Origin of the sequence: Chlamydiifrater phoenicopteri, assembly GCF_902807005.1 — a bacterium.
GTDB classification, from domain to species: domain Bacteria; phylum Chlamydiota; class Chlamydiia; order Chlamydiales; family Chlamydiaceae; genus Chlamydiifrater; species Chlamydiifrater phoenicopteri.
The window spans coordinates 921,801-979,471 of record NZ_LR777658.1; the positions used below are offsets into that span (position 1 = coordinate 921,801).

Annotated in this window: 42 protein-coding genes, 5 tRNA genes and 8 pseudogenes (2 of these 55 cut by a window edge); 25 read left to right on the forward strand and 30 right to left on the reverse strand. The window is 40.7% G+C overall.

From position 1 onward, the window contains the following. The 5 genes from KJA58_RS03975 to KJA58_RS03995 form a co-directional block, all read right to left on the reverse strand. On the reverse strand, window positions 1-206 hold the 5' end (the start) of the coding sequence (locus KJA58_RS03975; RefSeq protein WP_213358150.1) for a SufD family Fe-S cluster assembly protein. 1,069 nt of this gene lie to the left of the window's left edge; the window shows 206 of its 1,275 coding nt (coding positions 1-206); it begins with the start codon at window positions 204-206; its stop codon lies off the left edge, out of view. Continuing rightward, complete coding sequence (gene sufC, locus KJA58_RS03980; protein ID WP_425513807.1) at window positions 203-1,003, reverse strand: Fe-S cluster assembly ATPase SufC; 801 nt, start codon at window positions 1,001-1,003, stop codon at window positions 203-205. Before sufC ends, KJA58_RS03975 begins: the two co-directional genes overlap by 4 nt. Then, the gene (sufB, locus tag KJA58_RS03985) at window positions 993-2,441 is read right to left on the reverse strand and encodes a Fe-S cluster assembly protein SufB (RefSeq protein ID WP_213358152.1); all 1,449 of its coding nucleotides are present in this window, start codon (window positions 2,439-2,441) and stop codon (window positions 993-995) included. The genes sufC and sufB overlap by 11 nt, the downstream gene beginning before the upstream one ends. A gap of 270 nt (window positions 2,442-2,711) precedes the next feature. Beyond that, the gene (locus KJA58_RS03990; protein ID WP_213358153.1) at window positions 2,712-3,725 is read right to left on the reverse strand and encodes a tetratricopeptide repeat protein; all 1,014 of its coding nucleotides are present in this window, start codon (window positions 3,723-3,725) and stop codon (window positions 2,712-2,714) included. Between the two features lie 86 nt (window positions 3,726-3,811). Beyond that, entirely contained in the window at window positions 3,812-7,087 is a 3,276-nt protein-coding gene (locus tag KJA58_RS03995) for a penicillin-binding transpeptidase domain-containing protein (RefSeq protein WP_213358154.1), read from the reverse strand. A 459-nt stretch (window positions 7,088-7,546) separates the two neighbouring features. Here KJA58_RS03995 and KJA58_RS04000 point away from each other — a divergent pair, with 459 nt between their 5' ends. From KJA58_RS04000 to frr, 6 genes are all read left to right on the forward strand, one after another. Next, window positions 7,547-8,728, forward strand: coding sequence for a porin (locus KJA58_RS04000; RefSeq protein ID WP_213358155.1), 1,182 nt, complete (start codon window positions 7,547-7,549; stop codon window positions 8,726-8,728). Window positions 8,729-8,863: 135 nt separating this feature from the next. Next, window positions 8,864-8,934, forward strand: a tRNA-Gly gene (locus tag KJA58_RS04005). A gap of 85 nt (window positions 8,935-9,019) precedes the next feature. Then, a complete protein-coding gene (gene rpsB, locus KJA58_RS04010; protein ID WP_213358156.1) occupies window positions 9,020-9,838 on the forward strand; it encodes a 30S ribosomal protein S2 in 819 nt (272 codons plus the stop codon). Beyond that, on the forward strand, window positions 9,828-10,685 hold the full coding sequence (gene tsf, locus KJA58_RS04015; protein ID WP_246485723.1) for a translation elongation factor Ts: 858 nt from the start codon (window positions 9,828-9,830) through the stop codon (window positions 10,683-10,685). The genes rpsB and tsf overlap by 11 nt, the downstream gene beginning before the upstream one ends. A 3-nt stretch (window positions 10,686-10,688) precedes the next feature. Continuing rightward, window positions 10,689-11,411, forward strand: a complete 723-nt coding sequence (gene pyrH / locus KJA58_RS04020; protein WP_213358157.1) for a UMP kinase — start codon at window positions 10,689-10,691, stop codon at window positions 11,409-11,411. A 10-nt stretch (window positions 11,412-11,421) separates the two neighbouring features. Beyond that, the gene (gene frr, locus KJA58_RS04025) at window positions 11,422-11,979 is read left to right on the forward strand and encodes a ribosome recycling factor (protein WP_246485724.1); all 558 of its coding nucleotides are present in this window, start codon (window positions 11,422-11,424) and stop codon (window positions 11,977-11,979) included. A gap of 13 nt (window positions 11,980-11,992) precedes the next feature. On the opposite strand, the gene KJA58_RS04030 is transcribed toward frr, so the two are convergent. Then, complete coding sequence (locus KJA58_RS04030) at window positions 11,993-13,192, reverse strand: hypothetical protein (protein WP_213358158.1); 1,200 nt, start codon at window positions 13,190-13,192, stop codon at window positions 11,993-11,995. 223 nt (window positions 13,193-13,415) lie between these two features. On the opposite strand from KJA58_RS04030, the gene KJA58_RS04035 reads away from it, so the two are divergent. From KJA58_RS04035 to KJA58_RS04050, 4 genes are all read left to right on the forward strand, one after another. Further along, window positions 13,416-13,490: transfer RNA gene (locus KJA58_RS04035), tRNA-Glu, on the forward strand. Between the two features lie 32 nt (window positions 13,491-13,522). Then, window positions 13,523-13,595, forward strand: a tRNA-Lys gene (locus tag KJA58_RS04040). A gap of 95 nt (window positions 13,596-13,690) precedes the next feature. Further along, complete coding sequence (locus tag KJA58_RS04045) at window positions 13,691-14,197, forward strand: UvrB/UvrC motif-containing protein (protein WP_213358159.1); 507 nt, start codon at window positions 13,691-13,693, stop codon at window positions 14,195-14,197. After that, window positions 14,190-15,260: a protein arginine kinase gene (locus tag KJA58_RS04050; protein ID WP_213358160.1), complete on the forward strand. Its 1,071-nt coding sequence runs from the start codon at window positions 14,190-14,192 to the stop codon at window positions 15,258-15,260. The genes KJA58_RS04045 and KJA58_RS04050 overlap by 8 nt, the downstream gene beginning before the upstream one ends. 2 nt (window positions 15,261-15,262) lie before the next feature. Here KJA58_RS04050 and KJA58_RS04055 read toward each other — a convergent pair. Then, window positions 15,263-15,335 (reverse strand) — tRNA-Thr (locus KJA58_RS04055). 141 nt (window positions 15,336-15,476) lie between these two features. On the opposite strand from KJA58_RS04055, the pseudogene KJA58_RS04060 reads away from it, so the two are divergent. The 6 genes and pseudogenes from KJA58_RS04060 to KJA58_RS04085 form a co-directional block, all read left to right on the forward strand. Then, window positions 15,477-16,394: pseudogene (locus KJA58_RS04060) on the forward strand (porin); the annotation flags it as partial. A 48-nt stretch (window positions 16,395-16,442) separates the two neighbouring features. After that, window positions 16,443-17,402: pseudogene (locus KJA58_RS04065) on the forward strand (porin); the annotation flags it as partial. Between the two features lie 18 nt (window positions 17,403-17,420). Then, window positions 17,421-18,344: pseudogene (locus tag KJA58_RS04070) on the forward strand (porin); the annotation flags it as partial. Window positions 18,345-18,394: 50 nt separating this feature from the next. Then, window positions 18,395-19,153, forward strand: a pseudogene (locus KJA58_RS04075) (porin); the annotation flags it as partial. 12 nt (window positions 19,154-19,165) lie between these two features. Next, complete coding sequence (locus tag KJA58_RS04080; RefSeq protein WP_213358161.1) at window positions 19,166-19,306, forward strand: hypothetical protein; 141 nt, start codon at window positions 19,166-19,168, stop codon at window positions 19,304-19,306. A 50-nt stretch (window positions 19,307-19,356) separates the two neighbouring features. Further along, window positions 19,357-20,298, forward strand: a pseudogene (locus tag KJA58_RS04085) (porin); the annotation flags it as partial. Window positions 20,299-20,316: 18 nt separating this feature from the next. On the opposite strand, the pseudogene KJA58_RS04090 reads toward KJA58_RS04085, so the two are convergent. The 16 genes and pseudogenes from KJA58_RS04090 to KJA58_RS04165 form a co-directional block, all read right to left on the reverse strand. Then, window positions 20,317-21,219: pseudogene (locus KJA58_RS04090) on the reverse strand (porin); the annotation flags it as partial. 87 nt (window positions 21,220-21,306) lie between these two features. Next, a pseudogene (locus tag KJA58_RS04095) lies at window positions 21,307-22,167 on the reverse strand (porin); the annotation flags it as partial. Window positions 22,168-22,240: 73 nt separating this feature from the next. After that, window positions 22,241-23,251 carry a porin gene (locus KJA58_RS04100; RefSeq protein ID WP_213358389.1) on the reverse strand — a complete coding sequence of 337 codons (1,011 nt, stop codon included), beginning with the start codon at window positions 23,249-23,251 and terminating at the stop codon, window positions 22,241-22,243. Between the two features lie 49 nt (window positions 23,252-23,300). Then, window positions 23,301-25,313 (reverse strand): annotated as a pseudogene (locus KJA58_RS04105) (secretin N-terminal domain-containing protein); the annotation flags it as partial. An 821-nt stretch (window positions 25,314-26,134) separates the two neighbouring features. Then, window positions 26,135-27,649, reverse strand: coding sequence for a serine/threonine protein kinase (locus KJA58_RS04110; RefSeq protein ID WP_213358163.1), 1,515 nt, complete (start codon window positions 27,647-27,649; stop codon window positions 26,135-26,137). Between the two features lie 15 nt (window positions 27,650-27,664). Continuing rightward, a complete protein-coding gene (gene sctQ, locus KJA58_RS04115; RefSeq protein ID WP_213358164.1) occupies window positions 27,665-28,816 on the reverse strand; it encodes a type III secretion system cytoplasmic ring protein SctQ in 1,152 nt (383 codons plus the stop codon). Window positions 28,817-28,860: 44 nt separating this feature from the next. Then, window positions 28,861-29,697, reverse strand: coding sequence for a DUF5421 family protein (locus KJA58_RS04120; protein ID WP_213358165.1), 837 nt, complete (start codon window positions 29,695-29,697; stop codon window positions 28,861-28,863). 22 nt (window positions 29,698-29,719) lie between these two features. Further along, entirely contained in the window at window positions 29,720-30,208 is a 489-nt protein-coding gene (locus tag KJA58_RS04125) for a type III secretion T3S chaperone (RefSeq protein WP_213358166.1), read from the reverse strand. Between the two features lie 33 nt (window positions 30,209-30,241). Beyond that, on the reverse strand, window positions 30,242-31,570 hold the full coding sequence (gene sctN, locus KJA58_RS04130) for a type III secretion system ATPase SctN (protein WP_213358167.1): 1,329 nt from the start codon (window positions 31,568-31,570) through the stop codon (window positions 30,242-30,244). Between the two features lie 3 nt (window positions 31,571-31,573). Further along, window positions 31,574-32,254 (reverse strand): CT668 family type III secretion system protein, encoded by a 681-nt coding sequence (locus tag KJA58_RS04135; protein WP_213358168.1) that lies wholly within the window; start codon window positions 32,252-32,254, stop codon window positions 31,574-31,576. Window positions 32,255-32,318: 64 nt separating this feature from the next. After that, complete coding sequence (locus KJA58_RS04140; protein WP_213358169.1) at window positions 32,319-32,759, reverse strand: CdsG family type III secretion system protein; 441 nt, start codon at window positions 32,757-32,759, stop codon at window positions 32,319-32,321. A 27-nt stretch (window positions 32,760-32,786) separates the two neighbouring features. After that, the gene (locus KJA58_RS04145) at window positions 32,787-33,038 is read right to left on the reverse strand and encodes a DUF5407 family protein (protein ID WP_213358170.1); all 252 of its coding nucleotides are present in this window, start codon (window positions 33,036-33,038) and stop codon (window positions 32,787-32,789) included. 19 nt (window positions 33,039-33,057) lie between these two features. Next, on the reverse strand, window positions 33,058-33,306 hold the full coding sequence (locus KJA58_RS04150; RefSeq protein WP_213358171.1) for a DUF5398 family protein: 249 nt from the start codon (window positions 33,304-33,306) through the stop codon (window positions 33,058-33,060). A 40-nt stretch (window positions 33,307-33,346) separates the two neighbouring features. Beyond that, window positions 33,347-35,887, reverse strand: coding sequence for a type III secretion system inner membrane ring subunit SctD (gene sctD / locus KJA58_RS04155; protein WP_213358172.1), 2,541 nt, complete (start codon window positions 35,885-35,887; stop codon window positions 33,347-33,349). An 11-nt stretch (window positions 35,888-35,898) separates the two neighbouring features. Continuing rightward, window positions 35,899-36,294, reverse strand: a complete 396-nt coding sequence (locus KJA58_RS04160) for a type III secretion system chaperone (RefSeq protein WP_213358173.1) — start codon at window positions 36,292-36,294, stop codon at window positions 35,899-35,901. A 442-nt stretch (window positions 36,295-36,736) separates the two neighbouring features. After that, window positions 36,737-37,786 carry a hypothetical protein gene (locus tag KJA58_RS04165; RefSeq protein ID WP_213358174.1) on the reverse strand — a complete coding sequence of 350 codons (1,050 nt, stop codon included), beginning with the start codon at window positions 37,784-37,786 and terminating at the stop codon, window positions 36,737-36,739. Window positions 37,787-37,962: 176 nt separating this feature from the next. On the opposite strand from KJA58_RS04165, the gene KJA58_RS04170 reads away from it, so the two are divergent. The 5 genes from KJA58_RS04170 (at window position 37,963) to KJA58_RS04190 (ending at window position 43,892) form a co-directional block, all read left to right on the forward strand. Beyond that, complete coding sequence (locus KJA58_RS04170) at window positions 37,963-39,780, forward strand: toprim domain-containing protein (protein ID WP_213358175.1); 1,818 nt, start codon at window positions 37,963-37,965, stop codon at window positions 39,778-39,780. A gap of 9 nt (window positions 39,781-39,789) precedes the next feature. Next, window positions 39,790-41,208, forward strand: a complete 1,419-nt coding sequence (locus KJA58_RS04175; RefSeq protein WP_213358176.1) for a DNA gyrase subunit A — start codon at window positions 39,790-39,792, stop codon at window positions 41,206-41,208. Between the two features lie 152 nt (window positions 41,209-41,360). After that, window positions 41,361-41,654 carry a CT656 family putative T3SS effector gene (locus KJA58_RS04180; protein ID WP_213358177.1) on the forward strand — a complete coding sequence of 98 codons (294 nt, stop codon included), beginning with the start codon at window positions 41,361-41,363 and terminating at the stop codon, window positions 41,652-41,654. 797 nt (window positions 41,655-42,451) lie between these two features. After that, the gene (locus KJA58_RS04185) at window positions 42,452-43,483 is read left to right on the forward strand and encodes an RluA family pseudouridine synthase (protein WP_213358178.1); all 1,032 of its coding nucleotides are present in this window, start codon (window positions 42,452-42,454) and stop codon (window positions 43,481-43,483) included. A 169-nt stretch (window positions 43,484-43,652) separates the two neighbouring features. Continuing rightward, window positions 43,653-43,892: a KH domain-containing protein gene (locus KJA58_RS04190; RefSeq protein ID WP_213358179.1), complete on the forward strand. Its 240-nt coding sequence runs from the start codon at window positions 43,653-43,655 to the stop codon at window positions 43,890-43,892. A 4-nt stretch (window positions 43,893-43,896) separates the two neighbouring features. Here KJA58_RS04190 and KJA58_RS04195 read toward each other — a convergent pair. Next, window positions 43,897-43,969 (reverse strand) — tRNA-Arg (locus tag KJA58_RS04195). A 247-nt stretch (window positions 43,970-44,216) separates the two neighbouring features. Between KJA58_RS04195 and kdsA the strand changes: the two genes are divergently transcribed. Genes kdsA through lptB form a run of 3 tightly spaced genes read left to right on the forward strand, consistent with a single transcriptional unit; the run spans window position 44,217 to window position 46,263 of the window. After that, the gene (gene kdsA / locus KJA58_RS04200; protein ID WP_213358180.1) at window positions 44,217-45,050 is read left to right on the forward strand and encodes a 3-deoxy-8-phosphooctulonate synthase; all 834 of its coding nucleotides are present in this window, start codon (window positions 44,217-44,219) and stop codon (window positions 45,048-45,050) included. Then, the gene (locus tag KJA58_RS04205) at window positions 45,047-45,535 is read left to right on the forward strand and encodes a DUF1137 domain-containing protein (RefSeq protein ID WP_213358181.1); all 489 of its coding nucleotides are present in this window, start codon (window positions 45,047-45,049) and stop codon (window positions 45,533-45,535) included. Before kdsA ends, KJA58_RS04205 begins: the two co-directional genes overlap by 4 nt. A 5-nt stretch (window positions 45,536-45,540) precedes the next feature. Further along, window positions 45,541-46,263 carry an LPS export ABC transporter ATP-binding protein gene (gene lptB, locus KJA58_RS04210; RefSeq protein ID WP_213358182.1) on the forward strand — a complete coding sequence of 241 codons (723 nt, stop codon included), beginning with the start codon at window positions 45,541-45,543 and terminating at the stop codon, window positions 46,261-46,263. On the opposite strand, the gene KJA58_RS04215 is transcribed toward lptB, so the two are convergent. The 4 genes from KJA58_RS04215 to KJA58_RS04230 are packed head-to-tail and all read right to left on the reverse strand — an operon-like array spanning window position 46,257 to window position 52,478. After that, on the reverse strand, window positions 46,257-46,997 hold the full coding sequence (locus KJA58_RS04215; RefSeq protein ID WP_213358183.1) for a hypothetical protein: 741 nt from the start codon (window positions 46,995-46,997) through the stop codon (window positions 46,257-46,259). The genes lptB and KJA58_RS04215 overlap by 7 nt on opposite strands. 36 nt (window positions 46,998-47,033) lie before the next feature. Next, window positions 47,034-47,222, reverse strand: a complete 189-nt coding sequence (locus KJA58_RS04220) for a hypothetical protein (protein ID WP_213358184.1) — start codon at window positions 47,220-47,222, stop codon at window positions 47,034-47,036. A 51-nt stretch (window positions 47,223-47,273) separates the two neighbouring features. Further along, complete coding sequence (locus KJA58_RS04225; protein WP_213358185.1) at window positions 47,274-49,892, reverse strand: CT620/CT621 family type III secretion system effector; 2,619 nt, start codon at window positions 49,890-49,892, stop codon at window positions 47,274-47,276. 24 nt (window positions 49,893-49,916) lie between these two features. Then, window positions 49,917-52,478, reverse strand: coding sequence for a CT620/CT621 family type III secretion system effector (locus KJA58_RS04230; protein WP_213358186.1), 2,562 nt, complete (start codon window positions 52,476-52,478; stop codon window positions 49,917-49,919). Window positions 52,479-52,680: 202 nt separating this feature from the next. Here KJA58_RS04230 and KJA58_RS04235 point away from each other — a divergent pair, with 202 nt between their 5' ends. Continuing rightward, complete coding sequence (locus tag KJA58_RS04235; RefSeq protein WP_213358187.1) at window positions 52,681-55,395, forward strand: CT620/CT621 family type III secretion system effector; 2,715 nt, start codon at window positions 52,681-52,683, stop codon at window positions 55,393-55,395. Window positions 55,396-55,506: 111 nt separating this feature from the next. Here the strand turns inward: KJA58_RS04235 and KJA58_RS04240 are convergent, their stop codons facing one another. Both KJA58_RS04240 and KJA58_RS04245 read right to left on the reverse strand, forming a co-directional pair. Next, the gene (locus KJA58_RS04240) at window positions 55,507-57,486 is read right to left on the reverse strand and encodes a hypothetical protein (RefSeq protein WP_213358188.1); all 1,980 of its coding nucleotides are present in this window, start codon (window positions 57,484-57,486) and stop codon (window positions 55,507-55,509) included. A 132-nt stretch (window positions 57,487-57,618) separates the two neighbouring features. Then, window positions 57,619-57,671 carry the final stretch of a hypothetical protein gene (locus KJA58_RS04245; protein ID WP_213358189.1) on the reverse strand. The gene runs 1,243 nt beyond the window's last position, so the window shows 53 of its 1,296 coding nt (coding positions 1,244-1,296); its start codon lies beyond the right edge, outside the window; it ends in the stop codon at window positions 57,619-57,621.

Here is a 57,671-nt window from a genome sequence, read left to right on the forward strand (position 1 = left end):
AGAGACAACATCCCCTGTTGTATTAATTCTTGTAACTCTCCCTCCTTAGAAAATGCAAAACATCTATTGTCACCAGAGTCTTCAGAAATTTTTAACCAGGTAGCTTTCTGCAAACAATTCCTATACTCCTCATTTTCCTCATAAGGAGCTCCTCCTAGCACTCTTCTCTCCAAGGGGTTTTTGAATAAAGACAGCACTTGTGTCATACAGACGTTCCCTCTCTTAGAGGAGCTTCTTTACCATCAAAAATTTTCTCGTATCCTTGCTCCTCGAGCAACTCTACCACGCTAGCGTCTCCCGAATGAACAATCGCCCCTCGACCAAGGATATGCACACACGTAGGATTCAACAAAGATACTATTTTGGGGTTATGAGTGATAATACATAAAGAAGATGAGGGATATTCAATCATATACTTCTTGATTGCTCTACAAACAAACTGCAAAGCATCTATATCCAACCCAGAGTCCGGCTCATCCAAAACTGCCAGCTTAGGTTCCAAAACAAGCATTTGTAAAATTTCATTCTTCTTACGTTCCCCCCCAGAAAATCCCTCATTAACAGACCGCTGCAGAAGAGACTCATCAGGGTTAAACTCATAGCAAGCACTTACTCGAGCTAAAAGGCGCTTAAACTCAACTGCATCTAATTTTTCCCTACCCTTAGTCTCAGCGCAAGCATTGTAAGCCTCTCTTAAAAAAAACTCATTAGCAACACCAGGAATTTCTGGCGGTTGCTGGAACCCTATAAATAATCCCTTTCGAGCCCGCTCTTCAGGCTCACAAGAAGAAATCTCTTCATTACAAAAAACTATCTCCCCAGAGACCACTTGAACCGAAGGGTCCCCAGACAAAACCTTTGTTAACGTCGATTTCCCTGCTCCATTAGGACCCATAACAACATGAATCTCTCCAGGAGAGATCTTCAAAGAAAAGTCTCTAAGAATATCTACCCCCTCGTAACTCGCTTGGAGATGTTTTATTTCCAACATGTTAGCCCACACTGTTTTCTAGTTTAAGTAGCAGCAGCTTTTTAGCTTCTTCAGCAAATTCCAATGGCAATTCGCGAAAAACCTTTTCGCAAAAACCATTAATAACCAAACCTATAGCATCCTCCACTCCCAATCCTCGACTCCGCAAATAAAACAACTGATCCTGTCGAAGTTTAGATGTCGTCGCCTCATGCTCTACAGAAGCCGTATTGTTCTTTACCTCTATGGATGGAAACGTATGCGCCCCACACTGGGTTCCTACAAGCATAGAATCACATTGTGTATAGTTGTGTACATGCGACGCTCCCTTAGCCACCCAAACCTGACTACGAAAAGTATTTTGCGATTGATCGGCAGAAATTCCTTTAGAAACTATTGTTGAAGAAGAATTTTTCCCTATATGGATCATCTTCGTGCCCGTATCGGCCTGCATTCTGCCCCCAGTCAAGGCCACAGAATAAAACTCCCCGACACTGCCCTGTCCTTTCAAAATACAGCTAGGATATTTCCATGTGATAGCAGCTCCAGCCTCTACTTGAGTCCAAGATATTTGCGACTTGTCGCCCTCACACAATCCCCTCTTGGTCACAAAATTATAAATACCACCTTTACCAGTCTTTCGATCTCCTGCATACCAGTTTTGTACTGTAGAGTACTTAATACGAGCTCTAGTTTTTGCTACAAGTTCTACAACTGCGGCATGCAGTTGGTTGGAGGAATAAGAAGGCGCTGTACAGCCCTCTAAATAACTTACAAAAGAATCCTCTTCTGCAATAATCAAGGTTCTCTCAAACTGTCCGGACTCTTTGTCATTGATACGAAAATATGTGGAAATCTCCATCGGACACGAAACGCCTTTCGGAACATAAACAAATGACCCGTCAGTAAAAACTGCAGCATTTAACGCTGCAAAAAAGTTATCTCTAAATGAAACTACACTACCCAAATACTTCTTGATCAAATCAGGATAGTTCTGAACAGCTTCAGAAAAGGAACAAAAAATTACCCCAGCTCTCTCCAACGTTTCTTTGAACGTTGTTCCTATAGATACGGAATCAAAAACAAGGTCAACAGCAACATTCAATAATCGCTTTTGCTCATCAAGCGGTATTCCCAACTTCTTGAACGTCTCCAAAACCTCAGGATCTGCATCCTCCAGCCTACCTAACTTTCCCTTGGTCTTAGGGGCAGTAAAATACACTATATCTTGATAGTCGATGTCGTCTCTAACCAAGTTTGCCCAAGCTGGTTCACGCAACCCTTGCCAGTAACGAAAAGCTTTAAGACGGAAATCCGTAATAAACCCCGGCTCTCGACGCAGCGCTGAAATTTTTTCTACCACCTCTTCCGAAAGCCCTTTATCTAAACTTTCCGTTTCTACCTCGGTGGAAAATCCGTAACGATATTCCTCCCTCTCCTTTAAGATGGTGTCAAGATCTTGCTCGCTCATAAAGCTCAGAGTTTTTATTTTACATCAAAGATTCTTCTTTCAAACAGAAAACCAAGAAGAGAAGTATACCAAACTACAAATTTTTGGGATAAACAAAGAAAGCCCAGGACGCCAAAGCGCCCTGAGCTTCAAAAGACGAGGGGCGAGCCCTCCAAGTCAAGACATCAACCTTCTTCAAAGAATACTTCTAAGAAAAAGGTGACGAGAGACTTATACCATACAACTATTTTTTTACAAAAAATATTCTTCCTTCAGAAAACAAAATGAAAATTAAAGCACTTTTTTACCCAAAGGAAGAGGGAAAGATCCCGTCACAACAGCCTTCTCCAAAAGCGGAGCAAACTGAGATTCCTTGGAAGATAAAAACGCTAGCTCCTTCAAAGCTTTCTCCGCGTCCCCTTTCATATGATACAAGTACCCCAATAAATAATGGGCCCTTTCATGATCCAAATTAATTGCTAAAGCTTTGTTAAAAGCATCAAAAGCATTCCGGTCTTGTTTTAAATCCATGTAAGACAATCCTACATAAAAATGAGCATCGGCATCTTCTTCATTAAGATGTAAAGCTTCCCTAAACGCTTTTAAAGCTAGTTTTGTTTTATCTAACGTCAGGTAACACAATCCCAAATTATAATGTCCATCGGCAAGATCCGGCCGCAAACGAACAACTCTTTCATATGCTTCAGCTGCTCGCAACCACTCTTTCCCCTTAGAGAGAAGATACCCTAGTTTAATCCACCCTTTCCAGTATAGAGGATTTTTCTTAACGGTTGTTTCCAAAACCATAATGGCTTCTTCCTCTTTATCCATATCAGAAAGAATAACAGCTTTATTATAAAGGCTTTGCGGATTCCATGGGTCAACGGCTAAGATCTTATCAAAGCAATCCATAGCCTTTTCGTAGTCTTTTAATTTATGGTAAGCACTTCCCAAACTAAACCAACACTCAGAATCCTCGGGGTGCAAATCTATGTACAGGTGGTATTGCTCAACAGCCTCCCCTAAACGATTATTCCTATCCAAAGCCACACCGTAACAGTACCGAAGATAGCTATCACTGGGATCAGACTCCAGACCAAGAGAACACCATTTCAACGCCTCCTCGGCTCGACCCGTTTCCAGACAAATGATTCCCAAATAACAATAAGCTAACGCAGATTCTGAATCTAAGGAGAGAACCTCTTTCAATCTTTCCTCAGATTGCGCGTATTCTCCACTTAAAAATAAATTGATTCCCGAACATAGATATTCTTTCGCTAGCTGGGATTTCGACATTTCGTCCATGATAGTGTTTCTCCTTCAAAAAGCTTTTCACTTTTGAAGGAAGCGATTTCCATGCCAAAACAAAAAAACTCACAAAAAAATTATCGCTATTTTTTGCTCGCTTTGATTTTTTCCCACTTGTCGATCATTTTCAACGCCATAGGCGCAGCGTCTTTCCCAAACTCTCCTAGACGCAAATACACAACAACCACTATATCCGGACTCAAAAGCTCCTCGTCTTTAAATCCTATGGCACCAAACCAAACGTGTTTCATCTTCATCAAACCATGCTCACGATCCAACCCCGTCCTAACCAAAGATTCTGCCGTGCTAGTTTTCCCTACTACCCTAAGCAGAAAATCTTTTGGAAAGAGATCTCTTACCGATCTAGCCGTTCCATACTTACCCCAAATGACCTTCTGCATCCCCTTCTTAAACAACGAAGAAAGCTCTTCAGGCATAAAGATCTCTCTCCTAATAAAACTATTCTGAGGAAAATATTCTCCCTCTCCCCACTCTCCCATTAATAAACGGGGGACAAACAACTTCCCTCCATTTACAAGAGTCGCCATCATCACCGCGGTCTGCAAAGGTGTTACAGTCAACGTATGCTGCCCTATAGCCATAGCATACAATCCAGATCGATTATAAGCAGTGTCTCTAGGTATGTATCCCGAGAATTCCCCGGGCAAATCCAATCCAGAAAGCTCTCCAAAACCAAAAAGACTTGCTGCAGCACATAAATCTTCGGGATCCTCCAAAAAATCGCCCACCATAAGGGAAAAATACGGATTGCTGGACATCTCTAACGCCCGAATTAAATCCAGAGCCCCTCTACCAGAATAGTCATTGCCCGGCAAGATCCCTCCTCGGTAAAAATTAGGAATAGGAGAGCCATCAGGGAAAAACCCTATATGCGATTTCTTAGAACGAAAACCCTCGCTGTTTTTATCAACCAATACTAAAAGCTTGGTTAGATCTTGTTGCCCAGAATCTTCGTCAAGAACCTTTTGAAAAAGAACAGAGTATGTCGAAACCAACTTAAATATCGAACCAAGCGTTGTTGCCTGCCTAAACGCATGCGATCTCAAGTAGCCAAAACCATAAGTTGGATAACACAAAGCAAACAAATCTTGCTCTATAGGACACTCGTTCTTAAGCAAGGAAATCGGATATTTCCCCAGCAAAGGCCTGCGAAGATCTGAAAAGGAACGAAAAGTTGATAAAAAAGAAGCTACATATTCAGCTGGAATATCCTTCAAACAATTCTTCAGATAAAAGTAATGTTCTCTCCAAGGCAATGCTGTATGAGCTCCCCTCTCAATCTCTTCCCTCCACGAATTCACAACGAAAATAAATGGCTCTATATCTGGAGAAAAATCCCTTCTCTCTCCTGTGAGCAGCGAAAACATTAGATTTGTCATATTGTGACTGACAAACTCTTTAAACAGCTCTCTCCTTTCAACATCCAAATAATCAACGTAAGGAGTAGGAAATCTCTGTTTTCTAACTCTCTCTTGAGCTCTTTTTTGCGCAAGCATCTTGGCGAAATGTTCCCCCCGCCATTTTTTGAAGAAGGTTTCCGTAAAAACATCTTCCATTAATTTCTCAAAAGCACTCCTAAGAGAAATGTATCGCCCTTCCATTTCTGAAAAAGAAAATAAAGAAACCTCTTCCAAATATTCTCGAGAGAAACCCTCGAACCTTTTCGGATCCACACACAATCGGAATAGGTCCGTTAAAAGAATTTTATCGTAATTAGATGGAAGCTCGATAAAAAAAGCTGCCAAAGATTCTTTGAGCGCTTCTATCTGCTCTCTATTGTCCAAGAAAATTTTTTTTAAATCCTTTTGCCTAGAAAGAGAAAGCACCTCACCAGAAGAAATATGCCCCTCTTCACTAGGGTATATTGTGTCCAGAATCGCAAAACTTGAGGACTCTCCTCTTTTTGAAAATATAGCCAAAAGCTCTTCTATAAGAGATTGGATATCTATAGCCCGCCCAATCGTAGCGTTATCACAAAAAACTTTTTTCACTAACGACACTTCAGGCAAAACAAAATCCAGGTAATATTTTAAAGAGAGAAAAGTCTCTTCAAAATATGGTTCGTTCTTTAAAACGTCCTTACGCTCCCTTTGTAAAGGTGTTTTGAAATCTCTGAGCTCCGAAATGTGGGAGACATTTTCTAACCATCGACAAACAGATGATTTCATTTCCTCTCCCTCAACATCTGAAGAAGCCCTAAGATTAATGAAATCATTTAAATCACATCTAGGAGAAGAAGCCATAGCCAAAACCTCTCCATTGTTAGGATCGAGAGCAACAATGGCTCCACCTTTTATCCAAGGAAATAAAGGCGGCAACTTTTTTTGCTTCCTCAGGGAGCTCGCCGAACGCAACATTTCATTGCGCTCGTGTTCGAGAAGCAACTCGTCAGCAAAAGATTGCAGTTCAGAAGAAATCGTTAACCTTAACTTTCTTCCAGGAACTACCTCTCTGCCTTCTTTAGGAAGTTCCTGAATAAAATTTCCTCTACGATCTATAAGGTAAACTTTCCTTCCGTAAGCGCCTCTCAACTTTGAATCATAAAAAGCTTCGATTCCCATCTTTCCAACGAGAGTATTAACGTCGTAAGCGTTCCCTTCTAACCTACGAAGCTTAGAACTCACCTCATCTATACTAGAACATCCTTTAGGAAACGCTGGCTCTTCCCCATTCTCGAAAGCCCGAAGACATTCTCGCAACTTTGCAAGCTCTTCTGTTACATGTCTATACTCCGAAGAACTGATAGGACCTATGTATCCTATTATATCCGCAGCCGTCTTCCCCATGGGATAGTGCCTAGAAGTTACCCTTTCAGCATGCAGCCCAGGCCAATCCTTTTCTAACATTTTGAAGCGCAAGTAGGATCTTTCCGAAATATTGGCCTTTATTAAGAATGGAATATTACCTAAAACGGAAGCTTTGGCATGGATAAGGTCTTCTATGCGCTCGCGATCAAGATGCAATTCTTCTGCAAGCAAGGCAGAAAGCCTGCCTATATACTCTTTCCTTACAGGAACGCGGACTCTGTTTCCTAAAGCATCTACACGCCATGCTCCTACTGGAAACTCTTTAATCCCCCCATAGGAAACGCTTACGTTATACTGTATCTTGTTTGTTGCTAAAATAGTTCCAAAGCGGTCGCACACAGTGGCTCTATCTGATTGAAGAGGCACCGTGCGTTTTTGAGGTTTATAGGCCTCCTCCGTTTTTACATCGTGTTCGACAACAGCTAGATGCCACAAACGAAAAACTATGATAGTGAACACTACCAATATTCCAGACAGTAGTCTGTTAGCTTTTTCTGAAACTGATAGTGGTGGCTTGTTTCGCCTTTTCATAATTTGTATAAAGGTGTTTCATGTACAGTAATAAAAAGTCCTAAATTTATTCATTTCTAAATTTTTTTATTAACAAAAAGCAGGGGAGAAAAAATTTTCCAATTCTTCGCTGTCAAACCTACAAAGGTTTGACAGCGAACTTCTTACAAAAAATCTTCACTAAAAAGAGTTAACAAAAAAACCCCAGGAAAGCTCAGGAACTTCAGGATTTTTTTCAAAAAAACTAAATAATTTTAGTGTCATATCTTTACTATAAAGAGAAAAGTTTGCTATGTTTGCGACTAATACGCTTGGTGTTCATGCGATAAGGTTGTTATTCCCTCCGAAACGAACGTACGGGGATGATTTTCAACTACATCGACGATTTCTCGGCATACTACCGAAACGCATTAGCCGGAGCAAAACAAGAATAGCGAGCATCGAACAACGAAATATTAGCAAAAATCTTCAGAGGTAAGTATGAAAAAACTCTTCAAGTCGGTATTGTTTGCCGCAGTCTTGGGCTCCGGCGCCACCTCCCTCGCTTTGCCTGTAGGGAATCCTGGTGAACCAAGCCTTTTAATAGATGGTGTATTATGGGAAGGTGCTAGCGGAGATCCATGCGACCCATGCTCCACTTGGTGCGACGCTCTCTCTTTACGCGCGGGCTTCTTCGGCGACTACGTCTTCAATAGACTCCTTAAAACTAACGTCCCTCCTACCTTCACTATGTCGGATGACACCACAGATGCTAACGTTGCAAGTAATTTTACAGCAGATCCTAGTTTGCCTAACAAAGCTCTGCACAAAAATATGACTCAATCCGAGCTCTATACCAATGCAGGGTACCTCGCTCTCAATGTATGGGATCGTTTCGACATCTTCTGTACACTAGGCACCACTAACGCTTACATCAAAGGATCTTCTAATGCCTTCAACTTAGTAGGCTTATTGGGAGTAGATCAAGTAGAAACTACGTCTGGTATTGATAAATCTGTTCCCAATGCTTCTATTAGCAATGCTTTCGTGGAGCTTTATACAGATGCTGAGTTTTCTTGGAGTATCGGCGCCAGAGGAGCCCTATGGGAATGCGGGTGTGCTACCCTTGGAGCTGAATTCCAATATGCTCAAGCAAAACCTCAAGTCTCCCAACTCAATGTCGTCTCTAACGTCGCTCAATTCTCTATCACCCATCCTAAGGGATTTGTTGGCGAAGAAGCTAAATTACCTTTACCCACGTTAGGAAGCACTTCTCTTGTACCAGCATTTTCAAAAACAAAATCTATATCTGCAAACTATAACGAGTGGCAGGTGGGGTTAGCTCTAACTTATAGACTTAACTTTATCTCCCCTTACGTCGGCATCAAATGGGCAAGAGCCAAAATAGACTTCGATGGCGCCTACGTCGCTCAACCTCAGCTAGAAGAACAAAAATTTGATTTGTTTACTTGGAATCCTACATTGGGAGGAGATGCTGCGGTGACAACCGACGTTGAGGTATTAACCCAAGTATCCGTCACCTTGAATAAATTAAAGTCTAGAAAGTCTACAGGATTCGTCACCGGAGCTACCTTAATTGATGCTGATAAATTTGCAGTAACAGTTGAAGGACGCTTCATAGATGAAAAAGCCGTACACGTTAACGGCCAATTCCGCTTCTAGTTTAATTTAGAAGTTATCGAAGGTTTTTGTTATCGGAATCAGGGTTCCCCTGATTCCGATTTCTTTTTGCCTCCATTTTTCCTCAAATATCTCTTGTTAAAAAACGTTAAATCAGATAAACTTGCCCTCTTGTCTGCGCCCGTAGCTCAATGGTAGAGCTGTAGCCTTCCAAGCTACCGGTGTCAGTTCGATTCTGATCGGGCGCTGTTCACTAAATCACCAAGGCTGAAATCTCGATCTTCTTGTCGGGATGCCCTGTTAACATATTTTTATAAAATAGAGGAACAAAGCTTGGATTCACACAATCTTTCTATCACAGTTAAAGAGCTCATGGAAGCTGGCGCTCATTTTGGACACCAGAAAAGGCGTTGGAACCCAAAGATGAAGCGCTTCATTTTTGAGGAGAGAAATGGGTTATATATTATCAACTTAGCTAAGACTTTGCAGAAAATTCGCGAAGCGATTCCCTGTATACACAAAGCCGTAAGAGAAAATAGATCCATTCTCTTTGTAGGAACGAAAAAGCAGGCTAAGGGCGTTATCCGCGAAGCTGCTGAAGCTGCTGGAGAATTTTACGTTTGCGAAAGATGGCTGGGTGGGATGCTTACAAACATGAGCACCATTCGTCAGTCTGTAAAAACGTTAGAGAAAACTGAGCATGAGCTTGTTGCTGGTCAGGATTATCTGACTAAAAAAGAGTTGTCTTTGCTGGCAAAAAAAAGAGGCAAGTTGGATCGAAATCTTTCTGGCGTTAGGTTTATGAAGCAGCTTCCTGGCCTGCTCGTCGTTGTTGATCCTAGCTATGAAAGGATTGCTGTAGCTGAAGCTAAAAAGTTAGGTATACCTGTCTTAGCTTTAGTGGATACAAACTGTGATCCTACGCCTATCGATCACATTATTCCGTGCAACGATGATTCTTTGAAAAGTATAAAATTAATTGTAAATGTAATCAAAGAGGCGGTTGTTGCAGAAAAAAATCGGCTAGGTATCGCTATCGCTTCTCCAGAAGAGAGTTTAGTTTCTTCTGAAGGGGTTGGCGTGCATCCTTCGACTGCAGAGCAAATGTTGTCTATGAAATTTGACGATGGAGGACGAAGCGATGAAAACTAATATTTCTATGGAAGATATAAAGAGTCTCAGAGCACAGACTGGCGTTGGTCTTACAAAGTGTAAAGAGGCGTTAGAAGCTTCTGAAGGGGATTTAGAGAAGGCCGTCCTTTACTTGCGCAAGCTGGGATTAGCTTCTGCAGGAAAAAAAGAAAGCCGAGAAACGAAAGAAGGCTTAATCGGCGCCTGGGCTGACGGTAAAGGTTTTTCTCTTATCGAAGTTAATGTAGAAACAGACTTTGTTGCTAACAATGATGTCTTCAGGGGGTTTGTACAAAGTCTCGTTGAAACCCTACACGACTTTGCTGGAGACGATTTGGAAAAGTTTCTAACGCTCCCTTATCCTAAAGACCCCTCCGTGACGGTTGATCAACAAAGAGCTGTTGTAATGCAAACTGTCGGAGAAAATATTCGGATTAATAAGATTGCCTTTCGATCTTCTAGTAACGAAGAAAAGGAAAGTTGTGGCATCTATTCTCACGGAAATGGAAAGAATGTTGCCGTGGTTGTTATAAAAGGATGTGACAAGTGTGAAGCTTTAGCTAAAGACATTGCTATGCATGTGGTGGCTTCTTCTCCTGATTATATCTGTAGAGCAGACGTTCCTTCAGAAATTATCGAAAGAGAGAAAGAAGTTATAGCTTCCCAAACTCAAGGAAAGCCTCAAGCTGTCGTCGATAAGATTGTCGAAGGTAAGTTGTCTAACTTCTACAAGGAGGTTTGTTTGCTGGAACAACCTTTTGTGAAAAATCCAGACAAGACAGTGGGGCAACTGCTCGAAGAGCAAGGGAAAGCTAGCGGAACTTCTTTAACACTTACTTATTTTTCAAACTGGAAGATAGGAGCCTAAACGATGTCTTCTCTACCAAAGCGAGTCCTTTTTAAGATTTCTGGAGAATCTTTAGCCAAAGAGTCCGGAGGCGGCCTAGATGAAGTTCGTCTGTCTGGAATGGTTGGAGAACTCCGCAAAGTAAAAAATCTTGGAGTTCAAACAGTCGTTGTTATTGGTGGAGGCAATATACTCAGAGGGCTGGAAAAAGAAAAAGAACTGCAAATTAACAGAGTTTCTGCTGATCAAATGGGCATGCTGGCTACGCTAATTAATGGAATGGCTTTGGCCGATGCTTTAAAAGCCGAAAATATTCCTTGCTTACTTACTTCTACCCTTTCTTGCCCTCAAGTTGCAGACTTGTACAACCCAGAGAAAGCTTTAGATGCCCTAACTAGTGAAAAGATTGTTATTTGCACAACGGGAGCGGGAACCCCTTATTTGACAACGGATACAGCGGCAGCCCTACGTGCTTGCGAACTTAAAGTAGACTTGCTACTAAAGGCCACTATGCACGTAGACGGAATCTACGATAAGGATCCAAGAAAGTTTGATGATGCGGTTAAATATGAAAAGCTTTCTTATCAAGAGTTCCTAGCAAAGCAACTGGGGGCTATGGATGCTTCGGCTGTTACTCTTTGCAAAGACGGCAACGTTCCCATCCGAGTGTTCTCCTTGAGTAGGTATTCTTTAGAGAACGCTTTGTTAGACGATTCTATCGGTTCTTTGGTTTGTAACATAGAATAGGGGGACTATCGTGTCTTTTTCTCCAACATCTCTGGTTTCTGAGACAGATCAAAAAATGAGTGCTTTGGTTGACGAGTTTCGTCAAGATGTTGCAGCCACGCATGCGGGGAGAGCAAATCCTGGGCTAGTAGAAAATGTTCCTGTAGAAGCCTACGGAACGTCTATGCCAATCAAAGATTTGGCTGTTATTTCTGTCCCTGATGCAAGAAGCATTCTTATTTCTCCCTTCGATGCTAGCAACGTCTCAGCTATTTGTAAGGGCATTTTGGCAGCCAATATCAACTTAAATCCTCAGACGGAAGGGTCCGTCATAAGAGTTATAATTCCTGAAATTAGTGCTTCTTTCCGAGAAAGTATGATTAAACTTGTTCGACGAAAAGGAGAAGACGCTAAGGTTGCTATAAGAAATATTCGTAGAGAAGCCAATACTGCTGTTAAAGCTGCTACGGGCGTTAGTGAAGACGAACTAGAGAGTGCAGAAAAGAAAATTCAGGACTTAACGAATTCCCACTGTAAAGTGGTCGACAATATCGTCAAAGCTAAAGAAACTGATTTGATGACTATTTAATTCTGCGTTCCTTCTACCACAGAAAGTCGTAAGCTACCTCAGGATCCGAAAGAGTCCTTCCAAGATTCTCTTGGAGGAGCTGTTTGTCTTGCAAAGATAAATCTTCTTCTTCTTCCCTAGCATCAAATAGCTCTGCATACTTCCTTAAAAAAGGTATATTATTCTGAATTTCGGAAAAGTTTAGAACAAACCTCATCCAATTTTCTTGAGACTCTTCAAACCCCGGATATAAAGCTTTTCCTATTTTGACGTAAGAGTGCCAAGATAGACAAAGTGTGTAAAATTCTTCCCACCGTACTATTAAGGCCTGAAGAGCTCGTAAATCAAACTCTAAGGGCAAAGAAGCCAGCATCCTAGCCTGTCTTCCCTTAAAAATATCCATGCTAGAAAGAAATTTAGAATAAGCAAATAGTGGGGAGGTTTTTTCTTTTCCTAATTTCTTGACATAATTAACGAACTGGACTGCTCTATTCTCTTTACTAAATTCTCGCTTATATAAAGCCAATACTTCTGGATATACAGCTCGCAACCAATCTTCTAGCTCCAAGAAAAAGGATTCGAAAGATCCCTCAGCGTACAAGTAATTACGATTTTCTACAAATTCTTCGTAACAGTTCTCCTCTCCCTCAAAAGACGACTCGCAAAAAATAGATGCCCAGTCTTTGATTTCCGCTACAGTACAATATGAAAGTAGCACCAACAAAAACTCTCTCTCTAACCTTTCCTGAGGCGTGGTAACCGGACACTTTGGAATCTGGAGACTTTCCGAAAGAGTTTGAGCCCAGCTACTAACAAAAACTCCAGCAAGAGCATCCTTTATTAACATCCCATTGGCAAAATATTTTGTTAAATAGGGATGCTTGAAATCTATCTTCTCTTCCTGTACTGCTGCTATAACATTTTGAAATTCATCTTGTCTTTTAGAAATTTCTATGCGCTCTAAATGAACAACATCCTTAGACAAAACAAAAAATAGCACTATAAACGAAACAGAAGATACAAACCCTGTCGAAGCCATAATCAACCCAGGCAGGCAAGGAATAACTCCCAAAAAGCATAGTATTATGACAATAACAGATACTACCGCCAAAATAGAGGCTGTAATAACAGTTGGAACTATCAGAGAAGAAAGCGTTTTTTGTGCCGAAGATTTCTCTGGGGGTTTTTCTTTGCTGATCCCAAAGTCTTGTTGTATATGGTGTACATTTATCATTGAATCTCTGAAACTAAAAAAAAGAGATCTATCATAGAATGGATAGGACGAATCATTCTATATAAAAATCAAAATTTCGACTGTTCCTTACTGACCTACAGAAACTTTTCTTGAAAACAAGAAGAAAATTTTTTAATAAAAAATATTTCTCGTAAATAAGTAGAAATGTTTGCTCTAAAGGAGAAAAACCAGTAGAATCTCCCCCTTGTTTCGGTCTGGTACTGGCCCCATCGTCTAGCCTGGCCCAGGACATCGGATTTTCATTCCGGTAACAGGGGTTCGAATCCCCTTGGGGTCAACACAGTCGTTCTGTTTACGAGAAACGTGTTCGGGTCTTTAGCTCAGCGGTTAGAGCACCTCACTTTTAATGAGGGGGTCGAAGGTTCAAATCCTTCAAGACCCAAACATCTTTTGTCTTTCAGTCGAAAAAATTTTCCACAGATTGTTTTTTTTCTCCTTCATGAGTAGAATCCGAAAAGTGGTCTCTCGAAGGATCTTATGGATACAACCGCTGCAAATGTTCCAAAATGTTACCTCTGTCAAAGCGCCGCTACTCTTTGCTTTACTGTTGTAGATAAAGAGAAAACTGTGCGCTCATACGTATGTGCCAACTGTCCTGCTCCAGGTTATTATCAAGCACGTCAAAAACAGTTTCTAGACGATACCAATCCTACAATTCATCTTGAGTGTGGAAACTGTAAGACTGTATGGAATCAAGGATCCGACAAACTATTAATGGGATGCTCTAAGTGTTACGAGAACTTCAAAAATGCTCTAATAATATTCCTTTCTAAAAAGCTCTCTCCTATTTTTCAAAAAGAACTATCAACTGAATCCCTTTATCCAGGAAGGAAGCCTGGAGAAACGACTACAACAAGTCCTATGATCAAGTTAATCGCCCTTAACGAAGCGCTGAAAGACACTTTAGAAAGGGAAGATTACGAACAAGCCGCTCTCTTAAGAGATCAAATTAACCAAATAAAAAATCAAGATTCTCATGAGTGACTGTAATACGACAATGTTTCAGGAATTCTTACAGCAAAAACAAGCTCTCAACTACAATCCAATCTGGTTTGCTTCAACACTTTCTTTATCCAGAAATCTAGCTTCATTCCAGTTCCCTCATAATCTTGATAAGGAACAGCGTTGCGATATCCTAAAGCTAGTCTCTTCCGCCGTTCAAGAGACTCCTGAATTAACAAAATGTCAAACAGTTTCTGCCAAAGAGACCTCGCCTAAATACAAAGAGTTCTTACATGAATACTTCCTCTTTTCTCCAGAAAATCAAGAATATTCAGAAGGTCAAGCTTTTATCACATCTTCAACAGAAAACTTATTGGCAGGCGTTAACTTTGATGATCATTTATTCCTGCATCTCATAGACTTCTCTGCAGAGCCGGAGAACGGATGGCACAAACTGGTATCTTTTGAAACAGCTCTGCAAAAGAAACTTTCTTTTGCTTTTTCTAATAATTTTGGGTTCCTAACAACTAACCCAGAGCTCTGCGGGACAGCTTTTTCTTATAAGGCGTACCTGCATCTGCCGGGTATTTTATACACCAAGAATTCCGAACCTTTCCTGGATGAAAAATCGGAAGTATTATTCCAAAGTTTTCTTCAAGGAACAACTTCTTTCCCTGGAAATGTTGTTACCATCTCCAACCGAAATACTCTTAGATTAACAGAAGAAAATATCCTTTCTTCCATTCGCCTATGGGCCTCTAAGCTTTCTATAGCAGAAACAGCTGCTAGAAAAAAACTTCTTGATGAACAGCCTGATGCTTTATCTGACATATTATCTCGATCTATAGGCCTACTAAAACACTCCGTCCTTTTAGAATTAGAAGAAGCCTTAAACGCTTTAAGCTGGATACAACTAGGTTTCGATCTAGGAAAGATAAAAAGCGCCAGAAACTCATGGATCCCTTTGTTTTGGGCTATACGCAGAGCCCACCTTGCTATTCAGCAAGAAGCCTGTAACCAGTCCAAAGAAGCAAAATACGAGGATATTCCAAGAATAAGAGCCGAATACGTAAAATCCTTCGCCAACGAACTCTCTCTTACCTAAAATGCCCAAAGCCGGGCTTGAACCGACGACCTACGCGTTACGAATGCGTTGCTCTACCAACTGAGCTATTCGGGCCCACAACAATCATAAAACCTAGTTATCTTGTTGGCAAGAAAATGCTTGCCTCCTAGCCTCTCTATTTTATAGAGAGGCTTCCTGTATAAAGGCTTTTCTTACAGAAAAGCCTTTTCCTCTTAAGCCCGCGCTCTCTCTTTACGCGCGGGCTTCTTCGGCGACTACGTCTTCAATAGACTCCTTAAAACTAACGTCCACCCTACTTTCGAGGGAATGGCTGCTGCTCCGACAACTAGTGCTGGAACAGTTACTGAAGCAAAATCTAGACCAAATGTAGCTCTACACAAAAACATGACTCAATCAGAGCTCTATACTAATGCGGGGCACCTCGCTCTCAATATTTGGGATCGTTTCGATCTCTTCTGCACTCTAGGCACCACCAACGCCTACATTAAAGGATCTTCTGCCGCCTTTAACCTTATAGGGCTTATCGGAGCAGCTGACGACCCTGGAAACGCCTCCACCCCCACTCTGCCAAATGCCGATATTACAAACGCTTTTGTAGAGCTGTACACGGACTCTGAATTTTCCTGGAGCATTGGCGCTAGAGGCGCTCTTTGGGAATGTGGGTGTGCCACCCTTGGAGCTGAATTCCAATATGCCCAAGCAAAACCCCAAGTCTCTCAACTCAACGTCGTCTCTAACGTCGCTCAATTCTCCATCTCTCACCCTAAAGGATTTGTTGGGGAGTTTGCCAAACTTCCTCTTCCTTACCTGTCCACTAAAGATCCTGATATGAGTAAAGCCAAGACTGTTTCTGCAAATTATAGCGAATGGCAAGCAGGGATCGCCCTAGCTTACAGGCTCAACTTCATTTCTCCCTACGTCGGTATCAAGTGGGCGAGAGCGAAAATCGATTTCGATGAAGCTTACATCACCCAACCTCAATTAACAGAAGCTGGTCAAAAATTAGACTTAATGACTTGGAATCCTACATTGGGAGGAGATGCTGCGGTGACAACCGACGTTGAGGTATTAACCCAAGTATCCGTCACCTTGAATAAATTAAAGTCTAAGAGATTAGCTTCTCTATTTTTAATAGAGAAGCTTCTTACATAAAGGCTTTTCTGTAAGAAAAGCTTTTCCTCTTAAGCCCACGCTCTCTCTTTACGCGCGGGCTTCTTCGGCGACTACGTCTTCAATAGACTCCTTAAAACTAACGTCCCTCCTACCTTCACTATGTCGGATGACACCACAGATGCTAACGTTGCAAGTAATTTTACAGCAGATCCTAGTTTGCCTAACAAAGCTCTGCACAAAAATATGACTCAATCCGAGCTCTATACCAATGCAGGGTACCTCGCTCTCAATGTATGGGATCGTTTCGACATCTTCTGTACACTAGGCACCACTAACGCTTACATCAAAGGATCTTCTAATGCCTTCAACTTAGTAGGCTTATTGGGAGTAGATCAAGTAGAAACTACGTCTGGTATTGATAAATCTGTTCCCAATGCTTCTATTAGCAATGCTTTCGTGGAGCTTTATACAGATGCTGAGTTTTCTTGGAGTATCGGCGCCAGAGGAGCCCTATGGGAATGCGGGTGTGCTACCCTTGGAGCTGAATTCCAATATGCTCAAGCAAAACCTCAAGTCTCCCAACTCAATGTCGTCTCTAACGTCGCTCAATTCTCTATCACCCATCCTAAGGGATTTGTTGGCGAAGAAGCTAAATTACCTTTACCCACGTTAGGAAGCACTTCTCTTGTACCAGCATTTTCAAAAACAAAATCTATATCTGCAAACTATAACGAGTGGCAGGTGGGGTTAGCTCTAACTTATAGACTTAACTTTATCTCCCCTTACGTCGGCATCAAATGGGCAAGAGCCAAAATAGACTTCGATGGCGCCTACGTCGCTCAACCTCAGCTAGAAGAACAAAAATTTGATTTGTTTACTTGGAATCCAACCTTGTCGGGCTCCGCAGCAAAAGGAACCGAGTTAGCGGATGTGTTAACCAAAGTATCCGTCACCTTGAATAAATTAAAGTCTAGAGAACCAGCTTCTCTATTAAAAATAGAGAAGCTTATACATAGGCTTTTCTGTAAGAAAAGCCTTTCCTCTTAAGCCCGCGCTCTCTCTTTACGCGCGGGCTTCTTCGGCGACTACGTCTTCAATAGACTCCTTAAAACTAACGTTCCCCCTACCTTCACTATGTCTAGCAAGACAGATGCTGACAGCGGAACTGCATCTGATTTTTCAGGGAACCCAGATCTTCCTAACAAAGCTTTGCATAAAAACATGACTCAATCCGAGCTATACACCAATGCAGGCTACCTCGCTCTCAATGTCTGGGATCGCTTCGATGTCTTCTGTACTTTAGGCACTACTAACGCCTATATCAAAGGATCTTCCAATGCTTTCAATCTTGTTGGATTGTTAGGTCTCAATGCCGCAGATAACAATAATGAGGCTTTCCCTAATGCCTCTGTCGGCAATGCCTTCGTAGAACTCTACACAGACGCTGAATTCTCTTGGAGTATAGGCGCTAGAGGCGCTCTCTGGGAATGTGGGTGTGCTACCCTAGGAGCAGAATTCCAATACGCGCAAGCAAAACCTCAAGTCTCCCAACTCAACGTCGTCTCTAATGTCGCTCAATTCTCTATAGACCACCCTAAAGGGTTTACTGGAGCAGAAGCCAAGCTGCCCCTACCTAACAAAGGAACACCCACTTTTGCCCCAAACTTATCAAATACTAAATCTATTTCTGCAAATTATAGTGAGTGGCAAGTAGGGCTTGCTCTCGCTTATAGGCTCAACTTTATCTCCCCTTATGTCGGTATCAAGTGGGCTAGAGCAAAAATAGACTTCGATGGCGCCTACGTTGCCCAACCTCAATTAGATACCGATAAAGATAAATTTGATCTGGTGACCTGGAATCCATCTTTAATGGGATCCGGCACAGATGGAACAAATCAGGCAGATATCTTAACAAAGGTATCCGTTACCTTGAATAAATTAAAGTCTAGAGCACCAGCTTCTCTGTTAAAAATAGAGAAGCTTATATAAGGGCTTTTCTATAAGAAAAGCCTCCCTCTTAAGCCCGCGCTCTCTCTTTACGCGCGGGCTTCTTCGGCGACTACGTCTTCAATAGACTCCTTAAAACTAACGTCCCTCCTACCTTCAAAATGTCCAACCAAACAACCGCCGCAGGAAACGGTAGTTTCACAGAAGCTGTAGTCGCCAACGTAGCCTTGCATAAAAATATGACTCAATCGGAGCTCTATACCAATGCGGGCTATCTCGCCCTCAATATCTGGGATCGTTTCGATCTTTTCTGCACCCTAGGCACCACCAATGCCTACATCAAAGGACCTTCTAACGCCTTTAATCTTATCGGCATGCTAGGAAATACTGATGCTGCTGAAGACGGATCAGACAAAGCCGCATTCCCAAACGCTTCTATTGGGAATGCTTTTGTAGAACTGTACACAGATGCGGAATTTTCCTGGAGTATCGGAGCTAGGGGAGCCCTATGGGAATGTGGGTGTGCTACTCTGGGAACGGAATTCCAATATGCTCAAGCTAAACCCCAAGTCTCCCAACTCAACGTCGTCTCTAACGTCGCTCAATTCTCCATAGACCATCCTAAAGGTTTTACTGGAGCAGAAGCTAAACTCCCATTGCCTACAAAAACAGGAACCTCTTCTCCAGATCTAGCTAAGGCTAAATCTGTAACAACAAACTACAGTGAATGGCAAGTGGGACTCTCTTTAGCATATAGACTCAACTTTGTCTCTCCTTATGTCGGCATCAAATGGTCAAGAGCCAAAATAGACTTCGATGGAGCCTACATCGCTCAACCTTCTCTAGAATAAGAAAAATTTGACTTGATAACATGGAATCCTACTTTAGGAGGAATAAACACTCCTGGAGATGATGAAGATTTCCTCAGAAAAGTATCCGTTACCTTGAATAAATTAAAGTCTAAGGGCTTAGCTTCTCTATTTCTAATAGAGAAGCTTATATAAAGGCTTTTCTTACAGAAAAGCCTTCCTCTTAAGCCCGCGCTCTCTCTTTACGCGCGGGCTTCTTCGGCGACTACGTCTTCAATAGACTCCTCAAAACTAACGTCCTCCCTACTTTCCAAGGAATGGGAGAAGCACCAACAAGCACAGTAGGAACTCCGACAACCCCAACACCCAGAGACAACGTAGCTTTACATAAAAATATGTCTCAATCAGAGTTTTATACCAATGCAGGCTACCTCGCTCTCAATATCTGGGACCGTTTCGATGTCTTCTGTACACTAGGCACCACTAACGCCTACATCAAAGGATCTTCCAACGCTTTCAATCTTCTCGGACTTCTTGGAGCAGAAACAAACGGAACAAATCTGCCTAACGTTTCTATTGGGAACGCTTTCGTGGAGCTTTATACAGACGCTGAATTTTCCTGGAGTATCGGTGCTAGAGGAGCCCTATGGGAATGTGGGTGTGCGACTCTAGGAGCTGAATTCCAATACGCTCAAGCGAAACCCCAAGTCTCCCAGCTTAATGTTGTCTCTAACGTTGCTCAATTCTCTATCACTCATCCTAAAGGATTCGTCGGGGATCTAGCTAAATTGCCTTTACCAAATATTAAAACGCCAACTTTTTCTCCTGACCAAACTTTAGCAAAAGCTATAACAGCAAATTACAATGAGTGGCAGATTGGACTGGCTTTAGCTTATAGGCTTAACTTCATCTCCCCCTACGTAGGCATCAAATGGTCAAAAGCTAAAATAGATTTCGACGGAGCCTTTATTGCTCAGCCTCAATTAGATGCAGACAAAGAAAAATTAGATATGCAGACTTGGAACCCTACTCTATTAGGAACAGCGGCTTCTCCTGGAGCCAATACGGACGTGTTAACTCAAGTATCCGTCACCTTGAATAAATTAAAGTCTAGAAAGTCTACAGGATTCGTCACCGGAGCTACCTTAATTGATGCTGATAAATTTGCAGTAACAGTTGAAGGATGATCTTAGAGTTGTCCACATCTAGATACTATTGCTCTTTCTAGACTTTAATTTATTCAAGGTGACGGATACTTTTGTTAGGACATCTGAGAAGGCATTATTTGTTTCCCCTGCAGCAGCTTCTCCAGCTAAAGTAGGATTCCAAGTATGCATCTCTAATCTTTCTGTCACTAATTGAGGTTGGGCGACGTAGGCTCCATCGAAATCTATTTTAGCTTTTGACCATTTGATGCCGACGTAAGGAGCGATAAAGTTAAGTCTATAGGTTAGAGCAAGCCCTACTTGCCATTCACTATAGTTTGAAGAAATAGGTTTTGCCTTGCTCATATCAGGAGTAAAAGGTGCGGCATCACTTTTATGAAGGGGTAGTTTAGCATTTTCTCCGGTGAAGCCCTTGGGATGATCGATGGAGAATTGAGCGACGTTAGAGACGACGTTGAGTTGGGAGACTTGAGGTTTCGCTTGAGCGTATTGGAATTCAGCTCCAAGTGTTGCGCATCCGCATTCCCAGAGAGCGCCTCTAGCACCAATGCTCCAAGAGAATTCAGCATCTGTATAAAGCTCTATGAAAGCATTTCCTATAGTAACATTTGGCAGGGCATTTTGCGAAATAGCATCACTGGCTCCTATTAGTCCGATGAGATTAAAAGCTGTGGAAGACCCTTTGATGTAGGCATTAGTGGTGCCTAGAGTACAGAAGAGGTCGAAGCGATCCCAGATGTTGAGAGCGAGGTAGCCTGCATTAGTATAGAGCTCTGACTGAGTCATGTCTTTATGAAGCGCTACATTAGATAATTCCGTAGGGGTTTCAAAAGTTGAAGATGCTGCATCTGCAGAGGGAGCAGCAGCCATTCTGAAGGTAGGAGGGACGTTAGTTTTAAGGAGTCTATTGAAGACGTAGTCGCCGAAGAAGCCCGCGCGTAAAGAGAGAGCGTGGGCTTAAGAGGAAAGGCTTTTCTTACAGAAAAGCCTTTATATAAGCTTCTCTATTAGAAATAGAGAAACTAAACCCTTAGACTTTAATTTATTCAAGGTGACGGATACTTTAGTTAAAATGTCTACGTCTGTCGTAGCTTGGATGTTATTCCCAGCTAAAGTGGGATTCCAAGTGAACATATCTAATTTTTCAGTAGTTAATTGAGGTTGGGCGATGTAAGCTTCGTCGAAATCTATTTTTGCTCTTGCCCATTTAATGCCGACGTAAGGAGAAATAAAGTTAAGCCTGTAAGCTAAAGCGAGTCCCACCTGCCACTCATTGTAGTTTGCAGATATAGGTTTTGTTTTTGTTAAATCAGGAGCAAAAGAAGTTCCTCCCACATCTGGTAGAGGAAGCTTGGCTAGATCCCCAACAAATCCTTTAGGATGGTCAATAGAGAATTGAGCGACGTTAGAGACGACATTGAGTTGAGAGACTTGAGGTTTAGCTTGAGCGTACTGGAACTCCGCTCCTAGAGTAGCACATCCGCATTCCCAGAGAGCGCCTCTAGCACCAATGCTCCAAGAGAATTCAGCATCTGTATAAAGCTCAACAAAAGCATTGCTAATATTCGCATTTGGGATATCCGCGCTTGCAGTAGCTTTGCCTATTAATCCAACTAAGTTAAAAGCTGCAGAAGATCCTTTGACATAGGCGTTGGTGGTACCCAGGGTGCAGAAGACGTCGAAGCGATCCCAGATATTGAGGGCGAGGTAACCAGCATTGGTATAGAGCTCAGACTGAGTCATATTTTTGTGTAAAGCTTCGTTTGTTCGTTCTATGAGTACGGTAGTATTAGCTGCTGTGCTTGTAGGAGCCTCGGCCATTTTGAAGGTAGGGGGAACGTTAGTTTTAAGGAGTCTATTGAAGACGTAGTCGCCGAAGAAGCCCGCGCGTAAAGAGAGAGCGCGGGCTTAAGAGGAAGGCTTTTCTTACAGAAAAGCCCATAGTAAGAAGCTTCTCTAATTCTTATAGAGAAGCTCGTCCTCTAGACTTTAATTTATTCAAGGTGACGGATACTTTTGTTAGCACGTCTGCTTGTTCTGTCCCGTCAGTGGCGGTCCCTCCTTGTAGGGTGGGATTCCAAGTAAGCAAATCAAATTTCGCCGTAGAAAGTTGAGGCTGGGCAACGTAAGCTCCATCGAAGTCGACTTTGGCTCTAGACCACTTGATGCCGACGTAAGGAGAAATAAAGTTCAGCCTATAAGCTAGGGCTAGTCCTACTTGCCACTCACTGTAGTTTGTAGATAAGAATTTTGTTTTTGAAAACTCAGGGACTGTAGATGTAGTTCCTGTTGTGGGCAAAGGCAATTTAGCGTCTTCACCAACAAATCCTTTAGGATGGTCGATAGAGAATTGAGCGACGTTAGAGACGACATTGAGCTGAGAGACTTGAGGTTTTGCCTGAGCATATTGGAATTCTGCTCCTAAAGTTGCACATCCGCATTCCCAGAGAGCCCCTCTAGCGCCGATGCTCCAGGAGAATTCTGCATCTGTATAAAGCTCCACAAAAGCATTTCCAATTGAGACATTGGGGAGGGCCTTGTCAATCCCTGAAGCATCTGCATCTTGGTTCCCAATAAGTCCGACAAGATTAAAGGCATTGGAAGATCCCTTGATGTAGGCATTGGTAGTGCCTAAGGTGCAGAAGATGTCGAAACGATCCCAGATGTTGAGAGCGAGATATCCTGCGTTGGTATAGAGCTCCGATTGAATCATATTTTTATGCAGAGCTTTGTTGGGTAGTGTGGAGTCTCCGGAAAAATGTGATGCTGTAGTGGTATCTGCATCTTTAGTAGACATAGTGAAGGTAGGGGGGACGTTAGTTTTGAGGAGTCTATTGAAGACGTAGTCGCCGAAGAAGCCCGCGCGTAAAGAGAGAGCGTCGCACCAAGTGGAGCATGGGTCGCATGGATCTCCGCTAGCACCTTCCCATAATACACCATCTATTAAAAGGCTTGGTTCACCAGGATTTAGTATAAGGGATTATCCCCTAGCTTTCTGCTAGGGGATATGACGTTATTAAGTATTAATGTCTGATATCAAGAACTTTCAGATCGGTATCGGAAGAGACAGGCTGAGGAACTTTCTGACATTCTGGAGCACATCGAGGAGCAACTTCCAAGGAAGCTTTTTCTGCCTCCCAGTTATATCTGTAACCTTCTTTATTGGTTAATAAGGTTCCCTCCTCAAAGCTTGTGATGACCTTAGGTTTAATAAACATCATGATGTTTCTTTTTTGCCTCTGGTCAATTGTTCTGGAGAACAATCCTCTGAGGAGCGGTATAGAACTTAGGACAGGAACACCGGAAGATATCTTAGTCGTCTTATCTCTGATATGTCCACTCATAACAAGGAAACATCCATCGGGAACTTGCAACCTAGTAGAAGCGTAGGTTTTGTCCGTTGTAGGAGTCAGGGTTGCTCCGGCGGAATGAATTTCCGATATTGTCTGTTCTATTTGAAGAGTGACAACATTGTTAGGAGCTATCGTAGAGGTTACAACGAGATTAACTCCGATATCTTCGTACTCTATGTTTTGCGTAACAGATCCAGTTTCCTGGATGACGGTGCTAGTCGTTTGGTAAGGGATCGTTTGTCCCACGAAGAACGAAGCTCTTTGTGTATCTTGAGTCATGATACGAGGATTCAAGACTATGACAGTATCTCCGTCTTGATCTAAAGCGCTAAGAAGGCCTCCCAATGTGAGGAACGACTTCCCTTTATGGCTTAAAACGTTCCCGATAATTCCTAATCCAAATGCAGAGGAAAGATTGACCATATCGGAAAACCCTCCTAACTGACCTGGTGTAGGCAACGGTAATGCTGCCGCTGCAGGAGATCCTGGAGGTACAGCAGCCCTTGATGCAGACGAAATCGTTGGAGAAGGTGGAGCATTACTAAGCAGTCCCGAAGCATATGCCAGCTTGCTTTGCTCATCACCGAGCGCTATCCATTGTACGCCGAAATCCCAAGAATTCTCTAAGCTAGTTTCGAGGATAAGAACTTCTATGTACACCTGCTTTGGAGGAAGATCTAACCCATTAAGAAGACTGACCACTTTATCAACATTGGCCTGATTTCCAACAATAACAATGGAGTTATTGACTTCCAACCACTGCACGCTGTTAACAGTGTTAATGAAATCTTCATCCATAGCGTTGGTGACATACAAATTATCTCCAATATCCTGCAAAGCTTGAGCTATTGCAGCTCCATTTTGATATTTTAATTTGTACATGAAAAAGCGGTTACTCTTTGGACTTACCGTTCCAGGAGTCGATAAATTGCCGATAGGACTCGATACTTCGTCGAAAGTATGAGCCATCTCTGGGACGTCCAAAGATTTCAAAAGCTGAATAGCTTTTGATGTCAATCTTGGGGAAGAAACAATAAATATTTTATTGGTCCCCGGCTGTAAGAATATCTGGAAAGTTTCGTCTTCGGCCATAGCACCAAGAACATCTTGGCAATAACTAATCAATGCTTGAGGATTGGCATAGACGACCTCATAATCTCCCATATCTACGGAAGTTCCTGGGCCATCCAGAGCTGCTAGTAACTCTCCGACTTTATCCACATTCCCTGAAATATCTGATACTATGACATGCCGAGTATTCTCAGAGGCACTAACGATAGCGTCATGTGATAGAAGGGGCTGTATGATGTTGGCTGCAGCGGAAGGGCTTACACTGTATAAGCGAAAGACTCTAGTAACCACCACAGATTCACAATTATCCTTTGCCGTTCCATCTGTGACAACTGTGGACAATTTGGAAATATTAGGATTGCGGTAAATTAAAACGTTATTTCCTTGTTCGACGACTTTCAAATCATGCATCTTCAAAACTTGAAGAAGAATCGTCGACAAATCATCAACAGAAGTTGGATCATGAGAGACAATAGTCACATTGAACTGCAAGTCTTGACTATCAAAAACAAAGTTCGTTCCAGAAATTTTACTGACAAACTGTAATAATTCTATAATAGAGATGTCTTGGAAATTAACTGTATAACCGTTTTCTTTAAGATCATCACAAGAAAGCTGTCTGGCGTTTTCAAAATTGACTGTAGAACTTCTCTCTTTCATCCCCCCATCTTTAACAGTGGTAACTAAAGCCTGAACGCTAGGTTCTTCTCCTGAAGGCTTATTGCCTAGAACTTGCTGAACATTAGCTTTCGCTGCTTCTGCGGCTTTCTTAGCAAGAGCTTGTTTTTCGTCCCAGATTTCAGAAGCAGCCTCGATATCTAACTCACTACTGCGTCCAGAGGAATCTACAAGTTGCCTAGGAGGAAGTTTGGTTGAGACACTCTTACTTGAGGCCATTCTTCCAGCGACTCGTTTCTCCATTGTCTGTTTTTCCAACGCTTGCCCAGCAGACAACTGCTTAGACGCGGACTGTTTGGAAGCAGAACTTCTGCTTAACCCCTTTACTAGAGTTCCATTTTTTGCTGTATGTGCTGTAGGGCTTCCCTCTCCGAAGCTAAATCCTTGCGCTGCTGGCGGAGGGCCGAAAGAATTTGATGATCGTTTACCAGAGCTGCGTATCGTCACTCCAGAAGAAGGCCTTGCTTGAGCCGTCGACGAAGGTGAAGCTACTGATCGTCTAGCAGGAATTTTGTTTGCTGTATTTTTTGAACAAGCAGCGACCAACCCTTCTAGCCCGTTGTCGGCAGGACGACTTCGAGAATGATCTGCACGTATTTCCGAATTTCTTTTGTTTCCTTGAGTTTCTCTGCGAGAACCGTCAAAGCCTAAAGCTGCTGAAGGCAAACAGCAAGCGATAAGAAACGCTCCCATCTGTTGCTTTTGTTTGCGAACGGACCGTAAGACTTTCTTAATAAACTTTGAAATCACGTTTTTCACTGTGTTCTCTTTAAACTAATAAGCGTTCTCGCATCAGAGTCATTCCAAGTCATCCGGGCACTAGTACCCATCATGTCATCCATAACCTGGAACATACTCGTTTGCTCTCTATCTTGCAACTCCAGACATAAGGGAATTGTTAAAAGATTAGAAAAAACATCCTCTTGCCAATTATGTAATATTGCTTCATCTCCTATTTCCCATGCAACCTCGGTTTCCCTAATTTGCTCAGAAGAAATTTTGCCTAAAGGATCTTCGTTTCCAAAAACCTTCCTCACCTTGCCCTTTGAAGAGACAATATGTAACGAAGTCCTACCGCAAGCCACACATGTAAGAATATTATTTGCTGTAGATATTTTAAGCGCTGTCAAAGAAATCCCTCCACTTGGGAACGATGGACGCATGGAAGAAATGAGATCATTAACTTCTCTCACACCTTCTTTCAGAGACAATCTGCTTACAGCACTCCGAAATAAACCTTTTACACAAGCCAGAGGCAAGAGCATTTTTGATCGCGATTCATCCTCAACTTGAGCTAAGACAAAAATATACTCATTCCCTTTAGAGATACTTTCGTAATAAACAGGAACCAACGATGTCTTTTGACGAGAAAGAGCTAACTCCATAGTTGTTGGAGCCAATACTGACTGAGGAGATAACATTTCCAAACTATCGGAAAGGTTTTCATGAAATTCTGTCATAGAATCATAACTACGTCGATCTTTCTCTAAAGCATGCGATTGTTCGTAAGCTTCTATATCAGCTAATAATTCTGCTACTGAAGCGTACCTTGCTGCTGGAGAGGGATGAAGAGCTTTTGCAATAATTTTCCCTATTTCTTCTGGAATCAACGATAGATAAACTTTTCCTAAAGACAGTCTCCCTAAGATAAGTTCATAAGCTATTATTCCTAAGGAATAAATATCTGCGTTATAGGACACTTGCCTTCCAAATTTTTGTTCTGGACTCATGTAAGCAGGTGTTCCGTTCAGGGGAGTGGGGGTTTTAGAAAAATAAATCAGATCAGAAGAAGAAATCCCAAAATCTATCAACTTCACAGTATTGTTACTCGTGATAAGAATATTCTCTGGCTTCAAATCCTTGTGTACGATGTCTCGCTTATGCAGGTACTCAACAACAGAGGCGATCTGTTTCACAATATCCAGAGCTCGGCGGAGAGATACAGGCTCATACAGAATAATTTCTCTGAGGGATCTCCCTCGAACATATTCCATAGCTATGTATAATCCCTTCTCCCACTTCCCATAATTTAACAAACGAACGATACCAGGATGATCTACCTTCCCTACAATTTTTGCTTCTTTCAGGAAACTTTCTACATTTTCGCGATGGAAGACATGTGGAGCTGACAAAATTTTTATAGCAACAGGATGTCCGGAACTTTTCTGCCTAGCAAAAAACACTTTGCTTTTAGTCCCGTCTGCGAGGATCGACTCTATACGATATCCTCCTATCACTAACCCCTTGAAAGAATATGCTTCGCCATCCATGGAAAATCATCTTGATTAAATATCTAAGATTCTAACTCCAAGAACATCTCCTAGTGCAATAATTTCACCTCTTCCTACTTTTGCTCCTTGAACCACCAGATCCACTCCCTGATTTGGGCTAACACCTAAATTCAAAGTACTTCCTGGAGTTAACTTCATAAAGTCTTCAACTGTTAAAGAATATCTGGCAACTTCTACAACTAAATTGATAGGAAGCTTAGAAAGAGCATCTTTACCTTCACCAACATTTTCTTGTGCTGGGGCATTTTCTGGTTGATCTTCCATGTGATTATCCTCCTCCTCTGGGGTGATCGCAGAATATCCAGTAATTTTAAATTCTGTTGAAGTAGCGTCTAAGAAGCGTCCACTAAAGAATTTTCTCTTTTGAATGGATACTAGCGCTCCACACTCTCCTGTTTCTGGATCGAACATACACCCATCAAGCATAACAAACGATCCAGGCACAATCGCTTGCCATTCTTCTTTAGTCAAGCTGCTATGTCCTATTTCTACAGCCATTGTTAACGGTAAAGTTTTGTCTATCTTTTCTGGATCGAACGCTGTGTTAAGTCCTGCAAAGAAGGTCTCACACCCTCCTAATGTTTCTTCTGGGAACAGCAACCTGAAGCGAAACACTTTGCCGTCTAATACACAAGAAATATCGACAACTTGACAATTCTCTTTAACTGCAGAGGAAGAAAATTCTGCGTCACCGGCAACTTTTATTGACATAGAGGGAATCCACTGCAATGTCTGCAATAGATGACTCATCTCCGCAACAAAGTAATAGTGGAAGCCGAGCAGTTTATCTTTCTCGTAGAAATAAGAAGCCAGAGTGCTATCGGAAAAAACAGAAATGATCCACTCCTTGAGGTCTTCTTCTGAAGATACTAAGAAGAAGTTTCCTGGGGTTACTGGCTGTAGAACCATAGGCTGCACGAGGCAGTGTACTCCAAATTCTGCCAACGCTTGCTTGGGATCCATCTTCCCTCGAAGCTCGAAGGAGAGGGAACAAGAATTTTTACCAAACTTTTCCTTTAACAACCGACAACACTCCTCCACAGGAAATATTGGCGGAGCCAAAGATACTTCCTTCCCGCTCAGACCATCTAGGAACTCTTCCCGATGTTTTAACCAACTGACTCCAGGTTCCGTCACACTTGTCATATTAAACCATTATAATGTGCAGCAAAGAGCTGCACATATTTTTCTTACAATTGCACTTCTTGAATTATTTGCTCATCCTTTTGTTGGTCTCGACGATTTCTATCGTTTTGACCATCTTGATCTTTCTCTGAGTCTCTATGCTGTATAGAAGCTGCTATCATGTGCAAAGGGCTTTGAACTTCTTCTCTTGTAGGTAGCTGCACGACTTGACCAGCGACCACCATTTCTCTCAAAACCAGCTGACGCTGTCCTAAGTTTTGAACTAAAGACTGTAAATTCTCTGGATTGCCTAAAACTAGTTCCATAGCCTTCGTTGCTTGGGTCTGATCAGCAAAGTTAGAGAAAGCGACAGAAATACCCTCTCCATCTTTAGTCATTGTTAAATTTGCACCCATAAAAGCTTCGGGAACTTCAGAATTTTCAGAAAGAACCACCTCTACAAGCTGCCCACCTTGAATATCCCCGATGAACATGGAATCAACGGCTTTAACTATGCAGGTTTCCACCCAATCTAGTGAAGAAGCAGAAACCACTACGGAGGAAGTCTCCAGAGAAGCTTCTACGCTTTGAGGAGCGATGATATCCATCATAGTGATCCCGGCTCCTCCTCCTTCGTAAAGAAGACCTTCTTTCCCTTCCTTTTTCTCTTCTTTAGCAGCAATAGAAGCAGGTCCTTCTTCTAGTTTTTTCTCATCTTGATTTCTACGATCTCCTCTAGCGACTTTCCCTTGCTGACGAGAATTAGATCGAGACTCTTGATTTAAAGAAAAAGTTTTAACTTCTCTATTATCTACAGGCTCGGGTTTGTTATTTTTCGTAATACGGGAATCCTTATTACAACTATAAAGAGAGGTATCTCCAGAAGTTTTGTTTAGTTCCATATTACTTTCCCCCTTATCAATCTTAGTGTTTCCTTCGACGCAACTGAAAGAGCAGTTGCCCCATTTCATCTTGTTCTTTTTCTTCCGCTCGCGCTTCTTCCTGCAAAGCCTCTTTCATCCAACTCTCTTTGTGCAGACGAGTTTTTTCTTCCTCTTTTCTTCTTTTAGTCAGATCTGCTTCGGCTTTTTCTAATTCCTTAGCGGCTGCCAGCACAAGCTCTTTTTGTTTTTTAACTTTTTCCTCTTCTTCAGCTAGCTGAACGGCTACTACTTTAATGTACGACTTTATCTTTAAAACTTCTTCGCTAGTCGTTCCTTCATCAAGCTTTTCTCTAAGCTGCTGAATTTTTTGCATATAATGATTTTTAACTTTATCTCGCTCGGCCTCTTTTTCTCTGAGTTTTTCTTTTTCAATTTCTAGTAAACGCCGCTTCTCTTTAACAACTTTTTCCGCTCTCTCTACTCGGTCGCGCTTAATCGTCAGCACAGTTTCCAGAGGATACTTTGGCATTGGCTCTACTCTTTCCCTGGGCTTTTCTTTGCTCTAGCGGAATATTGCTCTCAATTGTTGAGCAGCTTCTTCGTAATTTGTTTTCTCATGCATATCTTGCTTCAAGAAGCGATTTAGTTTATCAATATGGTCTATAGCAAAGTCGACTTCTCTATCTGATCCTCGCTTGTATTCTCCAATACGAATAAGCATTTCGTTAGCCTTATACTTGGCAAGAACTTCCCTAGCTTTCCCTATAATCCTTCGCTGTTCCTCGGGAACGATAGAGGTCAACAGACGGCTGATAGAAGCTAAAACATCTATGGCTGGGTAATGATAAGATTGCGCAAGCGCATTAGAAAGCACTATGTGCCCATCGAGAATAGACTTCACCTCATCAGCGACAGGTTCATTCATATCATCTCCAGCGACCAAGACGGTGTATAACGCTGTTATAGACCCTTTGTCAGAAGCTCCAGCACGCTCCAAAAGTTTAGGCAATGTCGAGAAAACTGATGGCGTATACCCTGCTCGGGCAGGAGGTTCTCCTGCAGCCAGTCCAACTTCCCGCAGAGCCCGAGCGAATCTAGTGACGGAGTCCATCATTAAAATCACAGTTTTCCCTTGGTCCCTGAAGTATTCCGCTATAGCAGTACCTACATAAGCAGCATTTAAACGCAGCTGAGAAGATTGGTCCGAAGTAGAAATGACAATCACAGAACGTTTCATTCCCTCTTCCCCAAGATCTTTTTCTATAAACTCTCTAGCTTCCCGTCCCCGCTCCCCAATCAGCGTAATAACGTTAACATCAGCTTCTTCAGCATTTCTAGCAATCATTCCTAGCAAGGAGGATTTACCCACCCCTGCTCCAGCGAATATTCCCACCCGCTGTCCTCTGGCGATTGTCAACATCCCGTCGATACAACGAACGCCTGTGGATATGATCGTGTCTAATCGTTTTCTTTTGAGGGGATCAGGTGGAGCTCGGAAAATAGGATACACCTCGTCGGCATCAACAAGAGGCCCTTTGGTGTCTAGATCCATGGGCTCTCCCAACCCATTAATGACTCGGCCCAACAGTCCTTGCCCAGCACGGATATGTAAGGGCATTCCTGTAGGAATAACTTCTGACGAAGGGCTTACTCCTGTCAATTCTCCCAGAGGAGATAAAAAGGCAAAGTCTGAGGTAAACCCTACAACTTCGGTAACCAAGGGCTCCATATTAGCCCTTTTTACCAGACACACTTCGCCAACTCGAATATTTGGGACAACAGCTTTGATCAACATTCCCACAACTTCTATGATACGACCAACCATAGAGGTGAGATGAACATCCTTCAACCCGGAAAGGAGGGTGTCAAATTCTGTTGTAAGACCTTCCATAGATTAACCCAACTGCGTTGTCATGATAGTTTTAATACTACTTACAGTCGTTCCAACAATACTGGAGAAAAGCTCGGCTCGTTGAGTAGCTCGCTGCACAGCATATTGAATTTTCATGAAGTTTGCGACACTCTCGGGCTCGCCATTTCTGTCAGAAAAGTATAACAAGGCCCTATTGAGAACTTCCTCACCAGAAGAAATCCAATCAACTACACGTCGAGCAACAGAGCGCTTATCATCCTTATCTTTTTCAGCCTCCTGCAAAGACTGACCAGAATGTTGCGCGATAGCAGCGAGATCTTTATCTATCAAGTTCATGATAGTATTCACAGCTTCTATATGCTCTGCCTGTAACTTTTCCGTTCGCTCAGAGTCGTGCATCTGTAACTTAAAATCATTCAGTCTTCTTTTGAGATTATTGATTTGCTCCTCCAGTTCTGCTGACTGAAGCTCCTCTTCCAACTCTTTATCAACAAGACTGGAATTTCTTTCCCTAATGAGGGACATGAGATCCGGCTTGTCGACAACAGATTTCTCTATAGCCATTTCGGTAGACTTTGAAAGAGAGAAACTCCTTACGTCCTTTCGGTTCGCCTCCTGAGCAGAAGGTTTGCCCACTTCTTCGTTTGAAGAAACTGGTTCCTCAGAATCCATCCCTGTTAAAGCTTTTATCGCATCTATCATGTTGCAACTACTCCGACTCTATACTGAGTCTTTACTCCTAAAGAATCCAAATCTACCAAAAACGCTATCTTAATGGTCCAGTGCTTTTCTTGGCTAAAGCTTCATGCCAATCCATGATGGAACGCGCAAAAGCTTTTGTTGTAGCAACTTCACATTCAGCTAAAATTTTCTCTGCTAAACGGAAGCTATTTTCAAGACTTTCTCGACGCACTTCAAAAGTACTTCCTTGATCTAAAACTATCAGCATATGTGTCAGAGAAAGGAAAGCCTTTATGCTCCAGTTATCTCCTTCTTTCTCATGCAATGCTGCTAATTTTTCTGCAGCTTCTTTCAATTGCATTTTGTGCAGAGCTATTAAAGCTTGCCCTAAATCTTTTGCGTAATGTTCAGGATCTAGAACTCCGAGAGCATCAAATATTTTTCGCGCTCCTTCTTCGTCTCCTTGTTTCATAGCCAACATGCCGCCCTCAAACAAGAGCGCAAAATCTTCTTTAAAACTTTCCATAACCGATTCCTCCTGTTTCCTATGTTATTAACTACCTTTAACAGCTCTTGCCATCGTGATCATTTCTGTATGAACGGCAGTAAGAACGTTAGAAACCGCCTCAACGTATTGCGACAAAATCTGCATACGAAATTGGAGATTAAACATTGTTCCTAGATCAACAGTCCCTTGAGTGGACGTCTCTAGCTCGGTAAGATATTGCTGGACCCCTTGGACATATTTACATATGCCGTCCAACATCTCATTAAAATTAAAGACTGTACAGCTACTACTGGTCATAAAAGTTAGCCCCCTTCAATTACACAATTTTACGGTTGATTCGCCCAAGAACTTTCTGGAGGGCTAAATAACCCGCCAATAGTGTTTGTTTCTTTTCGAAAGAGTCTTTGTCAGCACCCTCTCGAAGCATCGTGTTGAGCACTCGTACTTTCTCTCCGACGGAATTATTCACCTTCTGAGCTTCTGTAGAGTCACTCATAGTAACTTCTAAATCAAAAGATTCTTGTTTATCTTTTGCACTTTTTTTTGTGCTCTCCATATTGAACATAAAAACAGTACCTTTTTTACAAAGCTTTTTATTTAAACGGCTATTTATTGTAGTCAATTTTGTACTTCAACCCGTCTCTCTCTAAGAAGATGCTACTAGGTTGTATGCTTGTGACCGTCATACCATCAATAACGTCTCCTCGAGTAAGGATTTTTCCATTAACCACTACATTAATACTTACATCTCCATACTTGGAATATCCTGTCACTCGGTATCGATTGGGATACCGATGACTGAGATCTATAAGCCCTTCTTCTGCTGGCAACAATACAGCGAAATTCTTAACGACACGAACACCGGACATTTCACCTAATTCCTGGATAACGGAACGGAAACGTTCATTTTCACTATTGTTTACGTAACCAGTTAAAATGAGCTCTCCATTAATGAAAGACACTTGGATATTTCCAAAGCCATTCTGCAATAAACGTCCTTCTATGGATTTAAGCATGATATTTTCTACTATAACACTGTTGTCTAACAAAGACAGATACTGGAAGTGCAGATTTAGGTAATCGGTAAGGCAAGCTGCTTGCTCTTCCGTTTTAACATAACCCGTTAGAACAAAGCGCCCAGGCTCAGGGGAACTCATAGAGATTCCTTTAAATTCTGGACGCTTCGAAAGAAGAATATTCATCTCTTGCCAGACAGCTTCATCATCTATTACATTGTCATCGATAGATTTAACAAAAAAGAGAGCGTCTATCTTGTACATCAGCTCACTTTTTTCTATACCATTTTTGACATGTCCAACAAGGAACAATTGTCCATTATTTTTATTAAAGGTGTATCGAACCCCAGGGAAAAGTTTTGTAACCCCATCTAAATCTGTTTGAAAGTCTATATTCTCTATTGGGATAACTTCTTTAGAATGGAAAAGGGATGCTGTTCCTATCCCAAACAGGATAGCTAATCCTCCAATAAACAACGTAAGGATGAACGTCCCTGTTGGCAACGTAGCCTTTTTAGCCGCCTCCTCCTCCAAACGAGCCTCTTCCATGGGATCTACTTCAGGATCCTGCCTGCCGAATAGCCCATAGTTCTCCGGGGAAAAACTAGCAACGATAGTCTCCGCGGGAGCTTGCTGGTCTATCAAAAGAAACAGCGTCGTTCCCAAAGCTACTACCATGTTTGCCGAAACAGATGAGTTGTTTTCGATCTTTCGTCCCTCAACAACAACTCCATTCTTACTACCCAGGTCTTCAATAGTGATCGCGCCTTCATTCCCAACAACAAGTTTTGCGTGTCGATGCGAAACGCTGGTATCATCGAATACTATATCACAAGCATCAGCACTAGATCCTATAACATACTCTTTGCCTGCATCGAGATGAAACTCTGCACCAATATTTGCTCCGGCAAGAACTTTTAATAAAAATCTTGAGGGCCGAGACAAATCTACAGTGACATCTCCACTAGAGCTATCCAATTCTGCTGGGAAAATTCCTTTATCAAAGTCAAAAAGATCTTGAACATCAAAAGGTGCTAACACTTTAGGCTTGTTTTCCGCTGTCGGAGCCGCAGATTCTTTCTGTTGTTCTTCGGAAGCCCCATCACTACCATTAGTTTGATCAGCAGGCTTGCCTTCTTTTTCCCCTTCTTCAGAGGCTGAAGCAAGCTCTTCTCCTTCAGCATGTGTTGCTGAATTTTCTTCTACCTTTTCTTCTTGTGCCGGGGCGGCAGCAGCCTCTACATCAGACTTTTCACTCTGAACAGCGTTTTCCCCCTCTTTAAGAGGTTTCTGCTCAACAGAATTTGCCTTGTTAGAAGCGGCCTCTCCCTCTTTTATTTTCTCTGCTTCACCTTCTTTTGGCTGAGATTCTGCCTTCTGATCAACAGGGGTTGCTGCAGAATTATCTTCCAACTTACCTTTACCTGTTCCTTTTTTATCCTCAGGACTGCCCCCTTCGCCATCTCCTTGAGAATCTTCTACACCGCTGGGACTCTCTTTGTTAGAATTCTCCTCAGCAGGTTTTTGTTCTTTCGGCTGGGCACCTTTTGGATCCGCCTCTAAGTTTTCTGAATTATTCGGAATCTCTACCATTTTTTCTGGTTTGTCTGCATTTTTGGCTGAAGCAAGAAACGCTTCGGAAAGCGCTTGATCTTTCTCTGTAAACTCCTGAGGGGATTCGGATGCCTTGTCTTCTTTTTTCTTTCCCCGGCCTCCACTTTTCTTCTCGGAAGAACCTTTACTCTCTTTTTTCGCCCCTTTAGGTGGAGCAGCAGGAACATTCTCTGTTTCCCCGAATTCAAAGAAAAATGCTTCGTTAAAATCTTCTTCTTTTTCAATGAAAAACGAATACGTATTACTTCCCAACACTATGAGATCAGAGTCTTTTAAAGGCGCTGTCTCCGCTATAGACGCCCCATTAACAAGGACCTCCTTAGAAGAATCCATATTCTTGATGTAATAAACATCTCCTTCTTTATAAATCAATGCTTGGCAAGAGGCCAATCCAGAGTCTTCAATAGCGATATCACTTTGCTTTGCATCTTTCCCGATAGACCAATTATCTCCTTCTTCAAGAGATAAGACCATACCAGACAAAGGTCCTTTGCTAACTACTAACCTTACCGCCATACCTTTCTTACCTATCCGCTTTTGGCCAATGACAAGCTATCTCGCCAAGATTCTGAATAATTCACAAACGATTCCACGCCGCGCACAAAGTCCTCGTAAGAAATATCACCAGGAAATTTCTTTACAAAGACGACATTTTCCTCAGGGTCTAGCCCTAGGGCTGCCCCGCCTGTTTCCCTCCCAAACAAATTACCCACCATCATTTCCAGGTGAGCCTTTGCTTGGTCTGCAGAAGCGGCTAACGTTCCAAAGGAAACCATTAAAACGATGTTATTGTCAGCATTTTGATATGCCCGCACGCGCGTCTTCTCTCCTACGGGGAACACAAAAGCTCCTTCAGCATCCAGCTCCGTTTCAGAAGAGACGCCCAAATACTGGGCTAAACTTTTTACCAATTTTTCCAACATACAGCTTCGCCATCGGGCCGTCTTCTCAAGACTCAAAGCTCCTGAAGAAGCAGAGAAAAATGTTCCTCAAAAAAAACACAAAGAACACCCCTCGTCAACCACCACCATCTTCTTTTTTCGACTTAACACTGAGTTATGCCAACAAAAAGGTTAAAATTAAAAAGGATTTCTTCTGTCTTTATTAGCATTTTAATTTTGTCTGTTTTATGTTTTTAATAATAAATAACAAACGACTCTTGCGATAACAAGACCAAAAAATGCTTTTTTTACATGAGCATTGTTCTCCTAATGAAAATCCAGACTTGCGCCTAAGCGCCCACTAAATATTAATAAAAACTAAGAAAACAAATCCCCCGCAGGCTCAAGATCAACCCTATGCGCCCAGGTGTTAGGGTATTTTCGGAAAACGAATATGTCAAGAGATGAATTAGATTCAAGACTATCAACAGCTTACAACCTCTTCCTCATACGTCAAATTATAAGATCCCACAGACTGCCCAGAAACTCTTTCTAAAAAAAAGTTCCAATATTTCTCTGCAGACAAGGCCAAAAATTTTTCTGCTAATTTTTTTTTCTCTAGTCCCTCCTTTGACATAGAAAGTGAATATATTTTACTATTAATGACCTCCATATCAAAAAACTTTGCCCCTTTCGAACCTCTACCTAAAGAAACAACGCTAGGAACACTCAAATCCACAATTATTCTTTCTGGAAAAGAAAACAACCCTTCTAAAAGATTTGGAGTTTGAGAAAAATCAGTAGTAGTCCCAAAAACAACTACCTCATAATTATCAAAAAAAGACAACTGCCGCCTGGAAATAATTTTTACGCTTCTTGCCGAAGACACGGAATCCGAACAAAAAATAAAATTCGATCGTCCATGCCTCCTAAAAAAAGAAGCTATTTTACAATTTATTGTCGAATAGCCGACAAAAACTATTTTTGCATCAAGGGCTTTGTGTTCCAACAAACTATAAACCACAGCTTCTGTTGTAACCTGTCCTCCTTGCAATACTTTTCCCGATCGAAAGGCTTTTCCTTCTTTTAACGCTTTCTGGAAAAGGTAATGCAAAGCTGACGGTATCCTCCCTTTTTTTATTGTTTGGGCGTATGCTCGCTTCACTTGGCCCTGGATTTCCGTTTCACCCAAAACCACACTATCACACCCTGCAACAACTTTAAACAAATGCGTATAACAATCTAGCCCAAAATGAATATACCCAAGGGGAAGAGCTTCGTCATCCGTACAACGGTTGTTCTCCCAACACATTCTCAACCCGAGAAAATGAATTTCCTTCTGGAATTCTGACAGCAGAGAGGAATATTCTACGTTCGTGCAAAAATATAACTCAGCCCGATTACAAGTAACAAGAAGCACAGAAGAGCCAGAGAACTTCCGCTCCTCACTCAATCGGCAAAAAAAATCTATGACCGTTTCCCTATCCTTCGAAGAAGCTAAACGGTAATTAATGCCAAAAACTCCGACACTCATTCTTTATCCTAAACAGGAAGTTCGATCAAAACCACAACAAACCCAGAGAAAGTCCTGCTGTATAAAGAAATAGAAAATTAGATGCTATAAAATTATCCAATACACTATAAGCGCCCCGAGGAAAAAAAGAACCCAACTAAAGTAAAAAAAATAACATAAAAGACGCCTAAGCCTATATGACCTCGTCGTACACAGAAAAGCACATTTTAACTCTGGACTCTTTAAATCATATTCGATTGCGCGCGGGCATGTACATTGGGAGACTCGGCAACGGCAAACACACCGATGATGGAATATATGTCTTGCTTAAAGAAGTCATCGATAACGCTATTGATGAATTCATTATGGGGCATGGGAATCATATCCACATCACTTTAGACAAAGTGAAACAACAAATAGTCGTTCGAGATTATGGTAGAGGTATTCCTCAAGGAAAAGTTATTGACTGTGTCTCTAAAATCAACACGGGAGCAAAATACACTGAGGATGTATTTTCTTTTTCTGTTGGTCTTAATGGCGTTGGTCTTAAAGCTGTAAACGCATTATCTTCTTTCTTTGCAGTCAAAACCATTCGAAAAAAAAAATCTTTTGAGGCCCTTTTTCATCAAGGAGTTTTAACTCATACCGAAGAATCTTCTTCTAAAGAGCCTGACGGAACCACGATAACCTTCATTCCAGACAATACCATTTTTGATCATCCTGTATTCTTGGAAGAAATTATTAGAGACAAACTAAAAAACTACGCTTATCTACACAGAGGCCTTACGCTCCACTATAACGGAGAAATTTTTTCTTCAAAAAACGGTCTTCGCGATCTACTAGAAGAAAAGGTGTGTAACAGCAACCTTTATTCCCCATTCACATATTCCGATCAAGATATTGAGTACTGCTTTACCCATTCCAACAGCAGCACAGAGACCTATCTTTCTTTCGTTAATGGACAGCACACTGTTGACGGAGGAACACATCTTTCTGCTTTCAAAGAGGCCCTCACTCGAACCATCAACGATTTTTTTAACAAAAATTTCCAAAGCTCCGATGTTCGTGAAGGCATTACCGGATGCTTTTCAGTAAAAGTACGTACACCTATTTTTGAGTCTCAAACAAAGAACAAACTGGGTAATACAGACATTAAAACACCTATTGTTGCTCGCGTTAGAGACTCCTTAACCAAGCTCTTACACGCGGATAAAGAACGCGCCCAAATTCTTCTGGAAAGAATCAAACTGAATGAAAAAACTAGAAAAAACATTCAATTTCTTAAACAAGAACTAAAAGATAAACAAAAAAAAACTCTCTATAAGATTCCTAAGTTAAGAGATTGTAAGTTTCACTATAGCGACAAATCCTTGTACGGAGAATCTTCCATGATCTTTCTGACAGAAGGAGAGTCCGCTTCAGCTTCCATTCTTTCTTCTCGCAATCCGTTAACCCAGGCAGTATTTTCTCTTCGAGGGAAACCCATGAACGTTTTCTCTCTAGAAGAGGGGCAAGTCTACAAAAACGATGAACTCTTCTATCTATCTTCTGCGCTAGGAATAAAAGATTTCCATGACACCACCCTTCTACGCTATGCTAAAGTAGTCCTGGCCACAGACGCCGATGTTGATGGCATGCATATCCGCAATCTTTTGATCACCTTTTTCTTAAAAACTTTTCGACAACTAGTTTTAGAAAATCGGTTATTTATTTTGGAAACCCCTCTATTCAAAGTTCGTTACAAGGAAAAAACTTTCTATTGCTACTCCGAAGAGGAAAAAGATTCTACAATCAAAACCTTGGGGAAAAAAACTTCCCTAGAAATCACTCGATTTAAAGGCTTGGGAGAGATTTCTCCAAAAGAATTTAAATCCTTCATCGGACCCGACATTCGCTTAACACCTGTAACCCTTTTAAATCCAGAAACTATTGATGAAACCATGAACTTTTACATGGGTAAAAACACCCAAAAACGTAAACGCTTTATCATAGAAAATCTCATAGCGGAACTTTAAGAGCCTACCATGCAAGATGTCTCAGACCTATTTAAAACGCACTTTCTACACTATGCCTCTTACGTCATTCTCGAACGTGCTATCCCTCATGTTTTAGACGGCCTGAAGCCTGTGCAAAGACGTTTGTTATGGACACTCTTTCGCATGGATGATAACAAAATGCACAAGGTCGCGAACATTGCAGGGCGTACCATGGCTTTGCACCCTCACGGAGATGCTCCTATAGTGGAAGCCCTTGTCGTTTTGGCTAACAAGGGATATCTAATAGACACACAAGGAAACTTTGGAAACCCTCTAACAGGCGACCCACACGCCGCTGCTCGTTATATAGAAGCCCGACTATCCTCGCTCGCAAAAGAAACGCTTTTCAATACAGATCTTATATCCTTCCACCCATCCTACGATGGTCGCGAATCTGAACCAGATGTTTTGCCAGCAAAAATTCCTCTCCTTCTTTTGCACGGAGTTGATGGTATTGCTGTGGGGATGACGACAAAAATTTTCCCACACAACTTTACAGAGCTTCTACAAGCTCAAATTCACTATTTGGAAAATAAAACATTTTGTTTCTACCCAGACTTTCCTTCGGGAGGCATCATGGATGCCTCTAATTACCAAGATGGAAAAGGCTCCATCACTTTACGAGCTTCTATAGAAATACCCAACAACAAGACGTTAATAATAAAGGAATTATGTCCCTACACCACAACAGAATCGCTCATTCGATCCATAGAACAAGCGGCCAAACGAGGTCTTTTTAAAATCGACAGCATCCAAGATTTCTCTACAGAGAAACCAGAAATAGAAATTAAACTTCCAAAAGGTTGTTATGCAGAAGAACTTCTCCCTAAACTTTTCAAACACACAGAATGTGAGGTAACTCTCTTTCCTCACACAACGGTCATCTACGAAGATAAACCCATAGAACCGACTCTATCGGAGATCTTACAATTACATACCGACAATTTACTGAACTTATTGAAGAAAGAATTAGAAATTCAACGGACAGAATTACAACAATCTCGTCTAAGAAAAACGGTGGAATACATTTTTATTAAACACAAACTTTATGACGCCATTAGAGCTTCTGATACAACCTCTTTGCTTGAAGAAAAGGTTCTACAAGCTCTACAACCATTCCACAAAGAGTTACCATCTCCTCCAACTAAAGCCGACGCTTCCTACCTGATTTCCATACCCATAAGAAAAATTCTTTCTTTCAATGAACAAAACACAAAAAACAACTTGGAGCAAATAGACAAAGCAATAACTTCAGTAGAGCAACAGCTGACGGACATGCGCAAAGTAACTATCAAATATCTGAAAAAATTAATGACCAAATATAAAGCTTTTGGAATACGGAAAACCAAACTGACATCTTTTGATGAAACATCCACACCTGCCCGCAAAGAAAAAACTTTATTCTAAATAAAGCCTTTAAAATAAGTTTAAGAAAATTACTACTAATACTTTTCAAGTTTTTCTTTTTACAAAATCAGATAAGAATCGAAAATAATTTTTTCTAAGTATATACTCCGTTATATAAGACAGTATTTTCTCAACGCCTGCGGAGCTTTATTATGGAAAAATCTCCCGTTACAACTTCAGGACCCTACTTAGGGAAAACATCTTCCGTCAAAGAACGTGCCCCCGAATACTTAACACCCACCAACACAACGTTCTCCGGCCCCGTCAAAACTCTGGGAGATCTCCGTCAGGCACTGATACAGCAGTTCGGTCCCGAACAAGGGAAAAAAATGTACGACCAATTTTACTCGTCTATATTAATCATGTGCTTTGGGACAGTTCATAAAGAATCCGATAGAGCTCAGCGGGCAGCAAAAAAAATGCGTTCAGCATACAAAAATCACTAGTATTCTTTATGGTCGAAAGCTTCTTGGCTCTGCAACTTGACCCGTTGTACCAAAAACATTTGGCCGCCATGCCCCCTAAAAAGTTGGCTTTGTGGTTGAACCAAGATAACTACATGTCTGTGATTTCTACAAAAAAATTTTCCACACAAGAAAACTTTTTCGAAGTTTTACTACTAGTGAAACCCATAACTTTTAGTATCACCCACGACTATTTTCAATTGTTATATCGACATGTATCTAGCTTTCTCACCAACACTTTAAAAATGCCAACATCTTGTGCGGAAAATCTATTTGTTTTTTGTTGTCAACAGAAGGACTTCTCCTTTGTAACTACAGAAACTCTTAATTCTTTTTTATATTCAAATAACCTCCTAAGCCGCTTGTAAAAGGTCTTTCTCTAATTATTTTTTCTAAATAAAAAATCATTGAGAAAACGTCCTTAAACCAAAAATTTCTAAGAGAAAACTCTTCGTTAACTAAGGATCTTCCCCTATTTCATGAAAAAAATCAGAAAATCCAACTTTTTAATTAAAAAAAAACAACGCTTCATTTAAGCTCTTCACCCTAGCGAATGTTGAGCGGAAACTTTTCTCTTCTAAAGTCTTCGGGAAATGTTCGGTAAGATGTACAGAGCAAGTCCTTAATTTCAAGACTACAGTCACAGCCCCCCTGTGGTGCTGGGTCTTGATCTTAAGGCATTTTTGGGTTGCCTTTAGCGTCGAAGGCCCCGCGCGCGGTGAGCTCCTAGCTAGGAGACGTCGGCGAAACCCTCTTTTTTCTTCTCTTTAGTGCTTCCCATGAAAAAAAGTAAAACTTTATCTTTTATTTGTGGAAACTCCCTCGTCTCTACACCTCGTTCTGGCGAAACCGCAGATCTCGACGATGATCTATTGCTCGAACCAGAGCTCTCACTGTTATCTCCTATTTCTTTTCCGATAAGGTTAGATAAATTTCTTTCCCTAGTGTATCCCGAATACTCTAGAACTTTCTATCAAGAATGCATTGCCAACGGGCTGGTTTCTGTAAATGAACAACCAGAAACTAAACCCAGAAGGCAACTCTTTCTTAATGACAAAGTTGTTGTTTCTATTCCTGAAGAAGCTCCTTTGGAACTTCTGCCAGAAAATATTCCTTTGGACATTGTTTATGAGGACGATCTCATCATTATCATAAACAAACCCAGAGGGTTGGTAGTGCATCCCGCACCAGGACACCCGACAGGAACTGTCGTTAATGCTTTGCTACATCTACTAGGAGACAAACTTCGAGAGGAGTTTTCTGAGGAACATTTGCGACCAGGGATCGTTCATCGCTTAGATAAAGATACTTCTGGTCTACTTATTACAGCTAAAACTAGGCAGGCGAAAAAGATCTACAGTAAAATGTTTGAAGAAAAAACCATACAAAAAACTTATCTGGCTATCTGCATTGGCCGCCCGCAAACGCAAGTCATTCACACTCAGATAGCAAGACATTCTATAAAAAGACAAGAAATGGCTGTAGTTCCTTCTGGGGGCAAAGAAGCTATCACTCACTGCGAAACTTTAGCCACACATAACAACCTCAGTCTGGTACGGTTGATTCCTCAGACCGGTCGCACTCATCAACTTCGTGTACATCTCAAACATGTAAAAACTCCCATCCTGGGAGATCCTGTTTATGGAAACAACACCAAAAATCTTTGTGAAGGCTTCCACCAACAACTCCTTCACGCTTACTCCCTTACCTTCACTCACCCCTTCACTGCAGCAACTATTACTCTTTTAGCTCCTCTTCCTGAGGATATGCTCCTTCTTAAGAAAAAATATTTTTCTTCTATCGATCTTTAGTAATTTGCTTTCAAATACTTTTTATTTTTAACAAAAATAAAAGAGTCGATCGTTTTTATTTTGTTAAAAAAACAAACATTTTTTATAAAAAAGTTTTTATAATTAAATTAATAGTTAAGAATTTTAAATCGATTATTTATCACAGAAGTTGAATTAATAGGATTTTCGAATGAAAGATTTTTTAGAATATATCGTAAAAAACCTCGTTGACAGACCTGAAGCGGTACACATCAAAGAAATAGAAGGAACCAACACTCTTATTCTAGAACTTCAAGTCGCTCAACCAGATATTGGAAAAATCATTGGTAAAGAGGGTAAAACTATCAAAGCTATCCGGTCTCTTCTAGTATCCGTTGCTAGCCGCAACAACCTTAAGGTTTCTTTGGAAATCATCGAAGACAAAAGATAGAAGCCGGACCGAGCAGGATTCGAACCTGCGACCATCCGCTTAGAAGGCGGATGCTCTATCCACTGAGCTATCGGTCCAGAAAAAATCCTCGCGAAGGAGAACAGAGGAAAGGGTACATTGCTTGAGATAATAAAGTCAATAACGCTTAATGACCCTTCCTAAGTTCTCTTTTTACTCTTAAAAATAAATCTAAAAAATCTCATATTACAAAAAGGCACTTCTTGAACTAAAAGAAAGAAATACGTACATTCTCAATCGCAAGAGTGTCTCGACCTCGCGAACTATTCTTTCTCTAAACTGCTTTAGTAATAAGTTGAAAATTTTATGACCTGCTTATTTCAAGACATTTGTGCTTCAGATACATTATCCATAATCAGCGGTCCATGCGTGATGGAAAGTGCGGAACATGCTCTAGAGTGCGCAGCGTTCCTTGCCTCTTTGTTTCGAAACTACCCACAAATAAAATTCATCTTCAAGTCAAGCTACGACAAAGCCAATAGATCGTCGGTCCAATCATTCAGAGGTGTTGGATTAGAAGCAGGCCTAGAGATTTTAGCAGAAATAAAAAAACGACATAATTTGCCTGTTTTAACTGATGTCCACTCTCCCGAAGAAGCAGAGCAAGCGGCTGAAGTTTGCGACATCATTCAAATCCCGGCCTTTTTGTGTAGACAAACGGATATTCTCCTAGCTGCAGGGCAAAGTAATGCTATCGTTAACATAAAAAAGGGACAGTTCTTATCTCCGTGGGATATGGACGGACCTATCGAGAAAATTCTTTCTACAGGAAACAATAAAATCATTCTTACTGAGAGAGGATGCTCGTTCGGATATAACAATCTTGTTTCAGATATGCGCTCTATAGCAGTAATGAAAACTAGTGGATTCCCAGTAATTTTCGATGGAACGCATTCTGTGCAACTGCCAGGAGCCCTAAAAAACTCTAGCGGAGGGCAGACAGAATTTATACCGACCTTAACTAGAGCTGCTCTTGCTGCAGGAGCTAACGGATTATTCATTGAATCTCATCCAGCTCCAGAGACAGCTAAAAGCGATGCAGCCTCTATGCTTTCTTTCTCTCAGTTAACCGAACTTTTGCCTGGTTGGGAACAACTTTTCAATTGCGTGTCTTCTCTATTAGAACCTGTAAAAGTATGACAAAGTTTATCTCCTACGGATTAATTTGCTCAGGAAGCTTTTTACTTGCTATATTTCTTACGGGCGTCTCAGTACTTTACCCCGATAATTTACACAAAATTTCTCCCTTACCTAATGAATGGCAAACACCACCCCCTTTTCTAAAAATTAAGAAACTAGGTGTTAAGAAACAGATCATTACAAAAGCTACCGGGCGATTCTTTTGCAGTATTGATAAATCTTGCTTAGAACTAAAAGTACATGATGATTTTCGCTGCAGGGAAACTCTCTCAGGACTCTCAGGATTTTTTTACCCTAACGATCCCTCAAAAACAGTAAAATTCCATAGTAAAAGCGGAGAACTTCTCTACAGGAACTACGAACTAACTTTACATGATTGCCAATTTAGTTTCTTTGAAGCTAACGATCCATACCCCTTACCAAAAGCAACAACAACGGGGGCAATGAAAACTATGACCTTATCCCTACTCAAGATGCCCAAATAAAACTTATGCCTGTCCTATCTGTCCATAATCTAGTAAAAAAATATAATAAGAAACCTGTCACTAATGATGTTTCTTTTCATGTAAATCCAGGAGAAATTGTGGGCCTCCTGGGACCAAATGGCGCAGGAAAAACTACTGCTTTCTACCTCACCGTAGGTCTTATCAGACCCGACTCTGGATCTATTCTTTTTAAAAATACAAATGTCACTAAAAGAACTATGGATTACCGAGCTAGATTAGGAATCGGGTACCTAGCTCAAGAGCCTACTGTTTTCAAAGAAATGACAGTCAAAGAAAACCTTATCTGTATTCTCCAAATCATCTACAAAGCCAGCAAAGAACAATCCCACTTGTTAGATACTCTCGTAGATGATCTGCAACTAGGCCCCTGCTTACATAAAAAAGCAGGAACCCTCTCAGGGGGAGAAAGACGTAGATTAGAAATCGCCTGCGTCCTAGCCTTAAATCCTAGCGTTCTTCTTTTAGACGAACCTTTTGCTAACGTAGACCCTCTAGTCATTCAAAACGTTAAATACTTGATTACATTGTTATCAAGACGCGGGATCGGTATTCTGGTAACAGATCACAACGCTAAAGAGCTCTTATCTATAGCAGACAGATGCTACCTTATTATCGACGGAAAAATTTTCTTTGAAGGATCTTCTTCCCAAATGATTGCAAATCCCCTTGTCAGGCAGCACTATCTAGGAGATGCTTTTTCTTATTGATCCTCTACACTCAGTAATGCGTTTACCAAGGCTTCAAAACCGTCTTTTTCTAACTCCGTAACCCCAGGCTTAATGCCGTCCTCTGCTAATCGAAAAGCTTTCATAGTGTTGCATATCCTTCCAACAAGCCTAACTCCAACCCCCTTTAAATCCCAGACATCTACATACTCACCAAACATTTCTAAAGAAAGTTCACAAGCTGTAATTATAAACCGTAATTTCTTCCCAGGATTTTCCTTACGAATATGGTAAAAGTACTCCGCTATATACATGAACGTAGGAATAATAATCGCTTTGTATTTTGACGATCTTCTAGATAAGACTCCGCCAATAGAGCATACCTGACACGCAGGATTTGTTGGATCATAGGAACAAATATCATTAAACCGACCAAAAGGACACATCTTGGCTTTCTGGCAATAAGAAAACCCAACTACCAGCAGAGTATCATCTTTTTTTGCTTCTTGAATAATTTCTTCTACAGAGGAACAATTATAAAAAAACAAGTTGCCCTTTCGAAAAACATTTCTCCTTGGCGTAAACAAAGCCCACATCAATCGAAGTAAAGCTCTTGGCTGAAGAGCCATCCGGTAGAGCATCCTCCTTCCTTGCTTAAGGGAGAGCAGGTACCCAACAGTCTTCCACCTTAACCCCTTCTTTGTACTTTCCGTAATAAATGGGACTTTCGGTCTATGTACGAATTTTTTGTCTAAATGTTCTTCGGGGAATCGCATGATTTAAGATAAAACTTTAGCTGCCACCCCTGCAGTTTAACAAGATTCTGGAAATTCGTCTTCTGCTAACACTTCATGGGCAACATCTTTGATTGTTTTTAGACCCTTTGGAAAACCCACAGAATACAGCAACTGATCTATGTATTGCAATTCTGCAAACAACTGATCATTAACAAATTCTAATTCTGCTAAACGTTTATTAATTTTGGAAAAATCTCTATTCATAAAATCTCCTTAATTTTTCAATTAAGGAGACAAGCGATTACCGTGCCAAAACTACCCTAACAAACTCCGAACCAGACCTAAATAGACTTGATTCAGTATCTGCAACGAAGTTGAGATCACTGTCCACTCCTGCTGCATTCCAGTCAAATGCATCTGAAGATTCAATTGATGGTTTTGTCCCATATCCGCAAAAGATTGTTGATCCGATTGCACCAAAGCATGTAAGGAAAACATCCCGTTAGGGAGAATTTGTCCAGAAAACCCAGACACTACAGCTTCTTCCATATTTTCCAAATTATTCTGCCATTGAGAATCTGGGCCCTTCACTTGAAATGTTCCAGGTAATTCTTTTTCTCCCGCTTTAGAAACCGTTATTTGACTCAAGAAATTAGACACTGTAACCAAATTATTGGCTATTCCTCTCAGACTGATAGCATAACTGGTTAACATATCTCTAAGCTGAGTTCTTTGAGTCAGAGAAATTTTCTCATCAGCATCTACGATAGCAAGTTGCTTCTCTATTTCTTCTAGCCCAGCCTCTGTCTTTTGCAAAAACAAAGTAGCTTGCAAGCGTTCTTCTCTCAACTTTCTTTCGGCTGTTTCAAAATTACCTGGATAAATATCCTTGCCTTCGGTCCCTACGGCAGGTTTTTGTCCAATGTAACTGGCAAAATTAAAATAGGTCGCAGAATTTACAAAACTTGCTATAACCTCCAAAATGGCATTACCGACTGTGGAGGCAAAGTTACTAAAGTACAGCTGCGAATAAGCATCATTCAAAAAATCAACTTCTCTAGGCATGTAATGATCTATTAAAACCGTAGCAACAGCTGAAGGCAGGGCTAGAGCCTGTAATTCTCCAGTTTTTGCAACCAGACCGCTTACATAAACATTTTGCTCCAAAGAAGCAAGCTCCTTCAAGTTCTCTCGAGATATAGAAAGTTTATTTTCTTCTTCTGTAAAATTAATGTGAGACAACCCTTTAAACCTAAAGTATTTTTGAGCAATTTCATTCTTTGCATTCTGAAATAAGCCATTCCAATTGCTTAGGAAAGTCCCTCCAATATCCATTAGAGTAAAATTAATTGTAACCGTAGAATTATCCGATCCCTGAGAATAAACTGTGTACTCCGCTTTATTAGGTAAAACAGCAACACCATTACCCAAAACTTTATCCGCAAAAAGGCTTCTATCAGCCTCTAAAGCTATTTTTTCAACCACACCCTTGACAGCTTTAAGCATGTCAAAACCAGAATCTTGAAAATCCCCAACCCCAGTTTTCACGGCAGTATTAACAGCTGTTTGCGATATAGAAGGATTCTTTGCTATAGCATTCGAGGCCAAAAAATATGTCCAAACAATAGCTATATACCAAGGAAAATCCGTGTTACCCAAACCCTCTCCTGAGATTCCATTTTCAGAATCTATCCTAGGATTTATGGCCGTGGAACTTAAAGAAAATGCTTCGTTAAAAGCATTATTCACTAGGCTTTTTTGTTCCTCACTTAGATACGAAAACATGGAGTCTATTGCAAACAATGCCTGCAAAGCAGCAGAAGCTCCACTAGCAGTGAAATCTGATATGCTGTTTGTTAAGTTTATAGGAGCAAACAACCCAAAAAAAGCTGCCGTTTGATTCGTTACTTGTCGGAAAATTTCTAATTGATGCTCCCTAGCAGCTATACTAGCCTCCACTACTTTTTGGTAGACCTCTAAGGACTCTACTTGCTCATTATATACCGTCATGACCTTCCTATTGTAATCTATTTTGTCTCCTCTAGGTAAGGCTGAACGGTTGATAGTTTCAGAAAACTCTAACGTGTAGAGCAAAACGTTCTCTATGTCCTCTGAAGAATAGTTCTCCACCTGATTATCTATTGCAAATATTTTCCTTTCTATTTCAGCGAATATGCTGTATTCTTCCGCTTCTAAGCGCTCTTTAATCTCAGATAAAAGACGTAACAGTTCCCTTGCTCTAGAACGCGCATAAGACCCCTCTAACAAGGTAATATTTTCATATTGCAAAGATAATTCTGACATCAAAGTCACTTTGCGCGCTTCGTCTAAATCGGATCGCCCTATAGCCTCCACTGTTTCCCAAGAAAGATTTCGAGTCGATATCATATCCTCAACAGTGTAGCCCACCCTTTTTTCTTTCAAGCTATTAGCTTTTTCCAACAATTGAGAGAATAATTCTGTGTTATCTTGCTTAGGTTGCTCGCACTTTTGCAAAATTTCTACTAGCCCATCTAGAAAAGCTCGAGTTAGACACTGCTGGTTATCGTCCACCAATCTGCTAACCTCTTCCTCAGATCGAGTGCGGGGAACTTTTACCGGATATCTACCCTCTTGTAAAGGCTTCAAAGAAGAGGGTTTCGCACTAGAATAATACCTGGGAACACAAAATCTCTTTTTCGACAAAGGAGCAACAGCATTCATTGCTGAATCCATAGTTACTTCCACACCTTGATTAGAGGTCGCAATAACAGTTTCTTTATTCTCTACTAAACCATCTAAAACGTGTGCTAATTTATTTAAAAAATGCTTCTCTTGTAATATAGTCTCAAACTTTATAGTATCACTTAAAAAAGACTGCTTATTAATTGTGTTCTTTTGAAAAGCTATAGCTATCTCTTTTTTAGGATTAATGAAAATTGTTTTATTCAACATAATGAACCCAATTAATAAAATGTATTACCTTAATAAACTACGCGCTAATCCCAAGTAAATCTGATTAAGCACCTGTAAAGACGTTGCAACAACAGTCCACTCCTGTTGCATTCCAGTCAAATGCATCTGGAGATTTAATTGATAGGTTTGTCCCATATCTGCGAAGGATTGTTGGTCCGACTGAATTTTAGCTTGTACATTAAACATTCCCCCAAAGCCTCCTTGACCAGGGAGCCCAGACACAACGGCCTCTTCGAGAGATTTTAAATTATCTTTCCAATTATTGGGGCCAGTCACTTTAAAAGTTCCAGCCTGTTCTTTAGAACTATCTTCTATCTTTATTTGATCTAAAAAATTTGAAATTGTAGTGAGATTGGAAGCTATAGTTCTTAGGCTGTTCTCATAGCTAGTCAATAGCCCTATTATGTAAGCCCTTTCTTCCTGCGTAATTTTTGGATCATTGTTAACAATAGCAACTTGTTCTGATAAAACTTTTAACCCTTGCTCAGTTTGTAAAGCAAACTTCTGCGCAGCCTCTTTTTCTGACTTTAACCGATTTTCTGCGCTTTCCTTAGTCCCAGGAAAAACATTAGTGTCTTTTATACCCACGACAGGTTGCTGACCAACGAAGCTAGCAAAATTAAAGAAGGTTCCTGAATTGATATAGCCCGATATAGCATTCAAAATCTCATTCCCAACAGTGGACCCTAGATTGCTATAATAAAGCTTCTTGTACAATCCTTCTAAAAAATCAACTTCTCTGGGCATGTAATGATCTATCAAAACAGAAGCGATAGAAGATGGAAGGGCTAACGATTTAAGCTCTCTAATTCTAATCCGGGAGTTTTCTTGATAACTAGATACTTCCAAGGTTTTCAAGGCTTGAGCCTCCAATACATCCGAGTCTATGTCTTCTTTACTTTGTTGCTCAGAAGTATTCGCTAAGGCGTTAAACGTTTGATACTTCTCTGTTATTGTGGTTTTTTGTTCCTCTGCAACACTTGCAAAACTGCCAAGAAAAGCTCCAGCATCTCTATTCATAAAATCAAAGTTAATTTCTACAGGATCACCCGGAGCTTTAGGAGCTATTTTTGATTTTTGCTCTCCGTATGTCTCATTAGTTTTTGGTTTATAAACAATAAAATGAGCTTCTCCAGACCTTAACTCTCTATTAGCATACAAATTACCGCTGTCTTTGGCTACCTGTCTGACCCACTCTTTAGCTTTTGAGATTAAAGAAACCCCTACATCTATTGTACTTGCTAAGCCTTTCTCAAGAGCTACTCCCATTTCCCCTTCAGTAATACCTGGCTTAGCCTTTGTAGCCGCTGATGCTAGAAAATAAGCCCAAACACCTCCTAGGTAAGGAGCTAAGGCCATCAAGCTATTTAACCCTTCATTAATAGATCTCTTCTGTTCATCAGACAAACTTTCAAACAAAGAATTTATCGATAGCAAGGTTTGTAAGGCAGAAGAGGCTTCCAGAGCAGAGAAAGTTTCTAGACTACTACTAAAATTCACCGGAGCAAAAATACTAACTAAAGACTCCACCTGCCTTACAGCTTCTTGGAAAACACTCAGCTGCTGATTTTTAAGCGCTAACTCATAATCTCCTAACTTTTGCCAAATTTTCAAAAGTTCTACCTGATATTCAAAAAGGTTCCCTAAACGCTGGTTGTATTTTATTTTATCGTTCTGGGACAGTTTTGAAGCATTTATTAGATCTGCTAATTCATAAGAACTGTCTAAAATTGCATCTATTTGCTCTTCTGTGTATTCCTGATCTACATCCATTTCTCCTAGTTTAGAAGCAAACTCCTCAAAAAATTGGAAATCTTCTTCTGAAAGAGCGTCTCTTAATTCTTCTACTATGGAGATCATTTCCTCTAGCCGTTCCTGAGCAAAAATTTTCCTCAAAGACTCTTGTTGATCGTAAGTTTTTAATTGTTCTATAAACCTTAGCGTCTCCGCAGCAGGCAAGCCCATTCGACAAATAGTATTTGCTGTTCTCAGGGAAAGATTCCAAATACTTAAAATATCTTGAGGAGAAAAATCTTCCTCTTTAGCTTCAAAAGCTTCCGCTTGAGTAGAAATTTCCTCTAATGTTTTTTTAAGTTCTTCGGAAGTTGTTTTTCCAGAGCAACCTGCTATAACAGTCTCAATTGCTGTTAAAGCCTCTTCTGCCTCACTTTGTCCAAGGGCTCCTCTTGCTTCTTTGTTCAAAAACTTCTTAATAACAGGATTAATTAGTTGACTACTTTTAATACGTGGCAAAAAAGAATTTTTACTTTTTAAAGAATAGTTGAAAACAAAAGCTTTTTGAAACTTTTCTGGCAACTTTATTGTTTCTGGAGAAAATTGTTTTGATGCAAACCCTTTTGTTTCAAACACGTTAGGGGTATTACTTTGATTAGAAAAACTACTAGCTAGATGTAAGATCTTAACTAAAGCTAATTTTTTCCCAGAAATAACTTCTAAAGAAGATACTTTACTAATTTTAGAAGACTCTTTGGAAATGTTTTTCCTCAGAACCCCTTCAAAATTATAATCTTTGTAATCAGAAGAAACTAAATTACTATTTATCATATATCGTTTTAGTCACTATCGATTTGCCAACTCCTTTATTTTAACATTAAAAACAAATAAAAATTAAAACAAAACCAACAAACCAAAACAAACAAACAAGCAAAACAATAAAGCTAAGAATATTGAGCTCGCAAAAATTTTTGTTGTTTATAAAAAACAAAAACAGAAACAAAATAAAATAAAAAGCTTTTTGTTTTTTATTATGAATTTTTCTAACATAAAACGATCTCCAACAGTCTCTGGCTCCTACATCTTTAATATTCAATTAGATCACAAATATTCTGGATTTAATCCAAAATCACGCCTGGCCATAAACATGGAAGAAGTAAGCTCCGGGATATTTGGATTAAAAAGAATCGCCAGCATAATAGAACATCTTGATGCAGAAACCGTTAAAAATTTTTATAAGAAAAACAAACCCATCTTTAAAAAAGATTCTTTCACAACATCTTCTACACAATCTTCTGTACCTACTCCCAAAACAGAGGAACCAGAAACAGATGATTCTCTTATAACCCAAACTCAAATAGCTGAAATACAAGCCAAATATGCTCCAGAACTATTGACCTTACTGAAGACAAATTTTCCTAAGTTTTTAGAAGAAACTAAAGACCTTGATCTTGAGCACATGCCCGAAATAGCGGCAGCTCGCATAAAAATTGAGACCCTAAGCAGCACAAAATCTTGGACAAAAGATCTGGTCCAAGAACTTTTAACCTTAACTTCTGTTCCGACAGAAGCTAACATGAAAGACTTCTTTGCGGAGCAAAAAGCTGAAGTCATTCAGCAATTGCAAGATGAGCTAAGGAAACAATTGGAGGAAGCAGGAATTTCAGAAGAAGAAATTTCTAAACAATTAGAACTATATAAAGATATCTTTCTTGAACAATACATACATTCACATGTGAGTCCAGCGCTTTCTACTTACAGAAAAAATATCAGTGATCCCTTAGCCAAAATATCTAAAGAAATAGCAGAAAAAACAAAAGAATACACACCACCAGATGTTATCGACCAGAATAATTTAGAAGAAGTTAATGCTAGAATCCTGCTTAACTCTATAGCTTCTGCCCTAGATACAGCCATTCAGAATTTTCCTGCATTAGCGACTGATCCAGAAATCCAAACATTCCAAAAAGAACTCTGGAATTTACAAGCTTCGTCCTCTCTAACAGAAAAGTATGAAGAAATTTATAAACTTTCTAACCAACCTTCGGAAGAACTTCTAAAGCAGTACCTACCGCCTGCAGCCGTCACCTCCTATAGAAATACTATCTCACAAACATATCAAGCTATGGTACTAAATATTAGTACTGCCAAAAGTAACGTAGAGGATCAAATAAAACTGTTAGAAAGCAGGGTTTCCATTTTCCAAACAACAAAAAGCTGCTTCAATAGCTTCATTAGCGGTCTAGTAGATTTGGTTGTTAATAGTAACCAAACTTCTAGAACTATAGCTTATGGAATGCAAGCTTATTCTGCTTTTAAGAATTTATCCCAAATACATCCCTACCTAGAAGAAGCAGAAAAAAAGATCCTAGATCCTTTTATAAAAGATGATGGATGGGATGCCAACTCAGCAAACGGCAAATCCGGAGTTCTTGGATTCTATTTAGGATCTAGCTCTGCGTCCCAAAACTGGCCACCAAAAACGATTCAATCGATGCTTTCCATCATGATCATTTACCAGGAAATGAGCGACTATTTACTACATGATGCGGTTCTGACCTCTAATATCGGAGCCTTACAAGAAACCATGAAAAAAAAGGCTCAAGAAGTCGCAACCCTTCCTTATTTTAAAGAAATTAACCAGCAATTGACAGAAATAACAACTACGGCTAATTATCTACAATCCATGTACCAGACAACCTCTGAAGGATTTTTACAGCCCAAATTCAACCTACTAGCGGACTACTTTACCACAATCTTTTCTCACCACAATGCGAATGATGAACTTAACAAGCGTTTAAAACAATTTAACGAAGAATCTGACACATATTTAAAAAAACTACAAACAGAAATATCAGACCTGCAAAAAAAACTAGCAGAACTCACTCCAGATAAAGCCAAATTCTTAGAAGAACGTTGCGAATCTATAGAAACTACCATAGAATCCTATGGAACTAATTTGGGCGCAGCCTTTTGGTCCATGGTCATGAACTCTCAACTACCTCGCCAAAAGATCCTCTTGGATCCATTAGTTAAAGAGATCAACTTTAATAATACAGCTTCTAATTCCTTAAACTCCCTATTACAAATAACTAGCGACTTCTCTACCTCTGCTGTTTACTACAATCTTTCTTCTTATCTAATACAGAGCAAAGAAGGAGAAGATCTTTTCGCAGGAAATTACTACGAAACAGTAATTGCCAGAGCGACAGAAAGAGAAAATATTTCTAGAGATGTTGCAAGGTGCAAGCAGGCCCTAAAATTGGCAGAAGAAGTTTTGTCAAAAATCGAAAAATTTCCTGGAGTTACCGAGGCTCAAAGAGATGAGATGACGGCAACCACAGCACAATATCTATTTATGTTATCGACAACTATTACTCAGCTTATTTTTCTGGACACATTGCTAACCAGTTTAAATATTACCCCAGAGCTCCAAAAGGATGATCAAAACAAACAAAGAGACGATTTATTTAAAATTACGGCTTCCAAAGATTGGATGCCCTCTTTAGCTTCGTTAGAAGGATTCGTAACTAATGGTTACAACGAAGTTGCTATAACTGGAGGTCTTGGCCCCATATTTACCCAAATACAGTCTGACCAACAAAATTACACAACACAAAGCCAAACCCAGCAATTGAATCTCCAAAATCAGATGACCGGTATCCAACAAGAATGGACGGTTGTTTCTTCTGCCCTTCAGGTTTGGAACGCTATTATTACAGCTCTTTGTGGCCAAATTTATGAATAGAGGCAAGTAAAGCCGCTTTACAACAAGAACCTGAAAGTAAAAAAAGACCTCTTAAAAGAGGTCTTTTTTCTTAGTCAGAAAGCCGCTAACAATAAACTCTTCCAGCCAATACTACTTTGGAACTATAAACGAAGCTACGTTAACTAAGAACTGCTGGACAAACATGGGTTGAGATTTGAATTGATTCATACTCTTTTCAAGATCTTGTTTTGTTCCTTCAACAAAGTCTTCAGTCAAACCTTGGATGAACTTCTGCGCTCCTTCTTTAGGTAGCTGCATATGAGGATACTCATACTTAGGTGCTTTGGAAACCTCTGCAGTTAGTTTTTGCTTTATCTCTTCTAAGTTCGCATTAGGATTCTCTTTAATCATTTGGGCCAAACTTTCATAAGCACTCAAAGCTCCAAATAATGTTCCCGCATTCTCGGTGTATGCCAGCATATCCCTTGTCATACGACTGTTCGAGTCTTCTGAACGACTCAAAGCTTGCTCAGCATTTCTCCTAGCGTTATCATCTAGAAGAGGTCTTTCAAGAGCTCTTGATGCCGCAGAATCTATCAACTGACGCGTTTCAGAAGACGTGCTAGCATAACTCTCATTCAACCTAGAAAAGGAATCATAGCCAGAAGATAGCGACGAGGGACTTGATGAAATGGCCGACACTCCAGCAACACCTGCTCCTATCTGAGCAGCTTGAACGGGAGAAACGCCTCCCATAGCAGCAGCAGCTTGAGCTATGGCACCCATAGCAGCAGCCTGAGCTTCTGCTGTTGCAGATTTCGCCACAGCCGCCTTCATTGCATCGATAGCGCCACTTTTATCCAACGCAGAAAAAGCAGGATCTTTCGTAGCTTTGTTTTCTGCCTCATTTAACTTATCTATAACACCGCGTAAAGTAGGCTGAACATCTGGATTATCTTCATGGAATAAGTCTATCATTTTTCTAAACCCGTCCATGATAATCGAGGCTGTTTGGCTATCTGCAGCGTCTAATAAAAACCCAACCCTTTTTTCTCCCACACTGCTGGCTTTATTTTGGGTGCTTCCAGCACCACCTCCAGAGCCGCCAGTGACAATTCCGGATGTGATCTCATCATATTGATTTTGAAGCTCTTCCAGGCTAGACAGCACTCCGTTTATTCTATTAAGAGCGTCCAGAACAGCAGGAGATTTATCCCCACCATCTATAATTGTTTGTACTTGGTCTTTTAACTTCTCCACAGCTTCTATGCTAGAACTTATCTTACTTGGAGAAGCATTCGCTTGCGTTTCTCTCAAAATAGTCTCTGCTTCCTCCACAGCATCAGCTGCTGCTTGTATATTTTTAGAAGACTCAACTACTCTAGATGCCGCGGAATCTACTCTGCTTTTATCCTGAGATAAGATAGGTGGTTGGTTTGAGCTAAAGTCTGCCATTGCTTCGGCTTTCTTCATAATCTCTGCAGCTGCTGCAGAATTTAATGAAGCATCTACTACAGCATTATTAGCCACATCTATAGTAGTTGCTGTTTGAACTTGTCCTATAAGTGCCTCTGTTTTGGTTGCAAGCTCATCCATTTTGGTGATGTAGCCCATCATTTCTTGTATTGTCGACTGTCTGGCTTCTAGCTCTTCTAACTTGTCATTCATGGACCCATCTGTAATTTGAGTGGCTAAATTTTTAGCCTCATCTACTAAAGCTTCTATGCTAGACGCTTTATTCTGAGCTTCTTCTAAGGTTGAGGCGTTTTTAAAACCATTAAAATCAGATATTGCTGCGTTGTATTTTTCTTCAAATTGAGCTTTAGCTTCTTCTTCCGTTAGCTCTCTAACACTTCCAGTCCCAGTAGTTTCCGCCAACACGCTAGGAGCTGTTTTCTGCGCTCCCCCAGAAGCAACGGACAACTTATCCAACAAAGAACTTAATGCTGATCGAGCTCCGGAAATACGGCTTAACGTATCAAAAGCTCCGGAAGTGACTTCTTCGGTGTTTCCTGATGGAGAAGATTTTCCTACTCCTGCAAGGCTTTGATTTTGAGCTTCAGAGAGATTGGATAAATCAGGGCCCAAGATAGGTTCTGGTTCATCGGAAGGACTAATAGGATTAACCATAGGAAAACACCAAAAAATAGTAATTCTTTTTCTCTATTTTATTACAAACAAAGAAAAAATTATCCTATTAATAAAACCGAATAAATTAAAAAAGAAAAGGCCCTTTTAAAGGGCCTTTATAAAGAAAAGAAATTAGAAGGCGGAAATTAAACCTACATCAAACTTCCTATACGTGAAATCTGTTC

Bases quoted from the DNA above. Each gene is read 5' to 3' on its own strand.
- KJA58_RS04110 (WP_213358163.1), bottom strand. From the start codon at position 27,649: ATGGATGGCGAAGCATATTCTTTCAAGGGGTTAGTGATAGGAGGATAT.
- KJA58_RS04135 (WP_213358168.1), bottom strand. From the start codon at position 32,254: ATGATAGATGCGATAAAAGCTTTAACAGGGATGGATTCTGAGGAACCA.
- KJA58_RS04150 (WP_213358171.1), bottom strand. From the start codon at position 33,306: ATGTTCAATATGGAGAGCACAAAAAAAAGTGCAAAAGATAAACAAGAA.
- KJA58_RS04175 (WP_213358176.1), top strand. From the start codon at position 39,790: ATGCAAGATGTCTCAGACCTATTTAAAACGCACTTTCTACACTATGCC.
- pyrH (WP_213358157.1), top strand. From the start codon at position 10,689: ATGTCTTCTCTACCAAAGCGAGTCCTTTTTAAGATTTCTGGAGAATCT.
- KJA58_RS03995 (WP_213358154.1), bottom strand. From the start codon at position 7,087: ATGAAAAGGCGAAACAAGCCACCACTATCAGTTTCAGAAAAAGCTAAC.
- KJA58_RS04140 (WP_213358169.1), bottom strand. From the start codon at position 32,759: ATGGAAAGTTTTAAAGAAGATTTTGCGCTCTTGTTTGAGGGCGGCATG.
- KJA58_RS04185 (WP_213358178.1), top strand. From the start codon at position 42,452: ATGAAAAAAAGTAAAACTTTATCTTTTATTTGTGGAAACTCCCTCGTC.
- KJA58_RS04170 (WP_213358175.1), top strand. From the start codon at position 37,963: ATGACCTCGTCGTACACAGAAAAGCACATTTTAACTCTGGACTCTTTA.
- KJA58_RS04235 (WP_213358187.1), top strand. From the start codon at position 52,681: ATGAATTTTTCTAACATAAAACGATCTCCAACAGTCTCTGGCTCCTAC.
- KJA58_RS04125 (WP_213358166.1), bottom strand. From the start codon at position 30,208: ATGCCAAAGTATCCTCTGGAAACTGTGCTGACGATTAAGCGCGACCGA.
- KJA58_RS04205 (WP_213358181.1), top strand. From the start codon at position 45,047: ATGACAAAGTTTATCTCCTACGGATTAATTTGCTCAGGAAGCTTTTTA.
- lptB (WP_213358182.1), top strand. From the start codon at position 45,541: ATGCCTGTCCTATCTGTCCATAATCTAGTAAAAAAATATAATAAGAAA.
- KJA58_RS04215 (WP_213358183.1), bottom strand. From the start codon at position 46,997: ATGCGATTCCCCGAAGAACATTTAGACAAAAAATTCGTACATAGACCG.
- sufB (WP_213358152.1), bottom strand. From the start codon at position 2,441: ATGAGCGAGCAAGATCTTGACACCATCTTAAAGGAGAGGGAGGAATAT.
- sctQ (WP_213358164.1), bottom strand. From the start codon at position 28,816: ATGACAAGTGTGACGGAACCTGGAGTCAGTTGGTTAAAACATCGGGAA.
- KJA58_RS04225 (WP_213358185.1), bottom strand. From the start codon at position 49,892: ATGTTGAATAAAACAATTTTCATTAATCCTAAAAAAGAGATAGCTATA.
- KJA58_RS04180 (WP_213358177.1), top strand. From the start codon at position 41,361: ATGGAAAAATCTCCCGTTACAACTTCAGGACCCTACTTAGGGAAAACA.
- KJA58_RS04145 (WP_213358170.1), bottom strand. From the start codon at position 33,038: ATGACCAGTAGTAGCTGTACAGTCTTTAATTTTAATGAGATGTTGGAC.
- KJA58_RS04050 (WP_213358160.1), top strand. From the start codon at position 14,190: ATGAGTGACTGTAATACGACAATGTTTCAGGAATTCTTACAGCAAAAA.
- KJA58_RS04190 (WP_213358179.1), top strand. From the start codon at position 43,653: ATGAAAGATTTTTTAGAATATATCGTAAAAAACCTCGTTGACAGACCT.
- sctN (WP_213358167.1), bottom strand. From the start codon at position 31,570: ATGGAAGGTCTTACAACAGAATTTGACACCCTCCTTTCCGGGTTGAAG.
- KJA58_RS04230 (WP_213358186.1), bottom strand. From the start codon at position 52,478: ATGATAAATAGTAATTTAGTTTCTTCTGATTACAAAGATTATAATTTT.
- KJA58_RS04000 (WP_213358155.1), top strand. From the start codon at position 7,547: ATGAAAAAACTCTTCAAGTCGGTATTGTTTGCCGCAGTCTTGGGCTCC.
- KJA58_RS04165 (WP_213358174.1), bottom strand. From the start codon at position 37,786: ATGAGTGTCGGAGTTTTTGGCATTAATTACCGTTTAGCTTCTTCGAAG.
- KJA58_RS04030 (WP_213358158.1), bottom strand. From the start codon at position 13,192: ATGATAAATGTACACCATATACAACAAGACTTTGGGATCAGCAAAGAA.
- kdsA (WP_213358180.1), top strand. From the start codon at position 44,217: ATGACCTGCTTATTTCAAGACATTTGTGCTTCAGATACATTATCCATA.
- KJA58_RS04160 (WP_213358173.1), bottom strand. From the start codon at position 36,294: ATGTTGGAAAAATTGGTAAAAAGTTTAGCCCAGTATTTGGGCGTCTCT.
- KJA58_RS04240 (WP_213358188.1), bottom strand. From the start codon at position 57,486: ATGGTTAATCCTATTAGTCCTTCCGATGAACCAGAACCTATCTTGGGC.
- sctD (WP_213358172.1), bottom strand. From the start codon at position 35,887: ATGGCGGTAAGGTTAGTAGTTAGCAAAGGACCTTTGTCTGGTATGGTC.
- KJA58_RS04220 (WP_213358184.1), bottom strand. From the start codon at position 47,222: ATGAATAGAGATTTTTCCAAAATTAATAAACGTTTAGCAGAATTAGAA.
- tsf (WP_246485723.1), top strand. From the start codon at position 9,828: ATGAAAACTAATATTTCTATGGAAGATATAAAGAGTCTCAGAGCACAG.
- KJA58_RS03990 (WP_213358153.1), bottom strand. From the start codon at position 3,725: ATGGACGAAATGTCGAAATCCCAGCTAGCGAAAGAATATCTATGTTCG.
- KJA58_RS04120 (WP_213358165.1), bottom strand. From the start codon at position 29,697: ATGGAACTAAACAAAACTTCTGGAGATACCTCTCTTTATAGTTGTAAT.
- KJA58_RS04045 (WP_213358159.1), top strand. From the start codon at position 13,691: ATGGATACAACCGCTGCAAATGTTCCAAAATGTTACCTCTGTCAAAGC.